44 protein-coding genes, 1 tRNA gene and 2 pseudogenes (1 of these 47 running past the window's edge) are annotated in these 57,671 nt (G+C 45.8%); 25 read left to right on the forward strand and 22 right to left on the reverse strand.

The window, feature by feature from the left end; genetic code table 11:
• Nucleotides 1–605: 605 nt before the first annotated feature.
• From ATB78_RS24335 to ATB78_RS28700, 4 genes and pseudogenes are all read left to right on the forward strand, one after another.
• A complete protein-coding gene (locus tag ATB78_RS24335; protein WP_061010857.1) occupies nt 606–1,619 on the forward strand; it encodes a methyltransferase in 1,014 nt (337 codons plus the stop codon).
• Nucleotides 1,620–1,885: 266 nt separating this feature from the next.
• A pseudogene (locus ATB78_RS24340) lies at nt 1,886–2,805 on the forward strand (IS5 family transposase).
• A gap of 266 nt (nt 2,806–3,071) precedes the next feature.
• The gene (gene msrB / locus ATB78_RS24345; RefSeq protein ID WP_042606211.1) at nt 3,072–4,214 is read left to right on the forward strand and encodes a peptide-methionine (R)-S-oxide reductase MsrB; all 1,143 of its coding nucleotides are present in this window, start codon (nt 3,072–3,074) and stop codon (nt 4,212–4,214) included.
• 37 nt (nt 4,215–4,251) lie between these two features.
• A complete protein-coding gene (locus tag ATB78_RS28700; RefSeq protein WP_005374142.1) occupies nt 4,252–4,398 on the forward strand; it encodes a DUF2256 domain-containing protein in 147 nt (48 codons plus the stop codon).
• 61 nt (nt 4,399–4,459) lie between these two features.
• On the opposite strand, the gene ATB78_RS24350 is transcribed toward ATB78_RS28700, so the two are convergent.
• The 3 genes from ATB78_RS24350 to ATB78_RS24360 are packed head-to-tail and all read right to left on the reverse strand — an operon-like array spanning nt 4,460 to nt 8,063.
• The gene (locus ATB78_RS24350) at nt 4,460–5,167 is read right to left on the reverse strand and encodes an SDR family oxidoreductase (protein WP_061010858.1); all 708 of its coding nucleotides are present in this window, start codon (nt 5,165–5,167) and stop codon (nt 4,460–4,462) included.
• Complete coding sequence (locus ATB78_RS24355; protein WP_061010859.1) at nt 5,167–6,711, reverse strand: cryptochrome/photolyase family protein; 1,545 nt, start codon at nt 6,709–6,711, stop codon at nt 5,167–5,169. Before ATB78_RS24355 ends, ATB78_RS24350 begins: the two co-directional genes overlap by 1 nt.
• Nucleotides 6,711–8,063: a DASH family cryptochrome gene (locus ATB78_RS24360; RefSeq protein WP_061010860.1), complete on the reverse strand. Its 1,353-nt coding sequence runs from the start codon at nt 8,061–8,063 to the stop codon at nt 6,711–6,713. Before ATB78_RS24360 ends, ATB78_RS24355 begins: the two co-directional genes overlap by 1 nt.
• Nucleotides 8,064–8,361: 298 nt before the next feature.
• Here ATB78_RS24360 and ATB78_RS24365 point away from each other — a divergent pair, with 298 nt between their 5' ends.
• Nucleotides 8,362–9,375, forward strand: coding sequence for a GGDEF domain-containing protein (locus tag ATB78_RS24365; RefSeq protein ID WP_005438203.1), 1,014 nt, complete (start codon nt 8,362–8,364; stop codon nt 9,373–9,375).
• Nucleotides 9,376–9,494: 119 nt separating this feature from the next.
• Here ATB78_RS24365 and ATB78_RS24370 read toward each other — a convergent pair whose 3' ends face one another.
• Complete coding sequence (locus tag ATB78_RS24370) at nt 9,495–10,073, reverse strand: malate synthase (protein WP_005438204.1); 579 nt, start codon at nt 10,071–10,073, stop codon at nt 9,495–9,497.
• Nucleotides 10,074–10,247: 174 nt separating this feature from the next.
• On the opposite strand from ATB78_RS24370, the gene ATB78_RS24375 reads away from it, so the two are divergent.
• Nucleotides 10,248–11,804: a DUF3612 domain-containing protein gene (locus ATB78_RS24375; RefSeq protein WP_005438205.1), complete on the forward strand. Its 1,557-nt coding sequence runs from the start codon at nt 10,248–10,250 to the stop codon at nt 11,802–11,804.
• A 409-nt stretch (nt 11,805–12,213) separates the two neighbouring features.
• On the opposite strand, the gene ATB78_RS24380 is transcribed toward ATB78_RS24375, so the two are convergent.
• Entirely contained in the window at nt 12,214–13,572 is a 1,359-nt protein-coding gene (locus ATB78_RS24380) for a diguanylate cyclase (RefSeq protein WP_061010861.1), read from the reverse strand.
• Nucleotides 13,573–13,713: 141 nt separating this feature from the next.
• Here ATB78_RS24380 and ATB78_RS24385 point away from each other — a divergent pair, with 141 nt between their 5' ends.
• Nucleotides 13,714–14,322, forward strand: a complete 609-nt coding sequence (locus tag ATB78_RS24385) for an alpha-ketoglutarate-dependent dioxygenase AlkB (RefSeq protein ID WP_061010862.1) — start codon at nt 13,714–13,716, stop codon at nt 14,320–14,322.
• Between the two features lie 69 nt (nt 14,323–14,391).
• Nucleotides 14,392–15,499, forward strand: a pseudogene (locus tag ATB78_RS24390) (DUF3541 domain-containing protein).
• Nucleotides 15,500–15,535: 36 nt separating this feature from the next.
• Here ATB78_RS24390 and ATB78_RS24395 read toward each other — a convergent pair.
• The 3 genes from ATB78_RS24395 to ATB78_RS24405 all read right to left on the reverse strand — a co-directional run bounded on the left by ATB78_RS24395 (nt 15,536) and on the right by ATB78_RS24405 (nt 19,151).
• Nucleotides 15,536–16,330, reverse strand: coding sequence for a helix-turn-helix transcriptional regulator (locus ATB78_RS24395; RefSeq protein WP_061010863.1), 795 nt, complete (start codon nt 16,328–16,330; stop codon nt 15,536–15,538).
• Nucleotides 16,331–16,442: 112 nt separating this feature from the next.
• On the reverse strand, nt 16,443–17,732 hold the full coding sequence (locus ATB78_RS24400) for a sugar phosphate nucleotidyltransferase (RefSeq protein WP_061010864.1): 1,290 nt from the start codon (nt 17,730–17,732) through the stop codon (nt 16,443–16,445).
• Between the two features lie 210 nt (nt 17,733–17,942).
• Nucleotides 17,943–19,151: a NupC/NupG family nucleoside CNT transporter gene (locus ATB78_RS24405; RefSeq protein ID WP_005438212.1), complete on the reverse strand. Its 1,209-nt coding sequence runs from the start codon at nt 19,149–19,151 to the stop codon at nt 17,943–17,945.
• 561 nt (nt 19,152–19,712) lie between these two features.
• On the opposite strand from ATB78_RS24405, the gene ATB78_RS24410 reads away from it, so the two are divergent.
• Together ATB78_RS24410 and ATB78_RS24415 are read left to right on the forward strand one after the other, a co-directional pair.
• Nucleotides 19,713–19,796, forward strand: a tRNA-Leu gene (locus ATB78_RS24410).
• Between the two features lie 31 nt (nt 19,797–19,827).
• Nucleotides 19,828–20,439, forward strand: a complete 612-nt coding sequence (locus ATB78_RS24415) for a DUF2913 family protein (RefSeq protein WP_005438213.1) — start codon at nt 19,828–19,830, stop codon at nt 20,437–20,439.
• Nucleotides 20,440–20,504: 65 nt separating this feature from the next.
• Here the strand turns inward: ATB78_RS24415 and ATB78_RS24420 are convergent, their stop codons facing one another.
• Nucleotides 20,505–21,905 carry a tryptophanase gene (locus tag ATB78_RS24420; protein WP_061010865.1) on the reverse strand — a complete coding sequence of 467 codons (1,401 nt, stop codon included), beginning with the start codon at nt 21,903–21,905 and terminating at the stop codon, nt 20,505–20,507.
• A 414-nt stretch (nt 21,906–22,319) separates the two neighbouring features.
• Nucleotides 22,320–23,564, reverse strand: a complete 1,245-nt coding sequence (locus tag ATB78_RS24425) for an NADH:ubiquinone reductase (Na(+)-transporting) subunit B (RefSeq protein ID WP_061010866.1) — start codon at nt 23,562–23,564, stop codon at nt 22,320–22,322.
• Between the two features lie 169 nt (nt 23,565–23,733).
• On the opposite strand from ATB78_RS24425, the gene ATB78_RS24430 reads away from it, so the two are divergent.
• On the forward strand, nt 23,734–24,141 hold the full coding sequence (locus ATB78_RS24430) for a cystatin (protein ID WP_032802191.1): 408 nt from the start codon (nt 23,734–23,736) through the stop codon (nt 24,139–24,141).
• Nucleotides 24,142–24,188: 47 nt separating this feature from the next.
• Here the strand turns inward: ATB78_RS24430 and lhgO are convergent, their stop codons facing one another.
• From lhgO to ATB78_RS24445, 3 genes are all read right to left on the reverse strand, one after another.
• A complete protein-coding gene (gene lhgO / locus ATB78_RS24435) occupies nt 24,189–25,415 on the reverse strand; it encodes an L-2-hydroxyglutarate oxidase (RefSeq protein ID WP_061010867.1) in 1,227 nt (408 codons plus the stop codon).
• Nucleotides 25,416–25,423: 8 nt separating this feature from the next.
• Nucleotides 25,424–27,547: a TRAP transporter permease gene (locus ATB78_RS24440; RefSeq protein ID WP_061010868.1), complete on the reverse strand. Its 2,124-nt coding sequence runs from the start codon at nt 27,545–27,547 to the stop codon at nt 25,424–25,426.
• A gap of 88 nt (nt 27,548–27,635) precedes the next feature.
• Complete coding sequence (locus ATB78_RS24445; protein ID WP_005374185.1) at nt 27,636–28,646, reverse strand: TAXI family TRAP transporter solute-binding subunit; 1,011 nt, start codon at nt 28,644–28,646, stop codon at nt 27,636–27,638.
• A gap of 836 nt (nt 28,647–29,482) precedes the next feature.
• On the opposite strand from ATB78_RS24445, the gene brnQ reads away from it, so the two are divergent.
• Both brnQ and ATB78_RS24455 read left to right on the forward strand, forming a co-directional pair.
• Nucleotides 29,483–30,790 (forward strand): branched-chain amino acid transport system II carrier protein, encoded by a 1,308-nt coding sequence (gene brnQ, locus ATB78_RS24450; RefSeq protein WP_061010869.1) that lies wholly within the window; start codon nt 29,483–29,485, stop codon nt 30,788–30,790.
• A 163-nt stretch (nt 30,791–30,953) separates the two neighbouring features.
• Entirely contained in the window at nt 30,954–32,159 is a 1,206-nt protein-coding gene (locus tag ATB78_RS24455; RefSeq protein WP_061010870.1) for a GGDEF domain-containing protein, read from the forward strand.
• A 23-nt stretch (nt 32,160–32,182) separates the two neighbouring features.
• Here the strand turns inward: ATB78_RS24455 and ATB78_RS24460 are convergent, their stop codons facing one another.
• Nucleotides 32,183–33,532 (reverse strand): sigma-54 dependent transcriptional regulator, encoded by a 1,350-nt coding sequence (locus ATB78_RS24460; protein ID WP_061010871.1) that lies wholly within the window; start codon nt 33,530–33,532, stop codon nt 32,183–32,185.
• A gap of 178 nt (nt 33,533–33,710) precedes the next feature.
• Between ATB78_RS24460 and ATB78_RS24465 the strand changes: the two genes are divergently transcribed.
• Both ATB78_RS24465 and ascB read left to right on the forward strand, forming a co-directional pair.
• Entirely contained in the window at nt 33,711–35,771 is a 2,061-nt protein-coding gene (locus ATB78_RS24465; protein WP_061010872.1) for an ATP-binding protein, read from the forward strand.
• A 147-nt stretch (nt 35,772–35,918) separates the two neighbouring features.
• Nucleotides 35,919–37,310 carry a 6-phospho-beta-glucosidase gene (ascB, locus tag ATB78_RS24470; protein ID WP_061010873.1) on the forward strand — a complete coding sequence of 464 codons (1,392 nt, stop codon included), beginning with the start codon at nt 35,919–35,921 and terminating at the stop codon, nt 37,308–37,310.
• Between the two features lie 106 nt (nt 37,311–37,416).
• On the opposite strand, the gene ATB78_RS24475 is transcribed toward ascB, so the two are convergent.
• Nucleotides 37,417–39,453, reverse strand: coding sequence for a PhoX family phosphatase (locus ATB78_RS24475; protein WP_061010874.1), 2,037 nt, complete (start codon nt 39,451–39,453; stop codon nt 37,417–37,419).
• Between the two features lie 219 nt (nt 39,454–39,672).
• Between ATB78_RS24475 and ATB78_RS24480 the strand changes: the two genes are divergently transcribed.
• Nucleotides 39,673–40,011 (forward strand): YggL family protein, encoded by a 339-nt coding sequence (locus ATB78_RS24480; RefSeq protein ID WP_005438242.1) that lies wholly within the window; start codon nt 39,673–39,675, stop codon nt 40,009–40,011.
• A 696-nt stretch (nt 40,012–40,707) separates the two neighbouring features.
• On the opposite strand, the gene ATB78_RS24485 is transcribed toward ATB78_RS24480, so the two are convergent.
• Entirely contained in the window at nt 40,708–41,574 is an 867-nt protein-coding gene (locus ATB78_RS24485) for a helix-turn-helix domain-containing protein (RefSeq protein ID WP_038896564.1), read from the reverse strand.
• Nucleotides 41,575–41,741: 167 nt separating this feature from the next.
• Here ATB78_RS24485 and ATB78_RS24490 point away from each other — a divergent pair, with 167 nt between their 5' ends.
• Both ATB78_RS24490 and ATB78_RS24495 read left to right on the forward strand, forming a co-directional pair.
• A complete protein-coding gene (locus ATB78_RS24490) occupies nt 41,742–41,987 on the forward strand; it encodes a hypothetical protein (RefSeq protein WP_061010875.1) in 246 nt (81 codons plus the stop codon).
• A gap of 527 nt (nt 41,988–42,514) precedes the next feature.
• On the forward strand, nt 42,515–43,414 hold the full coding sequence (locus ATB78_RS24495) for a LysR family transcriptional regulator (RefSeq protein ID WP_038896566.1): 900 nt from the start codon (nt 42,515–42,517) through the stop codon (nt 43,412–43,414).
• On the opposite strand, the gene ATB78_RS24500 is transcribed toward ATB78_RS24495, so the two are convergent.
• On the reverse strand, nt 43,382–43,726 hold the full coding sequence (locus tag ATB78_RS24500) for a DUF5329 family protein (RefSeq protein ID WP_061010876.1): 345 nt from the start codon (nt 43,724–43,726) through the stop codon (nt 43,382–43,384). The two genes, ATB78_RS24495 and ATB78_RS24500, sit on opposite strands and share 33 nt — an antisense overlap.
• Nucleotides 43,727–43,836: 110 nt before the next feature.
• On the reverse strand, nt 43,837–44,850 hold the full coding sequence (locus ATB78_RS24505; RefSeq protein WP_061010877.1) for an MBL fold metallo-hydrolase: 1,014 nt from the start codon (nt 44,848–44,850) through the stop codon (nt 43,837–43,839).
• A gap of 155 nt (nt 44,851–45,005) precedes the next feature.
• Here ATB78_RS24505 and ATB78_RS24510 point away from each other — a divergent pair, with 155 nt between their 5' ends.
• From ATB78_RS24510 to ATB78_RS24520, 3 genes are all read left to right on the forward strand, one after another.
• Complete coding sequence (locus ATB78_RS24510; protein ID WP_005438259.1) at nt 45,006–45,620, forward strand: TetR/AcrR family transcriptional regulator; 615 nt, start codon at nt 45,006–45,008, stop codon at nt 45,618–45,620.
• Between the two features lie 323 nt (nt 45,621–45,943).
• On the forward strand, nt 45,944–46,849 hold the full coding sequence (gene rimK / locus ATB78_RS24515) for a 30S ribosomal protein S6--L-glutamate ligase (protein ID WP_005438260.1): 906 nt from the start codon (nt 45,944–45,946) through the stop codon (nt 46,847–46,849).
• Between the two features lie 61 nt (nt 46,850–46,910).
• A complete protein-coding gene (locus ATB78_RS24520; protein ID WP_005432588.1) occupies nt 46,911–47,339 on the forward strand; it encodes a RimK/LysX family protein in 429 nt (142 codons plus the stop codon).
• Between the two features lie 71 nt (nt 47,340–47,410).
• On the opposite strand, the gene ATB78_RS24525 is transcribed toward ATB78_RS24520, so the two are convergent.
• Entirely contained in the window at nt 47,411–48,148 is a 738-nt protein-coding gene (locus ATB78_RS24525; protein WP_061010878.1) for an MBL fold metallo-hydrolase, read from the reverse strand.
• A gap of 336 nt (nt 48,149–48,484) precedes the next feature.
• Here ATB78_RS24525 and speA point away from each other — a divergent pair, with 336 nt between their 5' ends.
• From speA to ATB78_RS24545, 4 genes are all read left to right on the forward strand, one after another.
• Nucleotides 48,485–50,395 (forward strand): arginine decarboxylase, encoded by a 1,911-nt coding sequence (speA, locus tag ATB78_RS24530; RefSeq protein ID WP_033005785.1) that lies wholly within the window; start codon nt 48,485–48,487, stop codon nt 50,393–50,395.
• Nucleotide 50,396: 1 nt separating this feature from the next.
• On the forward strand, nt 50,397–51,317 hold the full coding sequence (speB, locus tag ATB78_RS24535) for an agmatinase (protein ID WP_005432598.1): 921 nt from the start codon (nt 50,397–50,399) through the stop codon (nt 51,315–51,317).
• Between the two features lie 262 nt (nt 51,318–51,579).
• Nucleotides 51,580–52,785 carry a multidrug efflux MFS transporter EmrD gene (gene emrD / locus ATB78_RS24540; protein ID WP_061010879.1) on the forward strand — a complete coding sequence of 402 codons (1,206 nt, stop codon included), beginning with the start codon at nt 51,580–51,582 and terminating at the stop codon, nt 52,783–52,785.
• Nucleotides 52,786–53,051: 266 nt separating this feature from the next.
• A complete protein-coding gene (locus ATB78_RS24545; RefSeq protein WP_061010880.1) occupies nt 53,052–55,217 on the forward strand; it encodes a S9 family peptidase in 2,166 nt (721 codons plus the stop codon).
• A 179-nt stretch (nt 55,218–55,396) separates the two neighbouring features.
• Here the strand turns inward: ATB78_RS24545 and ATB78_RS24550 are convergent, their stop codons facing one another.
• The 3 genes from ATB78_RS24550 to ATB78_RS24560 form a co-directional block, all read right to left on the reverse strand.
• Entirely contained in the window at nt 55,397–56,446 is a 1,050-nt protein-coding gene (locus ATB78_RS24550) for a porin (protein WP_061010881.1), read from the reverse strand.
• A gap of 214 nt (nt 56,447–56,660) precedes the next feature.
• Nucleotides 56,661–57,530 (reverse strand): zinc ABC transporter substrate-binding protein, encoded by an 870-nt coding sequence (locus tag ATB78_RS24555; RefSeq protein WP_061010882.1) that lies wholly within the window; start codon nt 57,528–57,530, stop codon nt 56,661–56,663.
• A gap of 16 nt (nt 57,531–57,546) precedes the next feature.
• A protein-coding gene (locus tag ATB78_RS24560; RefSeq protein WP_005438273.1) for a metal ABC transporter permease crosses the window boundary here: on the reverse strand, nt 57,547–57,671 show its 3' end. It continues 751 nt past the right edge of the window; 125 of the gene's 876 nt are visible here — the last part of the coding sequence; its start codon lies beyond the right edge, outside the window — the gene reads right to left on this strand; the stop codon is at nt 57,547–57,549.

Below are 57,671 nucleotides of genomic sequence, written 5' to 3' on the forward strand. Positions count from 1 at the left end.
TCTGGCGCAGATATCATCGTGGAGCTGGGAAGCTAGTGCTCCCAACAAGGACTCCGAATACATTAGCGCAAACCAACTCCGTTATGACTTAATTGTAGTTGCAATAACGGGGCGGACCATACATTTTAGTTTACCCATGACGTCTGAAATACTGTACTTCGGTGGAATAAGCATCATCATATGCAGATGATCTTCATCAAAGCCTATCGTCTCGATCTCAACGCTAGGTAAACTTCGCAGTAACTTTGGCATTATCTTTCGTAGGTAGTTGCACATACCAGGATTCAGGATTTTACGACGGTACTTAGTCACCCAAACTATGTGATATTTAGTGTAATAAACACTATGGGACGAGGTGTAATATTGTATTTAGCCATCGTACCGTCTCCAAAGGCATTCATCCACGGGTAAACCCGTGGTTTTCTGTATCCACAGAATAAATGAAGAAATAACTCAAATATAATCATCAAGTAATAATGATAAAGCCTTCATTAGTAACCTACACCTTCAATAATATTCTGTACTCATTCAATCTTAATGAAATATTAAGTTTTCAAAGCTAGCTTGCTAAATACCAATAAATAACGGTTTAATGAGGTCGTTTTATGAGTAATGTAGAGTCCACTAAAAAGATATCTGAAATCATGATGCTGCCTCTTGCAGCCAAAGCACTCAATGTGGCCTCAGAACTGGGGCTTGCCGACTTATTAAAAGAGGGCTCGCTCGACATCGACGTACTCGCTTTAGCTTGTAATGCGGATAAGACTGTCCTGCTAAATACGCTTAAGGTCGTCGAGCTGTTTGGTTTTTTTGATGTTGAAGATGATCGAATGATCAGCAATAACACGCACTCCATGCTGCTTCTTTCCGATCACCCTCAATCTATGCGGCATTTCTGCCGACTGTTTGGCAAAGAGTATTATCGCGGTTATGAGGGGCTTCTCCATACCTGTAAAACTGGAAACTCCGGATTCAAACACATCTATGACCAGACGCTTTACCAGTATTTGGAATCCACACCTTCTCGTTCCTCCGTGTATGATCTCGCTATGCGTGACTTTTCAAGACCAGTGGGCGCAGAGCTCGCCAGAGTTTTTCCAGATATATTCAGTTTTGCGGGTAGCTTGATGGACATTGGTGGCGGAAGCGGCGTAATTACCGCAGAGTTACTCAATCGCTACGAACATTTGTCTGGGTGTATCTTTGACCGAGAAGAAGTGTGCGAGCAAAGTTGGCAGTACTTACCTAGCGACATTCATGACAGAGTCGAGGTCTGCTGCGGCGATTTCTTCGACTCTATCCCCTCCGGCTACGATATTTATCTGCTGAAAAACGTCCTGCACAACTGGAATACACAGTCTTGTAAAGACATACTCGACATAGTTGCTCGATCGCTAGAAGACAATCACCTGCTAGTGATTGAACCTCTCGTTGAAGACGGTGAACGCTCTCCACGACTGCTGTTCAACGCCCTCTTCCAATCGGTTATCTGTGAAGATGGCACCCATCAACGCAGCTTAAGCGATATGGAAAAGCTACTCGCCAAATCGAATCTACGTGTAACTCGTTGTGAAAAACTCGCCACAGGACACACTGTGATGGAAGTGATAACAAGATAACTGGATACTCAAATGTAACGGGCTACAATACCATTCGCATTGGAATTGTAGTCCGAAAAAGTTTTGATGTGATGGGCGCACACCCCTTCTAATACTGTTGAACCACACTAAAGGTACATCACCGCAAAGCTGATTGATTGTATAGAGCAGATCACTCTAGCATGAACAATTAAATTAGGTGTTACACTTGGCTTCGTTTCCTAAATCAGGGAACTAAATCATTAACCACGATCTGATCAGCTAAGTCCACTCAAATACTTAGACCAATGGCCAAGCCTCGCTACAAAACAACCAATTGGAAACACTATAACCAAGCTTTAATCAATCGCGGTTCTCTGACATTTTGGATTGATGAAGAAACCGTTCAACTATGGAAGCAAATCAAGCAGGGGGATCGTGGAAGACCTCGCTTGTTTAGTGACTTAGCGATTACAACTGCTCTTATGGTTAAGCGTGTATTTTCATTACCGTTGAGAGGTCTTCAAGGGTTCATTAACTCTATTTTTAAGCTCGCTCAACTACCGTTGTCATGCCCTCATTATTCATGCATTAGCAAACGAGCTAAAACGGTCAACGTCGCGTTCAAGACAAAAACTAAAGGAACAATCCAGCATTTGGCAATTGATACGACAGGGCTAAAGGTCTATGGTGAGGACGAATGGAAGGTAAAAAAGCATGGTACTGACGGGAAGCGCCGTGTCTGGAGAAAGTTACATTTAGCGGTTGATACAAACACGAATGAAGTCATTGCCGCTGAGTTAACTTATCGAATGTGAGCGACAGTGAAGCGCTCCCCAGTTTGCTCAAACAAACTCACCGAAGAATCGTAGCGATATCTGGTGATGGTGCTTATGGCACAAGGTTGTGCTACGAAGCCATTCGCATCAAACGAGCCAAGCCGCTCATTCCACCAAGGGAAGGCGCTGCCTTCTGGGAACAAGGCCATCCTCGCAATTTAACCGTCGGTTGCCAGAAGCTATATGGTTCAAATAAGCATTGGAAAAAGAAGTATGGCTACCATAAACGTTCGCTCTCAGAGACAGCGATGTTCCGTGTAAAGAAACTGGTCGGTGGGACACTAAGCTTAAGAAATTACAATGCGCAAGTTGGCGAGACTTACGCCATGATCAAAGCGCTGAACAAACTTACAGGGCTAGGTATGCCTGAAACAATGATGATCGCCTAGCAATCAACCGTGTTAGGAACCTTTTGAAGTTGAACTCGAATTAGGAAACAAAGCCGTTACACTTTGGGGAGTTCATAACATGGTTTCCCTCATTATTGCTTTTGCCTCATCGGAAACCTTCTATCAATGAGCGCTTGTTTCGTGCCGTTACTGTAGCCCTGTTGTGAGAAAGGGCAAAGAATTTTTCGTAATCACTGCAATTTTTTCGCTCTTACTTCTGTCTTCTTACGTAACATTCATTGAGAAAAATGACGTTTGAGGAAGTTATGAAGAAAGTATCTAAGCTATTGGTGGGATTCTCATTCACACTCCCTGTACTGTTCATCTTGCTAAGTAAAACAGGTACCGCCGATACCATGGATAAGATGAACGCATCTGGTAAAACCGACATCGCAACCCTTGCGGGTGGGTGCTTCTGGTGTACGGAATCAGATTTAGAACAATTGCCTGGTGTGTTAGATGTTGTCTCTGGTTACTCAGGCGGTGATTTAGAAAACCCAACTTATCGACAAGTCTCTTCTGGAAAATCTGGCCATATTGAAGTGATTGAGGTGAAGTACGATCCTGCTGTCGTAAACTACGAACAAGTGCTGGACTACTTCTTCCGCCATATCGACCCGACTGACGACAAAGGCTCATTCGTCGACCGTGGTCCCCAATACCGCCCGGCGATCTTCTATCATAATGCGGAGCAAAAGCAGATTGCTGAGCAGTTTATGATGGAAATCGACAAGGCGATGATCTACCCAAAACCGTTGAAAACAGAACTGATCGAGTTTGAAAAGTTCTATCCTGCGGAGTCATACCATCAGGATTACTACAAGAAGAGTAGCCTGAAGTACAAATATTACCGCTACGCATCAGGTCGCGATAAATACCTCGACGAAGTGTTTGGTGAAGATCGTAAAGACAACCCAAAAACGCTGCGTGAACTTATCAACGAAAAAGAGTTAGTGACGAAAGTGAAGGTGTACGAAAAGCCTTCAGACAAAGAAATCAAAGCCAAATTGACTGAGCTTCAATACTACGTGACACAAGAAGAAGGTACAGAACGTCCTTTTAACAATAAGTATTGGGATAACAAAGAAGCAGGTATTTACGTTGATATCGTCACTGGTGAGCCTTTGTTCTCGTCAACGGATAAGTACAAATCTGGCACAGGTTGGCCAAGCTTTACCAGACCAATTAACCCAGGCTACATCGTAGAGAAGACCGACTTTAAACTGGTTTATCCACGCACCGAGATCCGCAGTAAGTTTGGTGATTCGCATATTGGCCATGTATTTAAAGATGGTCCTAAGCCAACAGGATTACGTTACTGCATGAACTCAGCCGCAATGGAGTTTGTACCAGCGAACAAGATGGCGAGTTTAGGCTACGGCGATTATCTGTACCTATTTGATAAGTAGCTAGTTTTAACCAAATTAGGAGTGAACATTCAGCGCAATGAAAGGTTTTAAATCCAACCTTCCCATGAAAGTCTGTCCGGTCTGTCAGCGCCCATTTTCTTGGAGAAAGAAGTGGGCGCGAAATTGGGAGGAAATCGTTTATTGCTCTGAGCGTTGCCGAAGAAATAAATCAACGAAAACGTAGGTCACTCCGACCCACTCTAAAGAGCGCTATTTCCTTTGTATTAACGTTTGTACGCGTTCTCTTACCAAGGTAATAACGTCCCATCATAAGCCCAAAACGCCCCGCTCTCTTGCGGGGTCGCTTTTTCTATCAAGCCTAATAAATCCTTAGCAACTCGCTCTGGTGTGAACAGCTTTCCCTCTGGCACATTGGTTTGAAAAGGTGCCGACAAAGCGGTATCCGTGGTGCCTGGGTGAAGTGAAAGCACCGTGCCATGTTTGACCATTCTTTGCCATTCAATCGACATGGTTTTAAGGAACATGTTTAATGCAGCTTTCGATGCACGATAGCTGTACCAACCACCTAACTGATTATCGCTAATGCTGCCAACTTTGGCCGAAATGGTCGCAAACTTAGGTGCAGTACTGCGCTTTAGCTTGGGCGTGAAGTATTTTGCCAACAGTAAACTTGGCAAAGTATTAACCATGATGGTTTGCTGAAAAAAGTCTGCGTCTAACGAGCTAAGGTTCTTCTCAGGGCCTTTCTCTTGGGTGTGCAACATACCAACACTGTTCACCAACCAATCGACGTGTTCAATCTGCTCGCTGAACGCTTTTACCTGCTCGTCTTGCGATACATCCACTTGATGCCAAACGACATTTGGGTGTTGCCAATCTGGTTGCTGCTTACGATAAGTAGCATGCACGTGCGCTTGAGGGAACAGCACAGTGGCTTCTTGAACCATCGCCAAACCAATTCCACCATTGCCACCGACGATGAGTATTTCCATCACAAGTTCTCCACGTTTTCTATGTAATGCTCTGCGGTATCAAGTATCGCTTGGCGTTGCTGTTCTTCCATGTTGTCCCAAGAGCGGAAAATCATCCCGATTCGTGGATTGGTTGCGAGACGCTTGTCGTGCTTGTTCATAAAGCGCCAATACAAGCTGTTAAACGGACACGATCCTTCCCCGCTCCTCGCCTTATTGTCGTAATGGCATCCCTTACAGTAGTCGCTCATCTTATTGATGTAAGAACCGCTCGCTGCATAGGGCTTGGTACCAACAATACCGCCATCCGCAAACAACGCCATGCCACGAGTGTTTGGCATTTCTACCCACTCAATTGCATCCACATAGATACCGAGATACCACTCATCCACTTGATCTGGGTCGATCTCGGTTAACAAGCAAAAATTACCAGTGACCATCAAACGTTGGATGTGATGTGCGTAGGCGTAATCGAGAGACTGACCAATCGCATTGCGCATACAGGCCATTTTGGTTTCGCCATTCCAAAAGAAGTCTGGCAGCTTTCTGTCTGCGCCCAACTCGTTCTTTTTCGGGTAATGAGGCATATTCGCCCAGTAGACGCCTCGGATGTATTCTCGCCATCCCAAGATTTGGCGAATAAACCCTTCGACTTGAGAAATGTCGATATCTGCGTTGAAGTGAAATGCCTTGAGTGATGCATCAATGACTTCTCTCGGGCGCAGCAATTTGCTGTTGAGCGAGAATGAAATTCGGCTGTGATACAAACTCCATTTAGCATCGTGCTGACCTGTCATGGCATCTTGAAAACGTCCGAATAACGGCAGACAGACTTGGCAGAAATGCGCGAGTAAAGAGAGGCTTTGCGCGCGATTAATCGGCCACAACAAGTCCCCTTCGAGATTTCCGATGGTTTTGATGTCATGTCGTGCCAACCGCTCAGTAATATCGCGCACGTCGGTACTGAACATCAAAGGTTGTGGCAGTTGTTCAGTGTCTTTGGCTTTGAGCTTATTACGGTTATTGGCATCGTAATTCCATTTTCCGCCGACGGGTTTTCCGTCTTGCATCAAGATGTCGAAGCGCTTGCGCATACGGCGGTAAAAGTGCTCCATCATGATGTGTTTGCCTTGAGGGAACTGCGATTCTATTTCCTCAAACGGCAACAAAAAGTATTCCGAGTCGACACAGCGAGTCACGACCCCATCAAGCTTTAGTTTGGCTAACTGCTCTAGTAAACGGTATTCATCGGGGCGTTGATATTCAAACTTACTTGCACCAACTTCACTCGCGTAGTGGTGCAAGACTTGCTCAAGATCGTCGAAGGATTGTGTGTCGTCCAACGTGAGATGCAAAACTTGATGCCCCTCGCTCTGACGCTCTTTCGCAAACTGTTCCATTGCAGAAAAGAACGCACACACTTTCTGAATATGATGCGTGACGTAAGTATTCTCTTGCTTGAGCTCCGCAATTAGGTAAAGCACTTGCTCATCCGGTTGCTGAAACCAAGAGTGCTCACTGTTAAGTTGATCGCCCAAGATCAATCGTACGGTTTCAAATTGCATTACGGCTTCTCCGGTGACGAAGCTTTGTCACTGCTACCCATCACGATAGGCCAATCGACCATGTCCACACTATCCAAATGCGCGCCAGCACACCGACCTTGCCACCTATCGATGAACTCCATGTGCGGATCGTACATTTCGGTTTGCTTTTCGAGGTTGAATTGTCGTGAACCACGCGGATCAGCACCAACGCCTGCTAAGTATTGCCAGTTTCCCCAGTTCGATGCCACATCGTAATCAACCAGTTGTGACTCAAAGTACGCCGCGCCATAACGCCAATCGAGACCAAGTTCATGCACTAAACAACTGGCGACTAACTGTCTGCCACGATTCGACATATAACCGGTTTCATTGAGCTGGTGCATACACGCGTTCACGATAGGGAATGGCGTTTCACCTTTCTTCCATTGTTGGAAGCGATGCGCGTAAAAGCTGGTGAGTGGTGCTTGATTTTGGATGCCACCGAATCGGAAGAGCTGCCGCTTGTATCGACGTGCATACCAATAAAAGTATTCACGCCAAAGCAGTTCGAAGTAAATCCAATAGGTTGAGTCATTTGCACCATTCGCGACTTCATAACGTTTAAGCATGGCATAAATGGTTTTCGGAGAAAGACACCCATGAGCTAGCCAAGGAGAGAACTTGGTGGAGTAATCCATGCCATCTAAACCGTTGCGCGTTTGCTTGTATTCACTTGCTAGTGTTGAAGCAAAATACTGACGACAATGTTCAAGCCCTGCTCGCTCACCACCAGTAAACAGGCTTGGCTGGACGTCACGGGTCAAACTCAACGTCGGCAGTGCGAGTCCGTCTGGCAGCGGAGGCAATGTCGTTACTGCTTCTACAGGTTCGGTTAGAGCAAGTTTCTCAACCTTTTTTCGGAACTTGGTGAAGGTATCAGGAAGCGCTTCAAGCTCAAACGGTAAACCTTCAACAGAGAACAAGCTACGTACTTCACTTTGAATAACCGCTATATGGGGCGCTTCTGCCTGAATCTTATCGACCACATCTTGCTCGTCTGATCCAGCAACTGCATCCACATAGAGGTGCGTCACGCCAAGTTTGTCAGCAGCGTGCTTGATCGCTTGGTATGGATGTAAGTCAACAACCTGCAAACGCTGATTAAGTGCATTCAAAGACAAATTCAAACAATGCAGCGATTCATCCAAAAACTGCTGTTTGGCAAACCCGTACTCCGGCTCATGTGCGTATTGCTTCAGGTAGGAGGATACCTTTGGATAGCAGTATATGCAGATGAGCAAATCAACTTCTGCAGAAGCTCTTAGTAGGAGCGGATTGTCGTGCAATCTTAAATCGTTGGTAAACCAGTACAGTCCGATTGTTTTGTTCAAAAGAAGCTCCTTTTGGCTCTTTTCTATTACGCACATGCCAGTTTTTACGCATCTTCGTTGGTCACGATCAGCGCACCATCGACATTGCTCAAAACTCCATCAAACAAACCTCTTTAGTAAACAGAATGTTACGGATAATTTTATCAAATTTAATAATCAAACCTTACATTCATGAAACTGTTTGATTATTTGCTCATTTTTTTTAAGAAAACCAAGCAAAAATGACAAAAATTAAAGCGATATTGTTTTATATCCGTTACCCTTAGCCTAATTCCATTTTGCTTGTAACACCGCAGAAATGACCGACGAATTTAAGAAATCAACCGCCAATCTAAAAAAAGCGGTGCCACTAATGATAAAGAACCACGTAGCGGCGACACCTGCCAACTACGCGCTGTGGTACACCTACGTAGACAAGACGATCCCAGAGCTAAACCAAGAGTTAGATATGGTTCTGGAGAATTATGACGTCTGTCCACCCGCTATGCATAAACAGCTCTACAACAACTACGTGGCGAGCAAAGCTGAAACCAGCTTAGAAGAGCTCAAAACGAACGTCGAAGTGCTGCTGGGTGAAGTCTCTAGCTCAATGAGTGACACCATTACGGATACTTCATCCTTCTCAGACATGGTAGACAAGAGTTTCAACAAACTAGAGAAAGTTGAAGACAACAGCCTGAGCATCGAAGAAGTGATGAATGTTGTTCGTCAGCTCGTTGTTGAATCCCGCGAGATCCGCCATTCCACCAAATTCCTAAATAGCCAACTCACCACGGCCAGTGAAGAGATCTCCCGTCTTAAAAACCAGCTTGCTGAAGTACAAAAAGACGCGCTGTTTGATGGCCTGTCAAACCTATACAACCGCCGTGCTTTCGATAACGACCTGCAAATGCTGATCGACAGTAACCAAGCAATGACCTTGGTGATGTTGGATATTGATCACTTCAAAGCGTTTAACGATAACTACGGCCATTTGTTTGGCGATACAGTGATTAAAGCCATTGCGCGCCGTCTGCAACAAAGCTGCCGTGATGGTATCAGCGCTTATCGTTTTGGTGGTGAAGAGTTCGCCGTTATTATCCCGAATAAGTCGCTACGTATTGCTCGCCAATACGCAGACACTTTGCGTCGAATGATTGAGAAGCTTCGTGTCCGTGACAAACGCTCTGGCACTCAAGTGCAAAGCATTACCGCATCGTTTGGTGTGGCCGAGTTTGAAGTGGGTGATACGCCAGAAAGCTTAGTGAACAAAGCGGATAAACAGCTCTACGAAGCCAAACAACTGGGTCGCAACCGCGTGATGCCGCTGTAACGCCAGTAAAACAAACTAGCGAAAGCAATTCACACAGGCTGAAAATATAAACAAAACCCCAAGCGCTTGCTTGGGGTTTTGTCTTTCTTGGGCTGGCTCGTTATTTGTTTCTTAAATCATTAATCAATGCTGTAGCAGTAGCTTAAGAAGTAATCATCACCATTTTTCGCGGTGTATTCTTTATCTTCACTGCATGCCATTGGTTTACCTTTCTTATCGCCCTTGATTAGGCTGATCCAGTGGCGCATCGCAGTTGGTGCATTGCCGGTAAGTTCAGGGCTAAAGGTGGTGCGTGTTTCCAATTGGATATCGTCGATGTCCATCAACTCCACACAACCTGTGCCTTTGTGACAACCAAACATCACTTCTGCGTGGCTACCTGATTCGTCTTTAAACAGAATCGATTTAGGGTCTTCTTTCTCACCTGTGTACGCTACAAAATGCTTTGGGCTTTTAAGACCGCTGTGGGTACCGTCTTTGAAGTAAGCCATTACATGGCGGTAGTCGATCACGTAGCTTGATACATCTTGGTGAGAACCGTTCTCCAGTGGGAACATACGGTCTAGTAGTTGCTTCGCCTTAACTTGTTTCTCGCTCTGCTGCTCAGCACTTACCGCCTCGACGGCAAATACGGCTTCAGCGATAAATGGGCGTTCTTGTTGTTGGATGTCTTTTTTATCGAAATTCAGCATATTCATCGTCGTTTCCTCGCACTTAAACACTCTTCCTAGAGTAAAAACTTAAAACTTCCGTTTAAGTTTCAGGCAAATCTGTGAAGTGGATGGTTAATTTCCTTGCCTGCTCATTATGTAGACTAGCGAAATTTTGACTACAATTTCACAACAAAAATTTTACAATGTGAATTTTACAAAATGTCTGTGTCAAAAAGTCTTATCCGCCAATCACACTTCTTAGGGACGAAAATTCGTAACCTAAGGAAGAATAACCATTTAACGATGGAAGATTTGTCTGCGCGTTGCGTTAGGATCAATCCTGAATACGCGCCGTCGGTTTCTTATCTGTCGATGATCGAACGTGGAAAACGCGTACCGAGCATCGATATGTTGGAAGTGATCGCCGAAGTTTTCCAAAAAGAACCCGCTTGGTTTTTGGACGATGAGCCAGAGCTCGAAGCCATCACGCCCAACAAAGGTAATCGTGGCGGCATTAACGGGATGGCGCTCGAACCCAGCTTCTTGTTCTCTAACGATATCCTGCAAATCGCGATACCAGAGATGCTCTCCCAAACTGGTATCACAGGGCGTCAATTTGCTCATCTATTGATTCGAGCACACCAAGAAAACCACCAAAACCACTTCCCAGACTTAGAACGGGCAGCAGAAGAAGTGGGCTTAAAGCGACTTAATCTGTCAGTGGAAGATCTGATCGACATTGCGAAAAGCATGGGGTTGGATATTCGTTGGGTAGACCGCGCACCACAAGATGTGATTGATGAGCTTGGCGTGAGTGCAAAGCAGTTGATCACGTCGTTCATGGAAGCGCCGGGGACGATTTACCTCAACAAACGCATGCGTGATTACCCAACACGTTTGAAGTACGACTTAGCCGTGTACATCGGCCATCGGGTGCTGCACAGCAGTGACGGTATGAGTAACGTGCTGTCTATTGGGCATCAGAACAACTGGGAGCAAAGTGGTTCGCAGGTTTCAAACTCTGAGCTCAACTCACAAGACATTCTGCAAGCATGGCGCGATTTTGAGTCAAGCTTCTTTGCTGGCGCCTTGCTGTGTCCTAAAGTGCCATTTCGTCAGTTGCTTGACCGCTCTGGCTATGAAATCGATGTTCATAAAAAAGCCGGCGTTTCCCCTTCGGTCGCAATGCGTCGCATGACGGTGGTGTCACCCTACCCACACTGGCATTACTTCGATGCTTATGGTCCGGGCAAACTCAAAGCCGTGTATCGCGGTAATGGTATCCCGCTTCCTTGGGGTAACATGCGCAAGGTAAACGACCCTTGTCAGCATTGGGCAGTATTCCGTCGCTTGTCCCAACCACTGGATACCAGCTCTGCACAAATTTCGATTCTAAATGTCGGTAATGAGCCGCGTATCTACTGCTGTGAATCGGTCAACGTCTTCGACCCAGCCGGTAACAATCGTGTTCTGTGTGCAGGTATAGACCTCAACCCTGCGATTTCAGCCCAAGGTGGTGACGCTATTGCGATTGCAGAAGAGTTGAAGTCTCTATGTGTATCGTCAGGCGGTAGTACTGTGATTCCTCAGCACATTAAGAAAGATCTCACCACGATAGCTAAGATACTCAATATCAACTGGATTGAACGTGGGATTCAAACTCAAGCTCGATTGATTTGTTCGAGAGGTGCGGTATGTCCAAGACAGCCAAGTTGTTACAACAAATGTGGCGATTCAGGGGAAGCGGGCGATGAGGTGCAAATTCTTGACCTCTAGAAAGAAAAAACGCCAATCACAATAAAGGTGATTGGCGGTATATATCTGTGAACAATGTGTATTCACTAACAACGTCAGTTGGCTAGGTGACCCTCGGCTTAATAAGGGTCAATCTGTATAAAGCACGATGCGTGCCAACTTTTAAAACTCCGTTTTTTCTTCGATCTTGATGCATATTGGTGCTTTATTGAGCACACATTTTGCAAATCGCAGTTGCAAAATGCAAATTAATGCAAAATATGCTACTGCACACATTGCTACTAATCCCTTTATCAGCAAATCAGCGTTTAAATAAGAAAGACTGTCAAAATGAAAAAGCCCCGTAGGTATACGAGGCTCTAACTGTCTGTATTCTAACGTTGCATTTCACTCATAGACGTTGCTTTGCAAGCCTACTTTGTTTTAAACGCTACCCACCATAGTGTTTTTGTTGATACATACGCTCGTCTGCGATTTTCATCATCTGCTGCGGTGAGGTCATTTCTGGATCAAACATGGCGTAGCCCATACTGGTTCGTAAATAGATCAACTCTTCGTCATAGATAACTGGTGTTGAGCACAATGCAAATCTCAGTTTCTTCAACAAGGCTTGAATGTTCTCTTCCGTCTTTGGATTGTGTACAACCACCAAGAACTCATCACCGCCCATCCGCGCCACGATGTCAGAGCGACGCAGACTGCTTTTGATCCTTTCTGCACACGCTACTAGCACTTTATCGCCCGCATCATGACCATAGGTATCATTAATGTGTTTGAAATGGTCGAGATCGATGTTGATCAAAGCGAAGCTGTAACGCTTTTTGTAGCGCTTCGCGATTTCGAACTGTTGCTTGTATGACTGCATAAAGTAGCGTCGATTTGGCAATTGCGTTAGCTCATCGTGCAACGCTCGGCTATCGGCGACGATGTATAAGCGATAAATCACAATCAGCGCAATACTCATCGCCAACACGATGGGATAACCTACTAAGCGAGCCAGTTGTAAAATATACCAAGGTACTTGCTGCTCTAACCGGTCATCCGAGTAAACGGCGAGGCTCCATCCTCCGTATGGGAAGTGAACCTGCTCTTTTGCGTATATTTGTCGGCTTTTGCTTGGCTGGCCGAAAAACACATCACCGAATTCACCTCCGCTGTCGTACCCGCTGATAGTCATGTGATAGCGGTAAGAGAAATCAATCACACCGGTTTCTCGGAGCAAGCTGTCAAAATCAATAACAGCGCTTATCACCCCCCAATAATCATCATTAAAAGGCGGATCTCGAAAAACGGGCACACGCACAATCAGCCCTAAACCGCCTTGCACCAACTTAACTGGCCCCGCTATGAATATCTCTTCAATGTCTTTGGCCTTTTGTACTTGGACCCATTGCTCAGGGACGGTGCGATAATCAAGCCCTAAAACGCTCTCATTGCCTTGAAGAGGGAAGAGATAACGAACGATGTCGTTTTCCGCGATGCCAATAACGGAAATGCGCTTACTCTTGTTCAGGATACGGTTAACCGCGATATTCAGCTTGCGCTCTTCTTCATTGGGTAGCAAAGTGATGAGAGTGGCAAGTGTGCTCGCGTTGTAGATGTCAGCCATGAGTTCCGCTTCCAAATTGGAACGGAGAATGGAAAGTTGTTCTTTGGCCTCAACTTGAACTCGCTCTTGATGGAGGTTTTGCTGGTTTCGGTGCAACAGCTCGATAACCCCAACAGACAAGGCAAAAAAAGTGAGGAAGAACAATGCAAAATAACACTGTTTTCTGGGTGAATAACGCATTTGTTCCCCACTAGCTCGTAGCTATTCGCCACGAAGCTTTATATTTATTGTTAAAATACTTATTTAATTTAAGAATAACCAATACTTATCGGAAAGGTAATAAATATCGAACCTTTTTATAAATGAGACAGGTAAAGTGAGATGCAAGTACAAGGTGATTTATTTAAAAGCTCATTTTGGCAAGAAGTAGCACAGGGAAAGATCTACTATGATCCTAACTTTCTGAGTCAATTAGACGCTGATCGCTACTTTTCGCAACTCCGCTCTACCTTACCTTGGCAACAAGAAAGCATCATGATGTTTGGTCGTTCTGTCTTGCAACCTCGCTTGCAAGCTTGGCATGGCGATGTGGATTACACCTATTCAGGATTAACCATGGCACCACACCCTTGGACACCTGAACTGACAGAACTTAAGTCGCGCAGTGAGGCCATCGCTGAAGTGCAGTTCAACTCAGTATTAGCCAACTTATATCGCAATGGACAAGACTCCATGGGATGGCACCAAGATAACGAGCCAGAACTAGGGAAAAATCCTGTTATCGCATCGATTAACCTCGGTGAAACCCGCCGATTTTTACTGCGAAATTTACATTGTAAAACCCAGATAGAATATGAACTTAGCCACGGTTCCTTACTTATTATGGCGGGTGAGCTTCAGCACCACTGGAAGCATGCAGTACCAAAAACAGCCAAAGCAAAAGGCGAACGTATTAATCTGACTTTCCGCCATATCGTGACCAACTATTGACTGAGTTATTACATAGCAAACAAGCATTGATGGTAGGTTTGAATTCTAGCTTTCTAACGGAATGTGTTTATGCGTATCAAACCTCTCAGCTTAGCCGTGTTGCTTTCATGCTCACTGGCTTTCCAAGTGCAAGCCGCGCAAGAGTCTCCTGTTTTGACCTATTCACAATCCGCTCAGTTAATTAAAGATACCTATGAATCTCGGCTCTACACACTGCCTGCGTTTCGTGAAGGGCACTTTGGCCTTCGAATGTATCGCCAAACCCTAGATGACAAATACCTTCCAGCGGTTTGGACAGACATGGCACAAGTCGCCAGTCGCCAGTCGCCTGAACCATTTTGCCAGCGATGTCACCACGCAAGAACAGATCTTCCTCTATTCAGAAGAGCGCCTCGCGAATTACCACGACCAGGAAGATGAAAGAGGTCAGCGCCGCTATACCGTGACCAAGCATCAGCCAGAATATTTTTATTTAGGCGTGGATTTGCTAGGAGCAATGGCGAGAGCAGATGAATATGGCTTAAAACACAAGCAAGATAAGACCTTGAGAAGTGTCTTGCGACGCTATGATTTCGCTCGATACGCCACTGATCCTGAGATGATTGAAGCATGGGCTGCGCAGTTAGCGAATCAGGTGTATTGGTTGCGACAGCTTGGAGAGCAAGATGTGGTGGCGCAGTTTACCAAAGCCTTCCGTAGCACGTATCCTGATAGCCAAGACAAGAAACTGTCACCTCAGCAATACAGCAACAAAATTTATGGTATGACGCACATCATCTTTGGCGATTCGCAATACTACCAAAAGCAGGTGAATGAAGCGGATCACCAATGGATTTATGACTACTTTCGCGACAACATTGACACCATCATCCTGCGTTCAAAAGAAGACGTGATAGCGGAAGTTGGGATTACTTTCTTGTTGGCTGGTTTGGATGACGACCCAGTGGTTGATAAAACACGTCAGGCGATTCAAGGCGCAATCAATACCGAACAAGGCATGATTCCCTCGGTGGAAGGCGATTACGATCTAAAATACGGAGAACACCGCAACGTATTAGCTATTATGCTGCTCGATTGGCAAGGTGTGCATCAAGCACCGACAGTGAAAAACCAACCTTACGCCTTTGAATCCTTGCCTTATGGTCTCATGCCAAAGAAGACTGAACAGTCGCGATAAACGAACAGCAACAGCAATCATTAAAAAGCAGAGTGATTAACTCTGCTTTTTGATCACTTGTTCGTAGCGTACTAAGCGAAAATCCTGAAACCCTTGCATGACACTTAATATCATCGGATTCTCAAAAAACTGCTCACTAGTTCCTGCATAAAACGTCACGCTGTGGCTGTAACAACACTTCTCTAAAAAGCAGTCTTCCATAAACTGATTCAAACTGTGGTCTCGGATCGGGAAGTAAACCGTCAAACCTTTACTGATTTCAGCAATATGAGAAAGCAATGCCGTTCGGATGGTTTTAGTGAGGAACACCACACTCACCAGATAAATCGCATTCTGCTTTTGTTCATAAAGAATGTGCCCCACCAGCATTTTTTTGTAGTAGAAGCAAAATACCTTTGGTTGCGTGAGATGCAGAGCGTCTAATGTATCCGTCACCGCACTGCCGTTTTGCCGATGATGTGACTCACAAATCAACTGTTTGTCATCTTCGTCCAGCTTTTCAAAAGCGACATGGCTACGATGAGTAATCTCATAATCGTACACAGTGCTTAAGTTCTGAAAATTCACCGGGTGTTGCAATGCCTTCTTGACGCTTTTTAGCTCTTGCTCATCATAATGATAAAGCTGCTGAAAGAAGTGAGCGATACCTAGGCGGCGTAACAGTGTCGGTTCTATTCGCCCCCTTTCCCACTGACTGAGAGTGGCTTGATTCAAACTTGAAAACACACGATGAGCGGAAGAAAGTAACTCGGCCAAGGCATCTTGCGAATATTTAGATTTTTTCCTGAAATGTTTTAGTGCATCTGCAAAATGAGCGCGTTCAAACTGCATGCTCTCTCCTAGCCAACTTATTGTAATTTAGAATTTTATTTATCTTTATAAATTAGAATAGACAACAAATTGTCTTTTGGTAGAACCTTATTTAGAAACCACCATACCTTTATTAGAAAGTGTTGGCTGTAACGCCTTCGGGGTAATTCTCGTGCAGAGGCGCAAGTTCACTTTCAAACCCGACGCGACTGCCCCTTGGGATCACCACAAGTCCACCTTCGGTAATAAAGAATTGCTCACTGTCTTTTTCCGGCTTTTCACCAATGACCGTGCCCGGAGCGATATGAACATCCTCTTCGATGATTGCACGGGTAATTCGGCTATTCGCCCCAACTTGGCAGCGCCCCATGAGCACCGCTTCATGCAGGATACTGTTTCTGCCCAAGTCACAGTCAACACCAATCACTGAGCGGATAGAACAAGCTCCTTCAATGTGACATCCTGACGCGATGTAACTGTCTTTAATGCGCCCTTTAATGCCGTCAATTTCATTGCGTTGACAAGGTCTATCTGACTGCGCTTTTTCACTTAACAGCGGCTCTGATTGAGATTTTTTCAAACGGTGGTTTTCCGTCAACAACATCATTTGTGCACGCCAATAGTCGTCAACATTATTCAATCCATGCCAGTACATAGGCGTTTGCTCTGAATAAAGAACTCCGAGATCAAACAACTCAACCTTCACACGACGAGCCATTAGACCAACAATATCCTTAGTCAGATCATGCTGACCATCGAGCTTTTTCGCGTTGGTAAACAATCCCTTTACTAACACTGGACGTTGAAACAGATAGTTCTCTGTCAGCACCATGGCAAAGCCCGGCTTGTTTGGTATTTCTGCAGGATGTTCTGGTTGATGTTGAATACTCACAACTTGACGTTGAGCATCCAGTTCTACGACATGATATTTCGAGGCTTGCTCGACTGGCACCTGTACGACAACCAAAGTCAGTTCTGCTTTTTGGATTTGGTGGTATTGAAGTAACGAGGCAATGTAGTTGCGATGAATTTGCTCACCACCAACCAACAACACATGTTCATCGGTCGGATGATTGATCGAATCAAGATTCTGCAACAGTACATCGGTCCAATTTTGTTCCAATGTAGGCAAGAGCCTTGTTTGAGGATAAGTAGTTTGAGGATAAGTCGGCTCAAGCACTTCGATGCGTGCTTGATAGTTTTGCCACGCCTGTTCGATATGAGTGTTTAACGCAGCACAATGAAAGCGGGTTAAAACCAGATTTCGTTTAACGCCTGCCTGAATCAGATTACTTAAAGCAAAATCAATCAAACGATGAGATCCCGCAAACTGCGTGACCGATTTACAACATGTTTCTGTGAGAGGCCCTAGCCCTGTCCGCTCTCTATCGGCAAGCACCACCGATACGACTTTTGACGTCACGCTCTTCCTCCTTGTCATATTAACAAATTAGAAAGTAAGCCCAAACCGTACGGCAATACTATTCGATATAAGGAGCAAATGACTCAGAAATGAATAATACAGAGCGATGTACTCTTAAATATTTAACCAACCTCTCATTCGGTAGCCTAATAAAATAAAACCCACCAAATTGGCGGGTTTCATTAAAGTATTTTATGAGCTGGTATTCCTTTATAGCGAGATAAAGATACCCGCCAAACATGCACTCATTAGGTTAGCTAGCGTGCCTGCTGCTACCGCTTTCAAACCCATGTTCGCTACGTCTTTACGACGCTCTGGAGCCATCACACCGATAGAACCAAGTTGAATGGCAATAGAACCGATGTTTGCGAAACCACACAGCGCAAACGTGATAATCACTTGCGTGTGTTCAGTCAGCGTTGCTTTATGTTGTACGAAGTCGATGAATGCCACGAATTCGTTCATTACGATTTTCTGACCGATGTAAGAACCAGCCGCTAGAACTTCGTGACTAGGCACACCAATCAACCAAGCAAGAGGAGCAAATAGGTAACCAAAGATTGCCTGTAGCGTGATACCCGCAAAGCCGAACATTTCGCCTAGGTTTTCTAGACCCGTGTTCACCATCGCAATCACACTCACAAACGCGATCAGCATTGTACCTACCGCAACCGCGACTTTCATACCGCCCATCGCACCGCTTGCTAGCGCGTCGATCACGTTGCTCTCTTCTGATTTGTCTAGCTCGATGTTGTTGTAATCACTTGGTGTTTGACGCTCTGGCACAATGATTTTTGCCATCAACAAGCTACCTGGTGCTGCCATGAAGCTTGCTGCGATTAGGTATTTCAGCTCTACACCTAAACCTGCGTAACCACCTAGAACACTACCCGCTACTGATGCCATACCACCCGCCATTACCGCGAACAGTTCTGAACGAGTCATGTTTTGCAAGAAAGGACGGATAAGAAGTGGCGATTCGCCTTGAGATAGGAAGATGTTACCTGTTGCAACAAGAGATTCTGCTTTGCTGGTACCCAAGAATTTTTGGATTGCACCACCGATAAATTGAATCACTTTTTGCATGATACCCAAGTAGTAAAGGGCAGAGATAAGAGCGCTGAAGAAGATAATGATAGGAAGAACGCGAACCGCGAAGATGAAGCCAGTAGAAGCAAGGTCACCAAAGAGGAATTTGATGCCTTCATCGGCAAAACTTAATAACCCTGCAACACCACTACTCAAACTCGCCAGTGCCGCTTGCCCCCAAGGGAAATAAAGCACTAAAGCTGCAAAACCCATTTGAAGCAACAATGCTCGAGACACGGTTTTCCAATTGATTGAAGAACGGCTCTCTGACAGCAGGAACGCACAACCTAGTAGTGCAACAATACCAAATAGACTAAATAGAACACTCATGAATCGGACCTACTGAACGTTGAAAAAGAAAGGAGCGCCAAAAGCATTGGCAGAAGAAAGAGACAACGTATCGAGTGACCATGCACTCGCAGATCCAGATTGGAGGAAGAACGGATAGTTCGACATCTTATTTTTACCTTATACAAGCAATTGAACGTAGCTGGTCCGGTCCGTGGGGTCATTCACTGCTAGAGAGTTCGTAACTCATCTCGCTCCATGTGACGGCTTGTATGGGTAAGGGTCCTGAACAACGAACCCTAATTCCCGCTTAAACGGGTCGCAAGTATAGCCATCAAAACGAGAGTTTCATCACATTTATTTACGCAAACGTTCAAGCGTTCATAATTTAAGCAAAGATGCCTTTTTATGGTCATACTTGTAGGGAAAATAGGGGTATTAGGAGGGAAAGATAAGATGAAATGGCCAAAAATGAACAATAAATGTTCAGTTGAACACCAAAGACCAAAAATGAGCAATTTTGCTCTCGCCAATCTATGGATTTTGGATATACAATTTGGAACGCTTCATTCCGAAGCCTCTGTGTATTCAGAGCATCATGATGCCGAGATGGTGAAATTGGTAGACACGCTAGCATGAGGTGCTAGTGCCTTTGGTGTGAGGGTTCGAGTCCCTCTCTCGGCACCATTCCTTTCTTTACAAAGAAATTTAGAGTGTAATGCAAAGTTCTAAGCAGGCAAAACAATCCGCGGACGCTAATCAATTACTTAGCGAACTTGCGGTGCACGCTTTATTACACCTGCACTTCAAAATCCACGCGTCATCGCGAATTATCCCCTTAAAAGAACGTAACGACCTGCTCCAGAAGTGGTTAAAACCGAAACTAAAAAGCAATCGCTACAAACTGATTAAAAAGCCATTAAAGTCTCTGACTCAACAGGCAAAAGGGGAAAATGGCAATTTAGAAGCCTTACTCGAACGTTGTGTAGGTGCCGATAAACCAGGAAACCCACAGCCTCACCTCGACAGTTACCTACTGTTGATCAATGAAGTTGAGAAAAAACTGGGTACGACTGTACTACTTTCTCGTCCGGAAGATGTGGATCTTTCCCACGACCAACATGGTTGCTTGTTGTGTGTGTTGTCAGAGAACTTAAACCAACATTTCGACGACAATAACGCCTTAATTGCACCAATTTCGATGCTTTTCCGTGGGCCAATGAGCCAACGTTCGTTGTTCCTAGGTAGTATTTATGCGAACAACACCTTCAATTACGAAGTGTTGTATCAAGACGAGCAATTTGTGCGAATCACGCTAGAGTTAGCGTAATCGCAAACGGCAAAGATAAAAAAGGCTGCGAACACCGCAGCCTTTTGCTTTTCTAGAAACCCATCTTAGTCAATATTATGAAAACGTGCAGTGAAGTGACGAAGCACTGGCGGCTCGTAATCAAAGGTTAACCCCTTCAACTCATGCGCTCGGTCCTTCAACTCAATGATAGCATCGGCGATGTAGTCCATATGGTCGTTGGTGTACACACGACGCGGAATGGTCAAACGCATCAACTCTAGCTCAGAGGCTTTCTGTTCACCGGTTTCCGGATCTCGACCAAGCAACAGTGAACCAATCTCTACCGCTCGAATCCCCGCCTCTAAGTACAAAGCATTACACAACACTTGTGCAGGGAATTGCTCTGGTGGGATATGAGGCAAAATCTTAGCCGCATCAACAAAGACGGCATGACCACCGGTTGGATATTGAATTGGAATGCCACCTTCACGCAGACGCTCACCCAAGTACTGAACTTGGCTGATGCGGTAGTGAAGGTAATCCTCATCAGCGCCTTCATACAAACCACGAGCCAAGGCTTCCATATCACGTCCAGCCATACCACCGTAAGTGACAAAACCTTCCATCGGAACGCAACGTGTTTGTACAGCTTGGAATAGCTCTTGGTGATCGCGAATACAACACATACCACCAATGTTCACCATTGGGTCTTTCTTCGCTGACATGGTGAGCATATCGCCGTATTGGTACATCTCACGGATGATTTCCAGAATCGACTTGTTTTCGTAACCCGCTTCACGCTGCTTGATAAAGTAAGCGTTTTCGCAGTAGCGAGCTGAGTCGATCACCACAGGGATATCGTATTTGGTTGCGATTTCGTACACGCTGCGCATGTTTTCCATCGACACAGGCTGACCGCCAGAGCTGTTGCACGTGACCGTTGTAATGATCGCACAGATGTTATGAGAGCCATGTTCTTCAATCGTTGCCACCAGCTTATTGAGGTCAAAGTTCCCCTTCCAGTCGTATGGCGTGGTGGTGTCAAACGCTTCTTCCGTCACTACGTTTATCGCTTTACCGCCATTGAGTTCAATGTGGCCCGCTGTAGTATCGAAGTGGTAGTTTGAGATGAACACTGGTGTCTCACCTCCACGAACCTGACGCATGCGCTCAATCAGAGCTGGGAATAAGATTTGCTCGGCACCACGGCCTTGGTGTGCTGGCACAGTAAGCTTGTAACCAAAGAAATGCTCTACTGCATCACACAAGTTGTAGTAGTTGCGACTCCCCGCGTAGGACTCATCACCCATCATGATGCCTGCCCACTGATTGTCACTCATAGCACCAGTGCCAGAGTCGGTCAGCAGGTCGATGTAAACATCATCACTGCGAAGAAGAAATGGGTTAAAACCCGCTTGTTTAAGGGCAACTTCTCTGTCAGCCAATGTCGTCATTTTGATTGGCTCAACCATTTTAATGCGGAACGGTTCTGGGATACGTTTCATTATTAATTTCCTTATACGCATTGCTTTGCGCGAATAAGCGCAATCTGCTTCAATTTCTTGATTTTTATTAGAAAAATAGAAAGGTTCAATGCGGGCGCATTGAGGAAATTAACGAACAGAGATTTTACTGAGAAGGGACAAACCGTAATCGAGGTTATACCAGAACGACAGCACTAAACGGCTATCAAGAATATCCTTAATTCTCGTCATTCTCGTCCTCCTGATCTAAGTGAAGTAAAGGTCAGCGACACTGCGCCGCCGACCTTTCCACTATAGAGCAAGATTTAAACAATTTTCAGTGAACCCGCCCTCACTTTTCATACCAATAAACTATAAAATTCCAAGTTTTTAAGGACTTATTGGCAACCAGTTGCAGGTAGAAACCTCAATATAATTAGGGCTACTTATTGCAAATCACCCTGCGGCACGACGCTTGACTCTGCGTTTGATATTCTGCTCTTTCACCATGTAGTCGAACAGAGGTGCGAATAAGTTGGCAAACAAAATCGCTAACATAATGCCCTCTGGGTAAGCAGGGTTGAGCACTCGGATAAATATCGTCATCACACCAATCAAGATCCCGTAAGCCCATTTACCACCATTGGTGAAGGCAGCCGATACTGGGTCGGTGGCCATGAAGAAAGTGCCGAACGCGACGCCACCAATCACAAAGTGCCAATAGAAAGGCATAGAGAACATGGGATTGGTATTCGAGCCAATTACATTAAGCAGTAGCGACGTCACTGCTAAACCAACAAAAACACCCGCAACAATCCGCCACGAGGCGATCTTCATAAAGATCAGCACCAGACCAGTAAGCGCGATCAGCAGGGTCGAGACTTCTCCCATAGAGCCCGGCAAATTACCGACGAAAGCGTCCATCCAAGAGATAGGTTGACCTGTCATGTTGTTGGTCAAAGCGCTCTGACCCCCTTCGTACCATTGGCTCAACGGTGTAGCGCCAGAATAACCATCTGCCGCGATCCAAACCGCACCACCAGACATATTGGCTGGATAGGCGAAGTACAAGAACGCACGCCCTGCCAATGCGGGGTTTAAGAAGTTACGTCCCGTACCACCGAAGATCTCTTTCGCCACCACGATACCAAAAGTGATACCCAGTGCGGCTTGCCACAACGGAATGGTAGGCGGGAGAATTAACGCAAACAGAATGGAGCTAACAAAGAAGCCTTCATTCACCTCGTGCTTGCGGACGATAGCAAACAGCACTTCCCAAAAACCGCCAACTACAAACACAGTCGCGTAGACAGGCAAAAAGTAGGTTGCACCGACCAGCATTTTACTCGCCCAACCCGCTTGGCTGGCAGCTTCTACTGAACCCCAAACCCAACTCAGCCCCCAAGAGGCATCAATGGCTTGTTGAGCGGCAGCTTGGTCAAGACCATAAAGCAGAGCATCGCTGGATTGCTGACCGATGTTATACATACCCCAAAACATCGCGGGGAATACGGCTAACCACACCATGATCATGATGCGCTTCAAATCGATACTGTCTCGAACATGGGTTACGCCGTGGTTCACTTTACCCGGCGTGTAAAAAAGGGTTTCAACAGCTTCGAAGAGTGGGTAGAACTTGTGGTATTGGCCTCCCGGTTCAAACTTTGGTGAGACCTTTTCAAAATAATGCTTCAGACTCATAACGTCTCCTCCTCTAAAGAGTGTTACGAGCCGCTATCAAAAGCGATCGTTTTTAGCCTGTTTAACTCCCCCATTACGTATTTATCTGTTGGCACAGAAGACCTTACTATTATGTAAACCGTGAAAGGCGTGCTTATACTCAATCAATAACAAAACAATGGAGTGGATTATGAAGTTAAGGATGATGTGGACCGCGATGATGTCGTTGGCCGCTTTTTCATTTGCAGGTAACGCATTGGCCGTGGACAAGCAAATGTCTCCTGGTTTGAAGAAGAAAATGCAAGCCATCTGTGGCTCGAAAGGCGGTGTCCCTGGAGGTTGGCAAGTGGCGAAAGTGACACCGGATGCAGAGCGCTCGCTCAGCATGATTCTGCATCAAATGAATGCGACGGATAAGTTAAAGCAAATCAATGATGTCAGAACTCAAATCGTCGGCGGTACACACTATGCGATGGAGTTTGAGCTTAAAGATGGAGAAGTCTGGAACGCGATAGTTCTGCACAGTGCTCGCGGCGATTACATGATCGAGAGGCACGCCAAGAAAGGTGAACTCTGCCCTAAAGATGGCAACTCCTAATTCCCAGACTCAAATACAATAAAGGCGACAGTTACGTCGCCTTTGTTTTATGCCGTTTTCGCTTCTATCTTCTCATTCACTTTATCGCAAATGTATTCCCCAATCGGCATTGCAGATGTCGCTGCAGGAGAGGGGGCGTTGCAAACGTGTAGGCTTCTTGCGCTCTCGGCAAACAAGAAATCATGAACCAAAGTGCCATCGGATAACACTGCTTGCGCGCGAATACCCGCAGGATATGGTTTGAGATCGTCGACCTTGATGCTTGGGCAATATTTGTTGACCAACTTGAGGTAGCCCGGCTTCCACCACGAGTTCTTAAACTCATCCAGTCCGGTTTTTAGATGCTTTTGTGTCACCTTCCAAAAGCCGGAGAAACTGAGCATTTGCATGGTATCTTGCAAGCTGAAGTTAACCTTGTCGTACCCTTCTCGCTTCCAGCCTTGCACCGCATTTGGGCCAACAGTCACACTGCCATCAATCATGCGAGTCAGGTGGACACCCAAAAAAGGCAAATCAGGGTCGGGAATTGGATAAATAAGATGATTCACCACTTGGTCGTGTTTGCTATCTAAGCGGTAGTATTCACCACGATAAGGGATGATCTGAAAATCGGTTGGAATACCCATCATCTTAGTCATACGATCCGCCATCAAGCCGCTGCAAGTAACCAAGAACTTGGCATTGAGCTGCATGGTTTGACCGTCTGAAGTGCAGGTCAGTTGGACTTCTTCGTCCTTCTCTTCGGCAGCCACCACTTTGGTTCTCAGGCTAATTTGACCTCCGAGCTTTTTGAACTCTTCCGCCATCTGCTCAGTAACAAAACGATAATCGACAATACTGGTGGTTTTGACATAAATCGCGCCCAAGCCTGTGATGTTTGGCTCAGCCAGCTTGAGTTGAACTTGATCGAGTAGCTTTACGTCGATGCCGTTGACATGGCAGCGCTCATAGAGGGCATTCATGCGTTCGACTTCTTGCTCGTTGGTCGCAACCAGTAACTTGCCACAGTTCTCCACCGGAATATCGTGCTGAGCACAGAACGAAATGGTTCGCTCTACCCCACGCTTACAAAAATCCGCTTTTAAGCTGCCCGGAGCATAGTACACCCCGGCATGAATCACGCCGCTATTGTGTCCGGTTTGGTGCTTGGCAAAACCGGACTCTTTCTCAACCAATAAAATGGATTTGTTTGGGTGACGCTGCTGCAGTTGCCATGCCGTCGACACACCAACGATACCGCCACCAACAATGATGTAGTCATAGACTGATTTCATACGACCTCTTATAAAACCGATAGTTGAGATTGTTGCAATTTGAACTTGCGACCACTGTAAATGAACATCGCGATAAATACCGCGCAGCTTGCCACACGAACCAACATTGGGATGTCGTGCCAAACCAGCAATGTACCCACCACTACCAACAAGAGACGCGTCAGAATGTTTAGAGGACCTTCCAAGTAGCCTTCAATCGCACCAATCAATGCATAGGTTCCGATGATGGCGAAGAAGCCCACGGTAATCACCGACGTTACATCCCAACTTACTAAGCCTGTGTAAGCAATCAACAACGGTACAAGATACAAACCTTTGGCAATTTTCCACGCCATCAAACCGGTACGCATTGGCGGTGTTTTAGCAATGGTTGCCGCAGCAAATGCGGTCAAACACACAGGAGGTGTAACGTTGCTGTCTTGCGATAACCAGAAGATGATGAGGTGAGCAGCCAGCAACGCCAAGCCTACCGCTTCCATACCCAAACTTTGCTCTAGTAGGGTTTCCATAAAGTCCGCAGGCACTAGCGCCACCATTTCTTTTGCGGTTTCCAACGCCATTGGTGCGTTAAGTAGTTCCAGCTTTTCTGGCGCCGCCAACATAAATATGGCTTTTGCTTGTTCAGGCAATTGACCTGATACCATCAATTCAAGCAATTGGTTTTCGGCAATTAACTTGTAAAGCGCAGGGGCAGACAGTGTACCCAATACAATATACGCCGCTGTCACAGGTAAACCCATACCTAAAACAAGAGAAGCGAGCGCAATCAGAACGATCATGATGAACAAGTCACCATTCGCCCAACCGTCGATCATCAATGAGAACGTGTTGCCGATACCCGTTGTGCTGATCACATTGATCACCAGACCAATACCCACCAGCAATACGGCAGTTGTCGCCATGTTTTTCGCGCCTTGCGAAAGTGCTTCGATGATCGCTTTTGGTCCCATCTTGTGATCTTTCGAGAACCAAGACGCCACCACCACTGAGATGATCGATAAGCCAGCAGCATAAGTTGGCGTAAAGCCTTGAACTAAAAGAGTAACTAACACCGCTAGTGGGATAAGGTTGTGCCAACCGCTGATCAACACTTTCAGTAAAGATTCATCGCTGGTAGTGATCTTTTGAACGCCGCTGCGTTTGGCTTCAATACGCACAAAGAACGCAACAGACAAGAAATAGATAAGAGCAGGGATGAAAGACACCGCGATAATATCAACATACGGAATTTGCGTGTAAGACGCCATGATGAAAGCACCCGCTCCCATCACTGGTGGCATCAACTGACCACCTGTCGAAGCTGCAGCTTCAACCCCCGCAGCAAAGCGCGAAGGGAAACCTGCTTTTTGCATCAACGGAATACTGATAACACCGGTTGAACCCGTATTTGCCACACTAGAGCCTGATACTGACCCCATCAACCCGGAGCCAATCCCCGCAATAAACCCCGGACCGCCGATGATTTTGCCAGCCGCAGCACGTGCCACATTGATGATGTAATCGCCGACACCAGAGCGAACAAGAAACGCACCAAACAGAATGAACATAAATACGAAAGTCCAACTGATGCGCGAGATAGAGCCAAACATGCCCTCAGAAGAATAAAAGCTACGGTAGAGCAAAGTTTCCATGCTCAAACCCGGGAAGTGGAAAATGCCTGTCGCCCACTTACCCCAAAACACAACGTAACTGAGACACACCACAATCAACACTGGAATAAACCAGCCCATGGTGCGTCGAATCAGTTCGATAACAATCAAAATTGCCATGATGGCGAAGACCCAATCGCTGGTCACGAACTTCACACCGCGTTCGTACAGCGCATCTTCGGCATAAGGAATGTAGAGCAAACACGCGACCGCGCCCATAGCAATCAACACATCGATACCGAGTGCAACCTTACTCTGCTTGAGAGAGATATGAGCCGGATACCAAAGCGCACAAATCACCGCGAAGCCAGCAAAGTGGGTCGCGGAAATCCATAACTCTGGTAACGTCGATAAGGTATTAAACCAAATGTGCAAAGCAGACAACACCACGCCAAACACTGTGATTGTGATGGTTACCCACAGAAAATCAGTGCGCGTGGGCAGCTCAAATTTCTGCAATTCCTTTTCTATTGAGTCGCTCATCTCATACTCCAAGCTCTGGCGGCTTTTTCCATCTTAGAAATCGGTAGGGATAAAATGCCCCGAGCCAAAACTCGGGGCCAAGTTAGCGTTATTTCGCCATTAGGTCTGATGGGATTTCGATGCCCATTTCTTTGTAGTAACGCGCCGCACCTGGGTGAAGGGGCACTGGCAAGCCAGCAATCGCTTTCTCAATCGCCATTGCTTTGGTTGCTTTGTGGATCCCTTGTAGGAAAGGCAGGTTCTCGTAGATCGCTTTGGTTAGCTGGTAAACGTCTTCTTCCGAGATATCTTCACGAACTGCCAAGAAGTTTGGCTGTGCAATGGTGGTGATCGGCTTATCTAGACCCGGGTACGTGTTCGCTGGGATCTCGTACTTCGTCCATAGGTTGTAATTGCCGTTCGCCTCTTTGATTTGTTCGTCAGTAAACGAAAGAATCGAAATGTCTTTACCCAGCGCAGCAAAAGCTTGAGTAACCGCACCAACAGGTACACCTGCAGGCGTGTTCATACCGTCAATGGTGCCGTTTTGAAGTGCACTCGCACTACCGCCGTAGCCCATGTAAGCAAGATTGAATTTATCAGGGTCTACCTTCAGACCTTTCATGATTTGGCGACCAGAGTTTTCAGTACCTGAGTTCTTCTTACCGATAGAGAACTTCTTGCCATCTAGGTTGTTCAGGTCTGTCACTGTGCCCGTTTTTGCTAAGTCAGAACGAACAATAAAGTGCTCAACGTTTTGCCACAACATAGAGACCGAACGCAGCTGTTCTTGGCGACCGCTTTTCTCATAAGGACCTTCGCCAGACCAAGCCCATGCACCGTAAAGACCTTGTAGAATCGCGAACTGTGCTTCATTTTCGTTCAGCAGTTTGACGTTTTCACCAGAGCCCGCAGAGCTGATTGCAGAAAGGGAGAAGTGGTGCTTTGGTGCCAATTTCACTTTGCTTAACGTCGCCAACGCTACGCCCACAGGGTAGTAAGTACCACCAGTCGATGCCGTTGCAAGAATGTAGCTACGATCTTCTGCCGCAGCGTTAGCAGCAATACCAAAAGAAGTCACAGCGACAGCCAAAGCTTTTACCAGCTTATTCATTTTCATTATTACTCTCCGTGTAGTCGTTTCACGATTTGGGATTTACATCATGTTAAATCTTTATTAACAACACATTCCCTAGAGCAATTGAAATGCCAACTTTTAACCCTTTGTATTTATTGAACTAAGTGCTGAAAGACATCAAAAATGAGCAAAATTATGCTGATTTGATAGCAAAGTAATGAGCAAGATCTTGCTCATTGAAGAGAAGAAGGTTGCACGCCTAGATCGCAAAAGGTTAATAAAATGTGATCAAGACAAAATAAATGCACGATTCACTAATAAGCAATATTTTGCCGATGCAATTTTGGATTGAACTGCAACTAGTGAGCGTCTTAACAATAAGAAGAAAAAGCGCATCATTCTAAACTGCTCACTTTATCAGCGGAGGTTTATAGCCTAAACGACTACAAATAGCACAAAATTACAGCAAAACAAGCCATGTTACAGAAATGAAAAGTCATTTATTCTGATTTTGAATTTAAAAACCAGTTCGATCCACCAGTTCAGAAACAAACATTGACCGTATCAACTTATTTTCTACTTCGGGGTTGTGCCAATAGCCCTATGTTCGTTAGGGTAACAACACGCCAAGGCAAACGTATTCCTTGGTATTTTTTCGTCATTAAGGATCACCCATGTCAGCAACTGCGCAATTACAATTCGCTTTAAAACGCCCATCTGGCGTTGCTGCTGCGATCCTCCTGCTCTCTCTGAAACTGATTCAGAGCTGACAGGCTATATCTAAACTTTCTGTCAGCTTGAGAAGAAGCTGACGGGAACACCACATACTCCTCCCATTCCTTTCAGTTTCTTCCAAGCGAAACATAAGAGGAATAACAATGTTAAGCGCACGCAATATCGCCGCTTTGGGCTTCATGACTTTCGCCATGTACTTAGGCGCAGGTAACCTGATCTTCCCTCCATTTTTGGGTTATCAAGCAGGTGAAAACTTTCTGAGCGGGATGTCTGGCTTCCTCTTAACGGGCGTAGGTCTGCCTGCGATGGCACTGGTGATGGTGGCTATCGTAAACGGTTCAGACAAATTAACCGCTGCCCTACCTAAACCTTTGGCGACCAGTTTTTGGGTAATGGTATTTATCGTGATTGGCCCTGCGTTCGTAATACCACGGGCGATTACCGTCGCTTACCAATTCAGCTTTGCACCAATGTTTGGAGATGCCGCTTTGGTGCCTTTCACTATTGCCTTCTGTGCTATCACCGTCTTGTTTGCGCTATACCCGGGCAAATTGGTCGACAACCTAGGCAAAATCTTAACGCCTGCATTGATGGCTATCTTAATCATCATGTCTGTAACGGCTTTGGTTTCTCCTGCTGGCGAGCTAACTGCCGCAACGGGACCATACGTATCTGGCGCATTTGCTGAAGGCTTGACCCAAGGCTACATGACCATGGATGCGCTAGGCTCTATCGGTTTTGGTTGGATTATCTTCCGCGCGATTCGCAGCATGGGTGTGGATTGTCCGAAAGCCACCGCAAAATACACGCTAATTGCCGCTTTGATGTACGCGGTTGCTATGGCATTTGTCTACATCTCATTGGCTTACATTGGCTCAACAAGCTCATACTTGGGTTCTGAGTTCAGCAATGGTGGCGACATTTTAACGGCATTCACCTTCAGCCACTTCGGCGCATTTGGCTCACTATTACTAGGTGCCGTGATGGTATTGGCGTGTTTGACTACTGCTATCGGCGTAACCACCGCAGGCAGTGAGTTCTACGACAACACTTTCAGCAAAGTGAACTACAAAGGCTGCGTTATCACGACAATGGTATTGGCTGGTTTGATCGCCAACGTAGGTCTGGAGCAACTATTGGCTATCACATTACCAGCGGTTGTGGCGCTTCACCCAGTAGCGATTGCGTTGATGATCATGGCTCCTGTGCGCAACAAGATGTCGCAAATCATGGTCGTCGCGACGGCGTTCACAGCTCTAACGTTTGGTTGTATTGATGCGCTGCACATCTTAGGTTACATGCCAGAAGCCGCAAACCAATGGTTAGACAGCAACATGCCGCTGTACCACTACTTTGCGAGCTGGATTGTTCCAACGATTTCGATGGTGATTGTGGGTGTAATGGCGACCAAACCAAAAGCGCAGTTGACGGTTGCCGAATCTACAAATTAAGACATATTCCAGACCGAAGCCCACCAAGTGTGGGCTTGTTCCATTAATAACCAAAAGTATCGCTATCCGAGACATCTGGCATTAATTGCTCTACTATAAGTCGTGTTTATATTTAATAAACTTATGATTTATAAAATATAAGATGGGCGGCTAGGATGGCGACATGGACAACTTCTCTTTAGATATAAGAACTCTCAACTTCATCATTATACTTTTCTCTTGTATCTACTCAGTCGGATTGCTTTTTACCCAATACCAACAGCGCAAAATTCCTGGGTTAACCTGTTTTGCTATCTCATTGTTATTCATTGGGGGTGGGCCTTTACTCCTGAGTTTTCGGGACAGCGCTTCCGACTGGCTCACCGTTGTCGCTTCTAATACTACATTGCTCATTGGCTTTCTACTGACACTTTATGGTGTTTGTATCTTCCGCGCTTTTACACTTAGGATCGCCTACGGTTTCACTGTTGTGCTACCCGTTGTTGTCGCTCTCACTTACTACTTCACTTTCCACGTTCCCTCTATCCGTGTCCGTATTCTGGTGATCAGTGTTTACTTATCAGCAGTAACGTTAGCAAGTGGTTGGGCGATGATGAAAGGCGACAATCAAGACGATAAATGGCCAATGATTGGCATGGCTGCTTCGCTAATTGGATATGGCGCTTTTATGGCCGTGCGAGTCATTTGGTCTTATTTTGGTACAGAATTAACGAGCTTTATGTCTGCAGGACTGATCCATCAGCTCACCTTCCTATTTAGCATCTGCCTTGTCGTCTCAATGAGCTTTTGCATGCTTTGGCTAATCAACGCTCGTTTATTAATTTCGATTGAAAACCTTTCGATTCAGGATGCGCTGACTGGATTACTTAATCGCAGAGCCATGGAAAAGGTTATACCGAAGATGGTACAGCGAGTAATCGACAAACACGAAAGCTTAAGCATCATCATGACGGACATTGATAACTTTAAACACATTAACGACGCATGTGGACACTTAGCTGGGGATGAGACGATTGTGAGAGTGGCAAACATTATGACCCGTTACCTTCCTCAACAAGCCCAAGCCATTCGCTTTGGAGGCGATGAGTTTATGGTTGTACTTCCAAAACACACAGCCCAACAAGCGGCAGAGTATGCTGAGAAAGTTCGCAGTTGGGTAAGAACAGAGCCATGCTGCGCCGCAAGCAACACACCTGTGACCATGAGTTTTGGTGTCGCTCAGATGAAACCGGACGAAACACTTCACGATGTAATTTCTCGCTCCGACCACGCGTTGTATCGCTCTAAAGAGTATGGTCGCGACCGCGTGACTGTCCTCTCCGAGCAAGGCAAAGAACTGACGTTTTCTTCCTTCAAAGAGAGCGCATAAAATAGAGCCCGTAGTTGATTCAGTTAGGTGTAATCAGAGCGATTCAAACCAAATTTCTGCATCTTTTGGTTCAGGGTTCGGCGCGGTAAATCTAACTCAACCATCACATCCGTAATTCGTCCTTGGTGTCGAACTAGCGAGTCATGCAGCACCTTACGCTCAAAGTTGTGTAGCTGAATCGCCAACGGAACGCCTGCTTGTGTCTCTTCGGTTGTAGAAGATGGTCGACTGGAGAGAATTTCCATTACGGAGACGGTTTCATCCAAGGCAAAACGCATCGCGACATTCCTTAGCTCACGCACGTTACCGGGCCAAGCGTAAGCAAGAATGGCTTTTCTATCGGCTTCACTCAGCGGACGACTCTCAGGGTTACTTTTCAGAGCAAAGTGTTCGAACAAGATCAACGCATCTTCTTCTCGTTCACGTAGCGGTGGCAAATAGATCTGCGCTACATTGAGTCGATAATACAAATCCTGACGAAACTCATCATGATCATTGAGATCTTCTTTCGCGGCAGCGATCACTCTCAAATCAACCGAGATCTGCTGATTGCCTCCAACGCGCTCTACCGTATGTTCCTGTAATGAACGCAGCACTTTCACTTGCATGGACAGCGGCATACTCTCGATTTCATCAAAGAATAAGGTGCCTTTATCCGCGTATTCCAACTTACCAATGCGCTTTTTACCCGCTCCAGTAAATGCCCCAGCTTCGTGCCCAAACAGCTCACTTTCAAACAGATTCTCAGGAATTGCACCACAGTTGATTGGCACAAAATGATGGGTTCTACGTTGGCTTTCATTATGCAAACTGGTCGCCACCAGCTCTTTACCACAACCTGTCTCACCGTAAATGATCACGTTGGTATCAATGCGCGCTAACTTGGCTACTTGTTCTCTAAGCTGTTGCATCACTCGGCTTCGCCCAATCAACACCTCTTCTAAGCCGCTAACGCTAGATAGGTACTCTTGGCGATCTTGAGTAGACGTTTGTGCGCGATAACTCTCGACCGCTTCGGTCACTCGTTGGGATAAACGCTCTGGCTGAAAAGGTTTCTCGATAAAATCGAATGCACCTTTTTGTAACGCCCCTACCGCCATATCGACGTCACCATGTCCGGTGATCAAGATAACTGGCGTTGGAATGTGATTGGCAATCAGGCTTTCTAGTATCGACAAACCATCGGTGTCTGGCAGGCGAACGTCACTGACAATCGCATCAAATTCTTGGCTCAGAATGGCCGCTTTGCCCTCTTCGCCTAAACTGAATGCGGTCACATCGAACCCAGCCAGTTGCAGCCATTGGCTGGTAGCCTGACGAACAATGTCATCGTCTTCGATAAGTGCAATTTTAGGGGTGTCGTCAAAAGCCATGAGTTACTGCCTGCTTTATGGGGTGGGAAAGAAATCGCTCTTTATTAACGGTAGCAAAAACCACTGAGGAGAAAAGGAGCTAGATCTCACTTCTTGCTTACAAGTCTTTAACATCCAACCAGTTAGGCGCACTCTTTAATGACTATCGGTGAGAACGCATTAGCTGAATGGAGTCGGTATGCAGCGCAAAAGGAATGGCAAAACATGGCTTGTGGTCGCAATTGCGGCAGTGCTGATGTTGTCTTGTTATAGCGCCAGCAGAGAGGTGGCTCGTCAGTGGTTGAGTGTACAAACTCAAACCGAAGCTCAACAAAAGCTGCTCGACTATATTGGTGAAGTTCGCCGTGCACTCAAACGCTTCTACCACTTACCTTACCTCGTAACCAATAACCCAGAAACCATCGCGTTTGTGAAAGGGAATCTGACTTATTACGAGCCATTGCAAACCCAACTGACTCAGCTAGATAAAGCCGCCAATACCGAAGGTTGGCTAATCCTGTCTAACTCTGGCGAAGTATTGGTCTCGAGTTTGATCGAAGAGCGCTTTAGCCTGTCCGACCGAAAAGCGATTGTGGAACAAATTCACAATCAAGGCGGCGGTGTATCCTTGGTGAACAAAACCAAAGGTTCGAGCCCGTTGTATTATCTTGCGGCCCCTATCTACGACGGTCTGGATATCGCTGGTATTGTGGTGGTGCAAATCAACCTAAGCTTGCTGACCGAGCAGACCATTACTAGCCAAGACATCATCACGTTGCAGAACCGTCAGCAACGCTTTTTCCTATCAAGCAGCTCGCTTTATAACGCTGACTGGTTTAACGAACCGAACAACACCGTTCAGTTAGAAATGCAGCGCTTATACGACAACACCAATATCAGTGTGTGGACGCTCAACCAGCAACGCTATTTTGCGCACACCGTTAAATTGGATGATTTGAATTGGTACGTCAGCTACCTCACCCCCTCTAAGCCGATTCAACAAACCATCAATGTGATTGGTTGGAGCGTAGCAGCGCTGCTCTTATTGGTTGTATTGCTCGTCATCATTGGCTTACAACGACGACAAAAGCACATCAATCAACAACGAATTCAAGCTCTGTTGGAAGAGTCCCAACGCCGCTTGAAACAGATGATCAATAAGACCCACGTTGGTTTGCTATTGATTGATGAACAAGGGCAACTGTTCGATCTCAACCCAATGGCGAAGCGCTTGTTCTGTTTACCAGAAAGCGTCAATCGACACGCTTTTGCTTGGGAGTTATTCGACGCAGGCAATCCCAATTCCACCACACTTAAGTTACTAAAGGACTTGCCTAAGCATAAAGAGCTCGCAGAGATCAGCACGGTCGAAACCATTGCCAGACGCAGTGACGGTAGCGTCTTCCCTGTCTTGTTCTCGCTGACCAGTTTCCCTTGGCATGGCGAGCAGTATTTCCTTGCGACGATCATCGACATCAGCAAGCGGAAAAAAGCCGAGCAGTCACTGCAACAGGTCAACCAAGAACTGGCGCAACGGGTAGAAGAGCGCACTCAAGCGCTAAAAGAAGCGCAAAGCCAGTTAATTGAATCGAGCAAAATGGCCGCCTTGGGTCGCATGTCGAGCGCGATCACTCATGAGCTCAATCAGCCACTGACGGGCTTGCGTACCCTGCTCACTACAAACGAACTGTTAGCAGAACGTGGCGAAACCGAGATGATGAAAGCCAACAATGTATTAGTGCAGAAGCTGATTGATCGTATGGCAAGCATGACCAGTCAGCTAAAGACGTTCGCCTATAACAAACCAGAAAGCCTACAAGCGATTTCTCTTACCTCCGCACTCGAAGAAACCTTACGCGTTTATCAATCCCAATTAGACAAGGTGGACGTGCGTGTTCGGGTTCCTCATGATTTACCCGACATCATGGGTGAAGAACAACGACTGCTTCAGGTGCTCGGTAATCTTGTCTCGAATGCGCTAGACGCGATGAACCATACCACCAACCCGCAGCTCAGCTTGATCGTCAACCCAACCGGTAATCAGGTCGAACTGATCGTCAGTGACAATGGCTGCGGCGTGTCGGATGAGATGCTTGAATCCATGTTTGAACCCTTCCAAACCTCAAAGAAAATTGGTGAAGGCTTAGGGCTGGGTTTAGCGATTACGGCTAACAATATGCGTGATATGAACGGACAAATTACCGTGCATAAGAATGAACAAAATGGGCTGACTTTCACTCTATTGTTCAAATCAGCCTAAGTTGATATTGATTACAAAATCATCATTAGAACTAGGCATCCCCGCTGTTTGAGAAAAACACGATCTCGATACAAGAATCCCTCCTTGACCTACACTATTCTCAAGCAAATAAAACGAATAACTTCCGAACGATAAAGAGTGAGAAACATGATTAAGTTTCCTGAACATTTTCTTTGGGGCGGTGCTATTGCTGCAAACCAAGTAGAGGGGTCGTACAACCTTGGGGGTAAAGGGTTATCGACATCAGACATGCTGCCAAATGGTATTTTGAGTCCGCATCAAACTCGTGAAGAGCGTACGTCGGGTATCAAAGACGTAGCGATCGACTTCTACAATCGCTACCCAGAAGACATTGCGCTATTCAAAGAGATGGGCTTTAACTGTCTGCGCCTATCTTTGGCATGGAGCCGCATCTTCCCGAACGGTGACGAGCTAGAACCTAACGAAGAAGGTTTGGCCTTCTACGATAAAATTTTTGACGAACTTGCCGAGCACGACATCCAACCTTTCGTGACCTTATCTCACTACGAAATGCCTTACGCACTGGTCGAGAACTATGGCGGTTGGGGCGATCGTCGCGTCATCGAATTCTTCGAACGCTATGCTCGTACCGTGCTGGAACGCTACAAAGACAAAGTGAAGCTGTGGTTAACGTTCAACGAAATCAACATGTCACTGCACGCACCATTTACTGGTGTTGGTTTGCAAGAAGACGCCAGCGAACAAGAGATTTACCAAGCGATTCACCACCAGCTAGTCGCAAACGCAAAAGCGGTGAAACTGTGTCAGCAAATCGTACCAAACGGCAAGATTGGTAACATGCTGCTTGGCGCAATCAACTATCCATACACCTGTAACCCTGATGACGTGCTTGCTGCTATGCATGAAAACAACAAGTGGTTGTTCTTCGGTGATGTACAAACTCGTGGTCAATACCCTGGTTACATGAAGCGTTACTTCCGTGAAAATGGCATTGAAATTCAGATGGAAGCAGGCGATTTAGAAGAGATCGCATCGGCAAGTGTCGATTTCATCTCATTCAGCTACTACGCAAGTGGCTGTGCAAGTGCAGACCCGAAACAGAAAGAAGTGGGTAACATCGTCGATAGCGTACCAAACCCATATCTTGAGAAGAGCCAATGGGGTTGGTTAATCGATCCAAAAGGCCTTCGCGTTCTGCTGAACTTCCTACACGATCGCTACCAAAAGCCACTGTTCGTCGTAGAAAACGGCTTAGGCGCGCGTGATGAAATCGATGAAAACGGTGAGATTCAAGATGATTACCGCATCGCTTACTTGAACGACCATCTTGTACAAGCACATGAAGCAATTTTGGATGGCGTTGAGCTGATGGGCTTCACCAGTTGGGGGCCAATCGATTTGGTCGCGAACTCAACCGCTGAAATGAGCAAACGCTACGGTTACATCTACGTTGATCGCCACAATGATGGCCAAGGTACGTTAGAGCGTAAACGTAAGAAGAGCTTCTTCTGGTATCAAGATGTGATTCGCACTGCGGGCGGCTCGCTCAAAAACTAAGTTACTTGTCTAGATATAAAGTGTATGTGTATTTAGATAGAAAAAACAAAGCCCTGCAAACGCAGGGCTTTTCTTATTCCCGATATTCAGTTGTATGACCTATTGGTTAAACACCGATTTCACCACCGTCTTCACGGCGAATAACCACCGTCGCGGCACGTGGACGCAGTGTCATCCCCGCAGGTGTTTCTTCTGCTGCATTGTCGCTGTATGGCCAGTTACCCGGGTGCTGGATGTTCACAAACAACGATTTGTAATCTGGGCTGATGGTAAAGCCCGTCACTTCACAGCCGTTAGGGCCAACAAAGAAACGTTTCAATTCAGCTTGGTTTTCTGCACCGATCACTTCTTGTGTGCCGTTTTCATCCGTCAGCTTAGATGGTACAACCGCAAGCATTTGGTCATTGGTGTAAGACGTCACTTCGTCTGCACCGTTGTCCGTTTGAATCCATAGGATTCCGCGAGGGTCAAACGCTAAACCGTCTGGGCTCGCAAACTGGTTAAGCTCGGTCAAGCTCGAACGGTTAGTGTCCGCATCGCCGTTTGCTGGAGAACCAAACACGAAGATATCCCACGTAAAGTCTGTTGCTGCTTCGCCTTCATCCCAACGGATTACGTGACCAAACTTGTTGTTCAAACGTGGGTTTGCAGGGTTAGTTTCCTCTGTACGCTTAGTGTTATTCGTTAGCGTCAGGTAAACCGAGCCTGTGAATGGGTCAACGGTACACCACTCTGGGCGATCCATTGGCGTCGCACCAACAAGGTCGGCTGCGCCCGCCGTATTTAGGATGATTTCTGCTAGAGAATTGAAGTTGTCTGCAAGTGTGCCACCAGAAACTGTCGTGCTGTCTAGTGTCAGTGGTAACCAAGTACCAGAGCTGTCTTCGTTGAAGCGCGCCACATACAGTGTGCCTTCATCCATGTACTTGTCACCCATCGCCAAGCGGTTATCAGGGTTAGCATCCGCAGGATCCCACGCTGCCGCAGATTCAAATTTGTATAGGTACTCAAAGCGAGAATCGTGACCAGAGTAAAATACTACTGGTTTGCCTTCTTCAAGCTTGCCGAATGTACAGCCTTCATGACGGAAGCGGCCTAGTGCAGTACGCTTCTTCGCACGCGAGTTTTGCGTGTAAGGGTCGATTTCAACAATGTAACCATGGCCGTTCGCCTCGTTACGGTAATCGTCCAATGCGCTTGCGCCTGTTGGTTCTACATTGAATCGCGTGAATTCGTCCAAACGCTCTTCGGCATTCCCCGCTAACGTTTCCCATAGGTAACGAGTGCTCGTGTCATCAACACCAATACGATCTTGTTCTTCAGTACGAACGCCAGCGTTAACGAAGTAACCCGGCCAGTTTTCTTCACACGTTAGGTAAGTCCCCCAAGGCGTGAAACCATTACCACAGTTGTTCAGTGTGCCGCGCGCTTGGCTGCCATCTTGTGAGAAGCGAGTCACGGTCAATTCTGTATTCGCGACAGGGCCAGAAAGATCCATGACTGTCGCGCCAGTGTAACGGCGGTTTAGTGGATCGGTATCTACCAACTTCCACATGTTGTTTTCAAGTTGAACGCGCACCACAGACACACCATGTGCGTTAATTTCTTTACGAACTTCGTCGACGATAGTACGCACACCGCCCACGGCTGTCGGACCGCTTGGATGCAGAGCTGCGGTATCAATGTACTCGTGGTTGATACACAACAAGCCGTCAGTGTCGCTGTCGTTTAGCGAGAAAAAGTGCATGCCGTCGTGGTGCATACCCAATGCATTAAGCTGGTCGGTACTCGTGTTGCTGCCGTCGTCTTTCCAAGCGTTACCTTGTGCGTTTAGAGGCGTACCCCATGGCACCAATACTTGTGCTACGTAACCTTGCGGAATCGATACTGCGTCCGTCAGTGAGCCCGGAATCGAATCAAAATTGAGGACTGCGCTTGAAACGCCAGAGCCGCCACCAGCAGAAGTGCCTGAACTAGAAGAGTTGCACCCAGATAGACCAAATGCGCCAAAAGCGGTCATCGCACTGATACCTAGGCCACCTTTCAGGATACTGCGTCGAGATAGGCTCGCTTCCAGTACTTCTTCAAAAGGCTTGTTATTACTCTGGTTGTAACGCGTCGCGTCGAAGGTTTCCTTACTCATGGTGTTGCTTTCCCAGTGTTAGGTTGAATTATAGGTTTGTAAATCATTGAGCGAGGGGAAGTTTGGAAGAGAAAAGTGACAGAACTAGTCTATCTTTATGAACTTTGTGTTTAGAAAATGTTATAAAGCACCCATCTATTCTATGTACTCCCGATTTTGCTTGGGCTAAGCCAGATTTGGGGGTATAAGGTGTACTCAAATCATCCACGAGAGATAATCATGAAACTAGATAAAATCGATAACAAAAATCGTCGTCTGCGTAAGAAGCTATTCCTAGGTGAATTCGCGATCCTAGGCTTTGAAATCAGCTGTGAAACAGACATCAACGACTTCGACCGTTACGATGCATTCGTTGATGAGTTTATCGACTACATTGATGGCCTAAACCTATGCTTTGGTGGCGGCGGTCTAGAGCTGTTTGAAGGCTTCCTATGTTCAACAGAGCGTTACGAAAGCGCAACTGAAGAGCAAAAAGCACAGGTTCTAGCTTGGCTACAAGCTCGCCCAGAAGTAAGCAGCGCAAAAGCTGGCGAATTGGTTGACGCAAACTACCTGTAATTACACAATCACTCTGTAATAAACAGAGTTGAGCAAGTAATGAGAAAGCTGGTCTTCGGACTGGCTTTTTTGCATTTAAGGCTATGGTTTTGGGCTGAAATGTTGAATCTAGAAAGAGTGGAACGTTTTGTTGTTTTGGAAGCTTTGTTTAGGAAAGCAGGAAGCTTAGAGTCTTGGAAAGTATGGATGTGCTAGATAATTTTAGAGCTGGCATTTTATGGAAGGTTATCCGTCCATTGCCAGCTCAGTGCCATTGAGTATGGTTTACTATGCTTTTTTAGCAGTCTCAGTCTTTGTGTCTTTCCAGTATTGGATACGAACACGATGTAGCTGAGCTCTTCTCATCTTTTTCATAGCAATCTCCCTCATCTATATAGGTAACGCTCATCTTGAGCTTATTGTCTAAGGTTGTATTCCTCTTCAATCTATCGAGGAACGAATCAATTAACCGTGACTAATTTCACAACATAATGATAAAAGTAGAAGCGTTGCAGTCATTTTTTGACCAGTAAAACTGCTTTTATCTTGTTGATACGGTCAACTTACTCATCACTTATGACAGAAATATGGCAATCAAGTTCCCTATTTAACCTGTCATCGAATCTTAATAACGATTCTTAGATAACCTAGCAAATAATATACCAGTTGCACATAAATTCCAGTTCAGTACACAACAAAAGTACGCACATGCTCAAACTAAGGTTGGATTCGCTGCTGGTAATGCTGTCGGTAATCTCTCGGAGTCAATCCCTTGTAGGTCTTGAAATGACGATTAAACAAAGCTTGATTGCGATAGCCTACTCGTTCAAACACGATCCCTATTGGTAACTCAGTCGATTGCAACAAATCCGCGGCATGGTTGATTCTTAGCTTCATCAAACGTTGACTAAACGGCTCTTTAAAGTGCTTTTGAAACAATCGTGTGACCGCACTTTCACTCAACGACAAGTAATTGGCTAAATCGGCCAATGTCACCTTGTTGGCAAAATGCTGCTCAAGATACGCATTCACACTTGCGACGCGCTCTCTTTCTTGTTGCTCGTGTTCACTCATCGAAAGATAAGAATGGGTCATCAAGGTTTTTGCCGCTTCGTCATGGGCAACCAAAGATAGGATATGAATGAATCTCGACAATTGCTCCATCGCGGGCACTTTCATCAACTCTTGCAGAAGATCCACTACTTGCTGTGCCGTTCGCTCAGAGAACACCACTCCTTTATTTGCGGCTTTCAACAACGGGTCTAGTTTACGTAACTCAGTACAATAGAACATTAGGTTCGCGATCCACTCACGCTTAAACCAAATCACATGAGTCTCGCAATTGCTTTCTACCGACGTGGAGTGAATAGAGTGAGGCACACCTGGCGCAATTAACAGCATCTGGTTGTGGGTCACCTCTAGCTCGTGATGCCCAATGTGCAAAGTCCCCGTAAAGTGACGGTGGATGACCAACTCAAAAACGTCATCATGAAAATGAAAATCGTATTCTTTCGCTGGTTCATCAATACGACGGTAGCGCCAAGAAAAACCAGGCCTTTGCGGTACTTTTTCGATGTGCGCCATTTGATACCCCACAAGATAGTATTGTTTCACGCGCAAATAATATCAGTATTACCAACATATTCTTCATCACGCCTCAATAGTATTGATATTGAGCGGCATACTATCAACTAAGCCTCATCACGCTCCTTATTCTTCTCTTGTAGAAACAAGCCAACTAAGGAGCTTTTATGAGTAACTTTAAAACCAAGCTGCGCCAGATCATGCAAAAAACTCGTGATGAATGGGCTGCGTTTGCGATAAAGGAAATGGGAATTTCATCTAAAGCCATCGCCAAATCTTATGGCTACAAGTCGAGTTGTGATCTTGAGCAAACTCTTAAACAAGACGAAAAAGACGCCGATTCGTACATTCGCTCGGCATCTTGTGCGAGATCTCTCACAAGCGATGTAAGCAAAACGACCATTTTTGACTAAGAACAAATCGAACAACAAACCTAACTAACTGAAAATTAATAATTATCCTTTTTTAAGCAATATTCGCTGCCAAAGTTTTTTTACCTAGCTGATTGAGAGTAATCAGCAAAACAACAATACTAAGTGTGTCGACAGGATGTTGGCGGGAACAGGAAAAAAGCCTAAAGGATTGGGTATCTTCAGGATGAAGATTTGATAGCTTAGGATGAGTTGTCAGCAAGGATGTAGTTAAGCTCTAGGATAGAGTTCGCCCGTCAGGATGATAGGCAAGAATGGACACCGCTAGGAAGGCGATGAACAAGGAACTCGGTTAAAGGACTTAGCCACAATCAAGGATAGATGCAGGGAGCACCTATTAGTAGCCGGATTGCTGCGAAAAAGAATAAGCCCCGTCTGGGAAACCAGGCGGGGTTTTATTTTGCCTGTCATTTACCATCCTCCTCTGCGTTATTCCACGCATCATGCTATTATTTCTACACTTTCTCTCGAAACGCTTTCTTTAATAAACGCTGAGCAAACAACGTCCTATGCTTAATCCAGTTTGGTTACACACATTCAAAACTCTTGTCGAAGTCGGCCACTTTACTCAGACAGCAGAAAAGCTCTATATGACTCAGCCCGGTGTCAGTCAGCACATCAAAAAGCTAGAGCAAGCTTGTCAGCACCCATTGATTAAGCGCGAGAACAAAAGCTTTGAACTGACAGAACAAGGCCGAATGGTGTATGCCTACGCATTAGAGTTGGAAGAGAAAGAGAAAAACTTACTGGAAGATCTAAGCTTCGATGACCCCTTTGCAGGTCATTGCAAACTAGCTTGTTCCGGAGCACTTGCCTTAATGCTGTTTGATCCACTGCTTGAAAAACAAACCCAGCATCGCGGATTGTCGATTCACTTGGAAGCGGCGCCAAACCAGTCGATTCTGAATGGCGTTGCTGACGGCCGTATTGATATGGGCATCGTGACTTACTCTCCCAACAAGAGTGTTTTCCAAAGTGAACAAATTGGCAGAGAAGCGCTGTGTCTGATCTTACCAAAGTCCTATCATGGAAAAACGTTAACGCCTGAACTGCTTCGAAGTTGCGGCGTGATTGGTCACCCTGATGCTGAACATTATATGACGTTGTTTTTCGACCAATGTGCAGAACCTTTACTCAAAGAGATCAAGGTCAGTGACATGCCATTATCGGGCTACGTTAACCAACTCAGTCAGATTCTTTTGCCCGTCAGCAAAGGGCTGGGGTTTACCGTTTTGCCCTACAGTGCGGTGGAAAGCTTTCCACTAAGAGAAGAGTTGTATGTGGCTGAGTTAAAACAACCGGTATACGAAGATTTGTTTTTGGTGAGAAAACGCAGCCGCACTCTGCCGCTGCGATACCAGACCATCAAAGAAGTATTATTGGATGTGATTGGCGGGGCTCATCAATGATGTTAGCCACTCTTCGCTGGTAATGCGTTTATCTTGGCAATCCACCCAATATGGTTTGCCAGATAACCAGCTCTTTGACGCGACCTCTTTTATAAACACATCCACAGAATCAACGTCATCTTTGGCGTAATCCCATTTATTGCGCATATGTTCTGCCGCTTCTTGATTAGTGTACGCCTTGCCGCTGCGTATAAAGGTGCAAGAGGATTGCTCAACTCGTGTTATCAACGTCGAGATATCTTGCTCTACCCCTGCTAGTGCAAAGGTAGGCAGAATGCTTAATGTAAGTAACAACGTCCACTTTGCTTTCATCGCACCTTTATCCTTATCCCTGGCCACGTAACTAATAGCAAGTAACTAATACCAAGTAACTACTAATAAGTGACTTAACTATTCTGGTGTTTGGCTGTTTAGATCAGCGATTATTGCCACCATGCCTTAGCAGGCTGAGGCTCCGCAATCGCCAAGCGTTGACCGATCTCAGGGCTAACTAACGTTACACCGCGCTCTTCACTGATGTCTAACGCGCGTTGCATCGGTTCATTCCAATCGTGCATCGATAGATCAAACGTACTGTTGTGAATCGGCATCATTACTTTGCCCTGCACATCAATGTGTGCTTGAACACTTTGCTCTGGGAACATGTGAATGTCTGACCAAAGTTCATTGTATGCGCCGGTTTCAATCATAGTGAAATCAAACGGACCGTACTTGTCGCCAATCTCTTTAAAGCCATTGAAGTAACCAGAGTCACCACTGAAGAACACTTTGTGTTGCTGTGCATTAATAACCCAACTGCCCCAAAGTGTCGTATCACGGTCTGTCAAACCTCGACCAGAGAAATGCTGAGTCGGAGTCAGTGTATATTCAATACCGTCGACAGAATGTGATTCCCACCAATCTAGCTCGACCACTTTCTCCTTAGGCACGCCCCAGTTAACCAGTAATTGCCCCACTTTTAACGGCACCAAGAAAGTGCCCACTTTGTCGCCTAGCACTTTAATAGAAGCTTTATCTAGGTGATCGTAATGGTCATGGCTGATCACCACTACATCGATGCTTGGTAAATCTTCTAGCGTAATTGGTGTTTGGTGAAAACGTTTTGGCCCTGCCCATTGCACAGGAGACGCGCGATCACTGAATACAGGATCAGTCATCACCAGTTTGCCATCGAGCTTCATTAATACGCTTGAATGACCGAAGCGGTAGATAACGTCGTCTTGCTCTTCTAATAGTTGATTCGCAGTCATTGCATGAACCGGAATTTCAATCGTTGGCGTTGGATTGAGGCGCTCAGTCGTAAAGTAGGCTTTCATGATGCCGAACATGTCACCCAAGCTGCTTTTGTATTCCAACTCTGTGTTTGCAAATTTGTCCGGGTATGTTGGCGCTTTTTCAGTATCAACATTAGAACAAGAAATCATTGATGTACCCATCGCGAACGCTCCTACTGTGGCTAGCAAAGTTTTTTTCATAAAAAGTTAACCCGAACAAAAGTAAACTACACGGTGCAGTTTACATTCTAATTATCAAAAGTAAACTACTTAGTGTAAAATAGATCCAGAAATGATCTTCTTAACTCGGCAAGTTTATGAATGTAAAAAGAAAAGGTCGCAGTGAGACCAAAAGAGAAGCCATCCTGTGCGCAGCAAAGCAAGCGTTCCAAGAGTTTGGGGTGCAAAACACCAGCATGGATAAGCTCTCTGCTATTGCGCAAGTCTCTAAGCGTACGGTCTACAACCACTTCCCTTCTAAAGAAGCGATCGTGACAGAGTTACTAACGGAACTATGGCGTTCTTCAATGATGGATAGCGACATTGAACGTTTACCAACACTCCCGCTAAAAGATCAACTGGTCGAATTGTTGTACAGCGAAATTATCGTTGTAACCGCACCTGATTATATTGAACTGGCGAAAGTGGCTTTCGGACATTTCTTGTTTAAGCCGGAAGATCTCAAAGAACAAGCGGAACACATGTCGAAGCAAGAAACGGCCTTGTACCGTTGGCTCACTCAGCAATCAGAAAAAAATACATTGAAGGTTGATGATGTGGACGTGGCAAGCATTCAATTGCACAACTTAATTAAAGGCAGCGCATTCTGGCCACAATTGATGGGGATGCGAGCTTCGCTAACCTTGGAAGAATCTAGGGTTTTAGCCACCCAAACGGCTGAACTCTTCTTAAGTCATTACTTAGTTCAATAACAAAAAGCGGCTGAATGGCCGCTTTTTTGTGATTTGTGCCATAGTAAATTGATGAAATTTTGACTCATTTTTCTTTTTCATTCCCTTGACAGTCGCATGCAGCAAGGCGTGAGAGTTCGATAAATTATTTTTGTCGTATCGACGATATTTTTTCGTTTTCATCTACTGAGAAAACGCCCTAAGGTTCGCACCTCTGACGACGTGGTTGTCCAACCACAATTCTAAGTCGCTGAAGAGAGTGGATTCTGTCACATCAATTACACCCACTCACTATACTCTATACTTACATTTTTAATTTGGTACTGACTTACTAAGGAATTGCCATGCGTATTGCTATTCTTTCTCGTAATGAGAATCTATATTCAACCATGCGCCTAAAGCAGGCGGGTGAAGAGCGCGGACATCAAGTTGATGTTATCGATACTCTGCACTGTTATATGGATATTACGAGTAACAACCCTAAGATCCGTTACATGGGTGAAGAATTGCCAAAGTACGACGCGGTTATTCCACGCATCGGTGCATCTATCACTTTCTACGGTACAGCGGTTGTACGTCAGTTTGAAATGATGGGCACATTCTGTGTGAACGAGTCAGTGGCAATCAGCCGCTCTCGTGACAAGCTACGCTCTATGCAGCTTCTATCACGCAAAGGCATTGGTCTACCTCGCACTGGTTTTGCTCACCACCCTGACAATATTCAGGACGTGATCAAAAACGTTGGCGGCGCTCCATTAGTTATCAAGCTACTTGAAGGTACTCAAGGTATCGGTGTTGTTCTTGCTGAGACAACGAAAGCAGCAGAAAGCGTGATCGAAGCATTCATGGGCCTAAAAGCAAACATCATGGTGCAAGAGTTCATTGAAGAAGCAAACGGCGCAGACATCCGTTGTTTCGTAGTGGGTAACAAAGTTATCGCAGCAATGAAACGCCAAGCAAAAGAAGGCGAGTTCCGCTCTAACCTTCACCGTGGTGGTTCTGCTCAGCTTGTTAAACTAAGCAAAGAAGAGCGTGCAACAGCAATCAACGCAGCGAAAGTGATGGGTCTAAACCTATGTGGTGTTGATATTCTTCAATCGAAGAACGGTCCTGTGGTAATGGAAGTGAACTCTTCTCCAGGCCTTGAAGGTATCGAATCAGCAACTGAAAAAGACGTTGCTGGCATGATCTTCGACTTCATTGAGAAGAACGCAAAACCAAACGCTAACCGTACTCGCGGTAAAGGCTGATAATTGTTTGAGTGAGAGTCTGATAAAGGGCTCTCTTTTGACTCATCGCTAGGATGACACTATGAATCAGAAAATGATCATTGGGAACGCCGAAGCAATTTGCTTACCTGAGTTAGGGATTACTCACCTTGAAGCGCGCATTGATACAGGCGCACAGACTTCTTCTCTGCACGTAGATAACCTAGAGTGCACTGAACAAGACGGTCAGTCATACGTAGAGTTCGATCTACATCCAGATGTTTACCACTTAGAGCAAGTCGTTCGCTGTAAAGCTCCACTGAAGGCGAACCGCAAAGTGAAATCATCAAACGGTACTTTCGAACACCGCTGCGTGATCACAACGATGCTACGCATGGGCGACCAAGAGTGGCCAATCGACATCACGCTAACTAACCGTGAAAAGATGACTTACATGATGTTGTTAGGTCGTCAGGGTATGGCAGACAAAGTTCTGGTAGACCCGAGCCAATCTCACTTATTGGCTCCATAATCCCCGTAGCTTCAGATGAGCGAACTCCGTGGTCGCTCATCTGGCTCTTCTCTGATTTTCTAGCAGCCCTTCTACTGTCTATCGTTCTTTCTTTTCAGAACAGAACGCATCAACCCCTTAAGTTTTATCTTCGTTACTCGCCAGTGGGTAATGGGTCTAACCGGTGCGGTATTGATGATATGTTGATACGCATCTTCATCAAACTCAACCTCTCCCCCATGTGCCGCCAATAAACAGCTTGGTTTCATCTCAAAAACGCGCTTTAACGAACTGCGATATTGGTTGGGATGAAAGATAGGAAATGGCGCGATCAAATGGCTTTTTACCTGCACCATTAAATCCGCTACGTACAACACACTCTGTTCGGCGTGATAAACCGATAAATCCCTGTCGGTATGCCCCGGTGTTTCCAATATCTGCCAATCAGCAAAACCGGGAATCACCTCTCCATCCACCAGCTCAATATCTGGCTTTAGTTTTCGCGAATACCATAAGTTGCGCTTGGGTTTGCGCATTCGGTTCGCCATCCAACGCGCCAAAATCAAATCCGTAAGATGCATTAGCCAACCATCAAAGCCCCCATACCAATGTGTATCTCGTTTGGCTGCCAATAGCTTGCAGCCTGTTAGATCTCTTAGTTTGTGCGCCGCACCAGCGTGGTCTGGGTGCATGTGGGTAACGACGACCAACTTTAGGTCTGTGAACGGGCGATTGAGCTGGTGCTCGATAAAATCTTTGAGGTGAGGAATATCCGCTCGACTTGCGCCATCAAGCAGCATCAATTTGTCTGGATACTCGGCGAGATACATGGTTTGGATGTATCCCTGAATTCTGTGCAGCTGCAAAACATGTCCTTGTTTTGTTGAGTCTTTGTTCTTATTTTTTGTCGACCAATTCCTTACTGGTCAGACCAACTATAACAGTAGAATGGACAGTCTGTTAAATAAATGTTTACACCAACCATCAACAACAGTTGTTAATCGAAAGCACAAATTTTAATCATTAGACTCTGGTTGGGTTTTATCCGTTAATGCGCGCACACGGAGTTCGTGTCAGGGTATGAGGTTAGCGCCTCATGATTTGCTTTTTTGTATTTTCTCCTCTATTTCCAATGAGGGCTTAAATACATTTTTGTGAGAATCGAGTTGGAAAAAGCAACTAAATTAGACCGCATCCGCGCGGACTACAACGTTCACTACTGGAGCCAAGGCTTCTACGGAATTGATGACCAAGGCGAGGTATACGTATCTCCTCGTAGTGACCGTGCACACCAAATCCCTTTCAGTGCGATTGTAAATGAACTAGAAGCTAAGCAGTTGAATCTGCCTGTGTTAGTGCGCTTCCCACAAATCGTACACCAACGCGTGCATGGCATTTGCCAAGCTTTCAACCAAGCAATTGAAGAATACCAATATCCAAACAAATACCTGCTGGTGTACCCAATTAAAGTAAACCAACAGCGTGAAGTGGTTGATGAGATCTTAGCAAGCCAAGCACAGCTAGAAAATAAACAGCTGGGTCTTGAAGCAGGCAGTAAGCCAGAGCTATTGGCAGTACTTGCACTGGCTCAACAAGGCAGCTCCGTGATCGTGTGTAATGGCTACAAAGACCGTGAATACGTGCGTCTAGCACTGATCGGTGAAAAGCTAGGTCACAAAGTATTTATCGTACTAGAGAAGCTATCTGAGCTTGATCTAGTACTTGAAGAAGCAAAAAGCTTGGGCGTAACACCACGTCTTGGCTTACGTATCCGCCTTGCATCTCAAGGTGCGGGTAAATGGCAAGCAAGCGGCGGTGAGAAATCGAAGTTCGGCCTATCTGCGTCTCAAGTATTGAGCGTAATTGAGCGTCTAAAACGCGAAGACAAGCTGGACACCATGCAGTTGGTTCACTTCCACCTTGGCTCACAGATGGCAAACATTCGTGACGTGCGTAATGGTGTAAACGAATCAGCACGTTTCTACTGTGAATTACGAGCCATGGGTGCAAACATTGATTACTTCGATGTTGGCGGCGGTTTAGCAGTAGACTACGACGGCACACGTAGCCAATCTTCGAACTCGATGAACTACGGCCTTGCAGAATACGCGCGCAACATCGTAAATACCGTCGGTGATGTGTGTCAGCAATATGAACAACCGATGCCAGTGATCATCTCTGAATCGGGTCGCTCATTGACTGCACACCATGCTGTACTTATCTCTAACGTTATTGGTACTGAAACATACCAACCGGAAGAAGTGTTCGAGCCAGCTGCAGACGCTCCATTCTTGCTACAAAACATGTGGCGAAACTGGGAGAACCTGCAAGATGGTACGGATGCGCGTGCATTAATTGAAATTTACAACGATACCCAAAGCGATTTGGCTGAGGTGCACTCACAATTCGCTACAGGCGTACTGAACCTTGAACAACGTGCGTGGGCCGAGCAACTGTCGCTGCGCATTTACTTCGAGCTAAGTCGTCAAATGAGTACAAAGAACCGTTTCCACCGTCCTATTTTGGATGAGTTGAGCGAACGTCTTGCAGACAAGTTCTTCGTGAACTTCTCTCTTTTCCAATCCCTGCCAGATGCATGGGGTATTGATCAGGTATTCCCTGTTCTGCCACTTTCTGGTCTTGGTGATGTGGAAGAGCGTCGTGCGGTGATGTTGGACATCACTTGTGACTCCGATGGCGCAATTGACCATTACGTTGATGGCCAAGGCATTGAGAGCACACTACCAGTACCAGCATGGAGCAACGACAAACCGTACCTAATGGGCTTCTTCCTAGTAGGCGCATACCAAGAGATCCTTGGTGACATGCACAACCTATTTGGTGACACCCACAGTGCAGTAGTCAATGTTGATGAAGAAGGTCAATTTGAGATCAGCTACATCAACGAAGGTGATAGCGTAGAAGACATGATGCGCTACGTTCACATCGACGTAGATGCGATTCGTGACAATTACAAACAATTGGTTTCAGCACGTGTTGAAGCCAGTGAACAAGAACAAATCCTAGCTGAACTAGAACAAGGTTTGGCAGGCTACACCTATTTAGAGGACTTCTGATATGAATGATTTGTTTACTAAAACCGATTATTCGCTTTACTCCAACTCTATGTCGTTTCTACGTCGACCGTACATCAAAAATCCAGTATCGGCAGACGCAGACGTTGTAGTGCTAGGGGTTCCTCTGGACATGGCGACTTCTGGTCGTCCTGGTGCGCGTATGGGTCCAGATGCGATCCGTCGTGCGTCAGTAAACCTTGCTTGGGAAGGCAAGAAGTTCCCTTGGGACTTCAACGTATTTGATAAATTGAAAGTGATCGACGCAGGTGACCTTGTGTTCGATTGTGGTGATGCTGAAGATTTCACATACCGCCTAGAAGCGGCAACAAGTGAGATTCTAAAGAGCGGTAAGACAATGCTAGGCTTAGGTGGTGATCACTTCATCACGCTACCAATCCTACGTGCATACGCAAAACACCATGGTCAAATGGCACTGATTCACTTCGATGCGCACACTGACACATACGCGAACGGCAGTTCTTACGACCACGGTACTATGTTCTACCATGCGCCAAAAGAAGGTCTGATTTCTGCGAAGAACTCAGTCCAAATTGGTATTCGTACTGAATATGACCAACAAGATCACGGCTTCAATGTGATCAACGCGATGCAAGCGAACGACATGTCGGTAGAAGAGATTCTGGCAGAGATTCGTCGCACGGTTGCGGATAAGCCTGTGTATGTCACTTTTGACATCGACTGTCTGGACCCAGCATTTGCACCGGGTACAGGTACACCAGTTTGTGGTGGTCTGAACTCAGATAAAATTCTGAAGATCATTCGTGGTTTCGCTGGCATGAACATCGTAGGTATGGACGTGGTGGAAGTCTCGCCTCCTTACGACCACAGCGATGTAACGGCCTTGGCTGGCGCGACTATCGCACTTGAGTTGCTTTACGCTTACGCTTCAGGCCGTGAATAACGAAAGTTGTTCTCAATAAACACAGAATTTCAAGGGGAGCTTCGGCTCCCTTTTTCGTTTTCAACACCCAACAAAAATAGATTAGATTTTCTAATCCAAATCATAGATTTTTATCTTGCTCAACTTCACACTTTTTGATTGCTAAGTCTGCTCTCAAGCTCTAATATCTCGCGCCTAGATTCCCTAATCACTTTGTTTATTTGGCTCTCCTATATGGAGCGCTAAGGCTTTTTACGTCTTAAATTTCTGGAGAAATACGCAAATGTCCGCCTCGTTTCCATTAGCGAAACTTACCTTTTTAATCGCAATTCTGACTGCCGTAGGTCAAATGACTCAAACGATGTACGTGCCTTCTATCGGTCATATGGCGGGTGAGTTCTTGGTATCAGCGTCTTCACTTCAAGCTGTGATGGCGTGTTACCTGATCCCTTATGGTCTATCGCAGTTTGTGTACGGTACGCTTTCTGATCGCCTTGGTCGTAAGCCGATCATCATTGCGGGTTTGATCGTCTACATTCTTGGTACTTTGGTTGCGCTATTTGCTCATAAGTACGAATGGTTCCTTGCAGGTAGCTTTATCCAAGGTTTGGGTATCGGTTGTGGCGGTGCGATGTCTCGTACACTGACTCGTGACTGCTTTGAGGGTGCAGAGCTGCACCGCGCAAACAGCTTGATCAGCATGTGTGTGATTTTCTCACCATTGATCGCGCCAGTATTGGGCGGCTACCTAACAGAAGCTTTCGGTTGGCGTTCTAGTTACCTGTTCCTAGCACTATTTGGTATCGCGGTGGTCATCACCATGATGACAAGCATGATGGAAACCTTGCCGAAAGAGCGCCGCAAACATGAATCTGTGGCGAAGAGCTACAAGTTCGTCCTTTCATACAAACGCTTCCAAGGTTTCTTACTGGTGTTGGTTGCTACGTTCGCAGGCGTTGCAGTATTTGAAGCAGCAGCCGGTGTACTACTGGGCGGCGTACTTGGTTTACCAGCAACCACAGTAAGCTTGTTGTTTGTCTTGCCGATTCCAGGTTACTTAGTCGGTGCAGGCTTATCTAGCTACATCGCACAACGTCGCTCTGAGCGCCGTGCTCTAAACGTTGGTCTAGTCGCTATCTTAGTTGGCTCAGCAGTGGTATTGATTCCGGGTCTGTTTGGTCTAACAACGGCGTTGACTCTGATTGGTGGTGCAACCATTTACTTCTTGGGTGCGGGCATTTTGTTCCCAGCGGCAACAACAGGTGCACTTTCACCGTTCCCATACCACGCGGGCACTGGCGGGGCTATTTTGGGGGGCATGCAAAACCTAGGGGCGGGTATCGCGACACTGTTGGCTTCGTTCTTCCCGGCACAAGACCAAATGCCGCTAGGGTGTTTGATGATGGCAATGTCGATCATTGCTATGTTTGGTTTGCGTTGGGTTAATCGCAAGCACGATCACTCAAACGAAATGCCATTGGCGATCTAAAATCTGACTCTCATCACCCAAAAGGGACATGCTGAAAAGTGTGTCCCTTTTTTGTTGCACACATCTTACCCTTTAGCTCTCATCCACCAGCAATTGCATTTAACATCCCATCCAATCTTTGCTAAAAAGAACAGTTGCTTATACAGAAATTATTGGTTTGCCATTCGATATAAATACATTCACTGGAAGAACACAAATGTACTTTTACTCGCAAGATAAATGAATGGCGAAAAAACACGAGAAGAGTACACAATAAGGATACACAGATGCGTTTCACTTTAACCACGTTGGCCGTATCGGTCGCGCTAGTCGCCGGATGCAGCAATCAAGGATTACCAACCATGAACCATTACTCCCAATCGCAACTCGTTGCTCAACAAACCCAAGCACCCGTTGCAAAAAAAGTCCCTCATGCAATGAATATTCATGGTGATACACGAATCGATAATTACTACTGGATGCGTGATGATGAGCGCCAAGATCCAGAAATCTTGCAACACCTTGAGCAAGAGAATCAGTACGCAGAAACTGTTTTAAAACACACCGAAGTACTACAAGAACAGCTTTTTGAAGAGATAAAAGGGCGTATTGCAAAAGATGACAATTCAGTACCCGTTCGAAAAGGCAGTTACTACTACTCAAATGAAGTGACAGGCGACAACGAATACGAAGTACATCTGCGTGCAAAAGACTTTGCAGGTAAAGATAAGCAAGTCATCTTAGATGTTAACGAGCTAGCAAAAGAACATGAGTTTTTCAGTATTGGCGGCTTAACGATCAGCCCAAATGAAAACTTGTTGGCTTATGGCGAAGATACCCTGAGTCGTCGTATTTACACCATCAAAATCAAAGACCTCACGACGGGTGAATATCTAAAAGATGAAATTGAAGGTGCTTCAAGTGCGATTGCATGGCAAAACGATAACCAAGCTTTCTACTACATTAAGAAAGACCCTCAAACACTTTTAGGTTATCAAGTTTACCGCCATGTATTAGGCACGCCTCAGACTAGCGATGAGCTGATCTACGAAGAAACCGACAGCGCTTACTACACCTTCTTGAGTAAGAGTAAAGACGGTGAGCAAGTTTACATTTGGCACTCAAGTACAGAAACAAGTGGCGTGTCTGTGATTGATGCTAACAACCCGAACGCCAAAGCTGAAGCTTTCTACCCTAGAGAGACTGGTATTGAGTACAGCATCGCTAAATTGGGTGATTGGTACTACATCTACACCAACTATCAAGCCGTAAACTTCCGTTTGATGAAAGTGAAAGCTGAAGAGATGCATGACCGCTCTAAATGGGTCGATGTAATTCCCGCTAACGACAATTCTCAGCTAGTTGATTTCGACTTGTTTGACGATCACCTTGTTTATGAGCAGCGTACGAATGGTTTGTCGACCGTGAAGGTTCGTCAATTATCAACAGGCAAAGAGTTTCCACTCGAGTTTAATGATACGGCTTTTGCTGCTTACCTAACGGGCAACCTTGAGTTAGACAATTCGAAAGTTCGCATCTACTACAGCAGCCTGACGACACCGGGGACTTACTATGATTTCGACCTAAATACAGGTGAATCTGAAATCATGAAGCAAACACCAGTGCTGGGCGATTTTGATGCCGATAACTACCAGTCAGAGCGAATCATGGTGACTGCTCGTGATGGCAAGCAAGTGCCAGTTTCATTGGTTTACCGCAAAGACCTATTCAAGAAAGACGGCACTAACCCAATCTATCAGTACGGCTACGGCTCATACGGCTCCACCATCGAGCCAACATTCCGTTCAACTCGTTTGAGCTTGCTTGATCGCGGATTCGTGTACACAATCGCGCATATTCGTGGTTCAGAAATGCTTGGGCGCCCTTGGTATGAAGATGGCAAAAAGCTGACTAAACAAAACACCTTCAATGACTTCATCGACGTAACCAAAGGACTTGTTGAAGAAGGTTATGGCGCAAAAGATAAAGTGTTTGCTGTTGGTGGCTCTGCGGGCGGCCTATTGATGGGCGCTATTATCAACCAAGCACCAGAGCTCTACCGTGGTATTGGCGCACACGTTCCGTTTGTTGATGTCGTGACGACCATGCTGGATGAGTCGATTCCTCTCACGACCAACGAATACGATGAGTGGGGTAATCCAAACGACAAAACCTACTACGAATACATGCTGAGCTACTCACCATACGACAACGTGAAAGCTCAGAATTACCCGAACATGCTAGTGACTACGGGTTTGCACGATTCACAAGTTCAATACTTTGAGCCAATGAAGTGGGTAGCCAAACTTCGTGAAATGAAGACTGATGATAATGTCTTGCTGTTCAAAACCGATATGGAAGCAGGCCACGGTGGCGCTTCTGGTCGATTCAAACGATTAAAAGAAGACGCGCTTGAGTACGCTTTCTTCCTAGATCTGTTGGAGACAAAATAAGCTTTAGCCGTCATTCATTATGAGTCACCGAAAACAATGCCCGCTTTTACGCGGGCATTTTTCAATCTAGATACTCGGTGACATGACTCAGATGAGCCAACAGAAAGAAAAACGCCTACTCACAGCGAGTAGGCGTTAACACAATAAATGTGTTTAGGCAGTAGAAACTGTCCTATTTATTAGAAGTAGTAACGAGCACCGATTGTCCAGAAATCATTTTCTTCAACGTCGATGTCATTACCTAGGTCAAACTGGTATGCAGCAAAAGTAACAAAAGCAGGAGTCACAGCGTATTCAGCTTGTAAAGCAGATTGGCTAAATAGCGTGTCACCAGCTTTATCGTCTTCTACAGACTCGTAGTTAACACTGAACGTCCAATCATTTACGCCGTAAGCCAATAGGCCTTCAAGCTGAATTGTTTCTTCTAGACCTTCATAGAAATAGTCATTCATACCATATACAATAGCCGCATAGATACCTGATCCGTATTTACCATATGCCGCAGAGAAAACACTCGAGTCTGCTGATTTGGTTGCAACTCCCGTACGAGTAACATCACCAGTGCTATAAACATAACCTAGGTTAATTCCAACAACCTCAAATGATAAAGCAACTTGTACACGGTCGTCGTAATCCGAGCCACTTGTTTCATACTTCAGGTTGCCCGTTAGTGGATCTTCAACAATCTTCTTGCTAGTTTCATCATGTTGACCTTGCCAACCAAGACCTAGGTTAAAGCCGAAGCCTTCACCAAACTCAAAACCCTTACGGTAGCTAAGCATACGTTCTGCACGAGCCGAGCCAAGGTTGTATTGATCTGCGTACAAGAAGTCGTTGGCAAACGCGATTGGTAAATCCGCAACACCTGCTACGTCGTAGTATGGTGACCATTGTGTACCAGCAACAACACGACCAAACTGCTCATGTGTCGCACCAATGTAACCCAAACGAGTGTTGAACGAGCTTTCACCACCGTCTAGTAGCTTGATAGACCATTCGCCTTTAGCGTCAACTGTCACACCGTTACCGATGTCCTGTTTACCGCCAACATTGATACGAGGAGATACGTCATGAATGCGTACATCTTCCTCAAAGTACTCACCCACGCCCACAGAAACGTGGCCGCCGATAGAAAGAGATGTGCCTTCGCTGTTGTAAACTTCAGCTGCGAAAGCTTGAGAACCACATGCTAGTGCCGCCACTGCAACGGCTAGAGTTTTCATTTTCATTGTTAACATCCATATAGTTGTTTGTACTGGTTCGCCCCGACAGCAAAATAAAATGCATCAATCGCAACGAACAGATAACAAAGTAGTAATGAAATATAAATGAAACAAATACTTTCTTATGCAACTGGTATTATTTGTGGCTAATTTTTGATCACGATCACATAAAAAAGGGAACTTTTCAGTTCCCTTCATAATTTGTGTGGTGTTTTGCGTGTTACAACTGCCAGCGTGCGAGTGGCTTCTCAGTTTTGATACCTTTACTGCCCCATCGGTCAATAACATCAATTTGCAGTATGCGATCCTGTGAAACTAATGAAGTTAACGTTTTTGACGGGCGTTTATCAGTGATCAGCCACAGAGTTTCATCTTCCTCAAATTGAGCTTTTAAAGATAGTTTCTCTGCCTCTGACCATTCCAATTCTGGTTTGAATTGGCGATCGACCACAAACAGTTGGTTTCCTGATGCAAAATCTTCTAACGATTCACCCAACAATACCACCGAATCGATCTCTTTTTCGAAAATTACTTCTTGTTGTTGATTGATCAGTTCCCGCACGTCCAGCATCAAGGCTTGCTGGTTCTTTTCAATCTGAGCTTGATGTTGAGGATATACCTTTTGTAAATCCTCACCAACAATCGCTGCCATTCGAATCAAGTTGCTCGGATTCATCCACGCGTATTTCGACGTCTCACCATTATCCAACGTCAATGCCGCAACACCTTGTGCTCTCGGTGAAATCGCTTGAGAAGCATCAATCTCTATCAAGCGCACATTTCCCTGACGCGCATACACAAAAGTAGGGTCTTGATGCCAAACAGCACCTAGCGTGATCGCTACTGTTGCATTTTTTCCTGCTGCGGTAACTTGTTCATGTCCTTTACTTGCAAACCAATTCACCAAACGCTCAATCCCGTAACGTTTAGGCGGCAAGTAATTCGTCTCGATGTCCGTACCTTGCATCAACTGCTGAGCCAACATGTAGGTCACAGGAGTGCTCGTAACGATGTCTTTGGCAAAAGCAAACGGCGCTGCTGTACTCGCTATTGCCAAGCTCAATCCCATAATTATTTTTTTCGTGTTCATATTCGAATATCCAGATTTAAGCTTTGCGCACAATGCGATACATGGTTGCAGTTAAGAAGAAGGTTGCTGAAACAATGATGATCGACGCACCAGATGGCACAGGGAGTTCCAACTCCATCGGCAAGACGGTGCCAACCAAGC

The sequence above is a fragment of the Vibrio sp. CUB2 genome (assembly GCF_001557945.1).
In the GTDB taxonomy this organism is placed as follows: Bacteria; Pseudomonadota; Gammaproteobacteria; order Enterobacterales; family Vibrionaceae; genus Vibrio; species Vibrio owensii.

Bases quoted from the DNA above. Each gene is read 5' to 3' on its own strand.
- speB (WP_005432598.1), top strand. From the start codon at position 50,397: ATGAATGATTTGTTTACTAAAACCGATTATTCGCTTTACTCCAACTCT.
- ATB78_RS24355 (WP_061010859.1), bottom strand. From the start codon at position 6,711: ATGCAATTTGAAACCGTACGATTGATCTTGGGCGATCAACTTAACAGT.
- ATB78_RS24385 (WP_061010862.1), top strand. From the start codon at position 13,714: ATGCAAGTACAAGGTGATTTATTTAAAAGCTCATTTTGGCAAGAAGTA.
- ATB78_RS24460 (WP_061010871.1), bottom strand. From the start codon at position 33,532: ATGGCTTTTGACGACACCCCTAAAATTGCACTTATCGAAGACGATGAC.
- ATB78_RS24550 (WP_061010881.1), bottom strand. From the start codon at position 56,446: ATGAAAATGAAAACTCTAGCCGTTGCAGTGGCGGCACTAGCATGTGGT.
- ATB78_RS24495 (WP_038896566.1), top strand. From the start codon at position 42,515: ATGCTTAATCCAGTTTGGTTACACACATTCAAAACTCTTGTCGAAGTC.
- ATB78_RS24420 (WP_061010865.1), bottom strand. From the start codon at position 21,905: ATGAAACGTATCCCAGAACCGTTCCGCATTAAAATGGTTGAGCCAATC.
- ATB78_RS24445 (WP_005374185.1), bottom strand. From the start codon at position 28,646: ATGAAAATGAATAAGCTGGTAAAAGCTTTGGCTGTCGCTGTGACTTCT.
- ATB78_RS24510 (WP_005438259.1), top strand. From the start codon at position 45,006: ATGAATGTAAAAAGAAAAGGTCGCAGTGAGACCAAAAGAGAAGCCATC.
- ascB (WP_061010873.1), top strand. From the start codon at position 35,919: ATGATTAAGTTTCCTGAACATTTTCTTTGGGGCGGTGCTATTGCTGCA.
- msrB (WP_042606211.1), top strand. From the start codon at position 3,072: ATGAAGAAAGTATCTAAGCTATTGGTGGGATTCTCATTCACACTCCCT.
- ATB78_RS24525 (WP_061010878.1), bottom strand. From the start codon at position 48,148: ATGTATCTCGCCGAGTATCCAGACAAATTGATGCTGCTTGATGGCGCA.
- ATB78_RS24520 (WP_005432588.1), top strand. From the start codon at position 46,911: ATGAATCAGAAAATGATCATTGGGAACGCCGAAGCAATTTGCTTACCT.
- ATB78_RS24370 (WP_005438204.1), bottom strand. From the start codon at position 10,073: ATGAATATGCTGAATTTCGATAAAAAAGACATCCAACAACAAGAACGC.
- ATB78_RS24440 (WP_061010868.1), bottom strand. From the start codon at position 27,547: ATGAGCGACTCAATAGAAAAGGAATTGCAGAAATTTGAGCTGCCCACG.
- lhgO (WP_061010867.1), bottom strand. From the start codon at position 25,415: ATGAAATCAGTCTATGACTACATCATTGTTGGTGGCGGTATCGTTGGT.
- ATB78_RS24465 (WP_061010872.1), top strand. From the start codon at position 33,711: ATGCAGCGCAAAAGGAATGGCAAAACATGGCTTGTGGTCGCAATTGCG.
- ATB78_RS24425 (WP_061010866.1), bottom strand. From the start codon at position 23,564: ATGAGTCTGAAGCATTATTTTGAAAAGGTCTCACCAAAGTTTGAACCG.
- ATB78_RS24480 (WP_005438242.1), top strand. From the start codon at position 39,673: ATGAAACTAGATAAAATCGATAACAAAAATCGTCGTCTGCGTAAGAAG.
- ATB78_RS24430 (WP_032802191.1), top strand. From the start codon at position 23,734: ATGAAGTTAAGGATGATGTGGACCGCGATGATGTCGTTGGCCGCTTTT.
- ATB78_RS24475 (WP_061010874.1), bottom strand. From the start codon at position 39,453: ATGAGTAAGGAAACCTTCGACGCGACGCGTTACAACCAGAGTAATAAC.
- ATB78_RS24545 (WP_061010880.1), top strand. From the start codon at position 53,052: ATGCGTTTCACTTTAACCACGTTGGCCGTATCGGTCGCGCTAGTCGCC.
- ATB78_RS24365 (WP_005438203.1), top strand. From the start codon at position 8,362: ATGACCGACGAATTTAAGAAATCAACCGCCAATCTAAAAAAAGCGGTG.
- ATB78_RS24500 (WP_061010876.1), bottom strand. From the start codon at position 43,726: ATGAAAGCAAAGTGGACGTTGTTACTTACATTAAGCATTCTGCCTACC.
- ATB78_RS24405 (WP_005438212.1), bottom strand. From the start codon at position 19,151: ATGAGTGTTCTATTTAGTCTATTTGGTATTGTTGCACTACTAGGTTGT.
- ATB78_RS24415 (WP_005438213.1), top strand. From the start codon at position 19,828: ATGCAAAGTTCTAAGCAGGCAAAACAATCCGCGGACGCTAATCAATTA.
- emrD (WP_061010879.1), top strand. From the start codon at position 51,580: ATGTCCGCCTCGTTTCCATTAGCGAAACTTACCTTTTTAATCGCAATT.
- ATB78_RS28700 (WP_005374142.1), top strand. From the start codon at position 4,252: ATGAAAGGTTTTAAATCCAACCTTCCCATGAAAGTCTGTCCGGTCTGT.
- ATB78_RS24455 (WP_061010870.1), top strand. From the start codon at position 30,954: ATGGACAACTTCTCTTTAGATATAAGAACTCTCAACTTCATCATTATA.
- ATB78_RS24395 (WP_061010863.1), bottom strand. From the start codon at position 16,330: ATGCAGTTTGAACGCGCTCATTTTGCAGATGCACTAAAACATTTCAGG.
- ATB78_RS24380 (WP_061010861.1), bottom strand. From the start codon at position 13,572: ATGCGTTATTCACCCAGAAAACAGTGTTATTTTGCATTGTTCTTCCTC.
- ATB78_RS24490 (WP_061010875.1), top strand. From the start codon at position 41,742: ATGAGTAACTTTAAAACCAAGCTGCGCCAGATCATGCAAAAAACTCGT.
- rimK (WP_005438260.1), top strand. From the start codon at position 45,944: ATGCGTATTGCTATTCTTTCTCGTAATGAGAATCTATATTCAACCATG.
- ATB78_RS24555 (WP_061010882.1), bottom strand. From the start codon at position 57,530: ATGAACACGAAAAAAATAATTATGGGATTGAGCTTGGCAATAGCGAGT.
- ATB78_RS24350 (WP_061010858.1), bottom strand. From the start codon at position 5,167: ATGGAAATACTCATCGTCGGTGGCAATGGTGGAATTGGTTTGGCGATG.
- ATB78_RS24485 (WP_038896564.1), bottom strand. From the start codon at position 41,574: ATGGCGCACATCGAAAAAGTACCGCAAAGGCCTGGTTTTTCTTGGCGC.
- ATB78_RS24375 (WP_005438205.1), top strand. From the start codon at position 10,248: ATGTCTGTGTCAAAAAGTCTTATCCGCCAATCACACTTCTTAGGGACG.
- ATB78_RS24505 (WP_061010877.1), bottom strand. From the start codon at position 44,850: ATGGGTACATCAATGATTTCTTGTTCTAATGTTGATACTGAAAAAGCG.
- ATB78_RS24335 (WP_061010857.1), top strand. From the start codon at position 606: ATGAGTAATGTAGAGTCCACTAAAAAGATATCTGAAATCATGATGCTG.
- brnQ (WP_061010869.1), top strand. From the start codon at position 29,483: ATGTTAAGCGCACGCAATATCGCCGCTTTGGGCTTCATGACTTTCGCC.